64 protein-coding genes, 1 tRNA gene and 1 riboswitch (1 of these 66 running past the window's edge) are annotated in these 56,597 nt (G+C 40.8%); of the genes, 42 read left to right on the top strand and 23 right to left on the bottom strand.

Going from position 1 to position 56,597, the window contains the following annotated elements; translation table 11 throughout:
* Positions 1-151: 151 nt before the first annotated feature.
* Entirely contained in the window at positions 152-310 is a 159-nt protein-coding gene (locus ACFE6N_RS03155) for a hypothetical protein (RefSeq protein WP_378933782.1), read from the bottom strand.
* 259 nt (positions 311-569) lie between these two features.
* Between ACFE6N_RS03155 and ACFE6N_RS03150 the strand changes: the two genes are divergently transcribed.
* On the top strand, positions 570-1,688 hold the full coding sequence (locus ACFE6N_RS03150) for a thioredoxin-like domain-containing protein (protein WP_378933780.1): 1,119 nt from the start codon (positions 570-572) through the stop codon (positions 1,686-1,688).
* Between the two features lie 58 nt (positions 1,689-1,746).
* Here ACFE6N_RS03150 and ACFE6N_RS03145 read toward each other — a convergent pair whose 3' ends face one another.
* Entirely contained in the window at positions 1,747-2,313 is a 567-nt protein-coding gene (locus ACFE6N_RS03145) for a Crp/Fnr family transcriptional regulator (RefSeq protein WP_378933778.1), read from the bottom strand.
* Positions 2,314-2,481: 168 nt separating this feature from the next.
* Between ACFE6N_RS03145 and ACFE6N_RS03140 the strand changes: the two genes are divergently transcribed.
* Positions 2,482-3,144 carry a DUF1349 domain-containing protein gene (locus ACFE6N_RS03140; RefSeq protein WP_378933776.1) on the top strand — a complete coding sequence of 221 codons (663 nt, stop codon included), beginning with the start codon at positions 2,482-2,484 and terminating at the stop codon, positions 3,142-3,144.
* A gap of 106 nt (positions 3,145-3,250) precedes the next feature.
* On the opposite strand, the gene ACFE6N_RS03135 is transcribed toward ACFE6N_RS03140, so the two are convergent.
* Positions 3,251-4,540 carry a leucine-rich repeat-containing protein kinase family protein gene (locus ACFE6N_RS03135; protein WP_378933774.1) on the bottom strand — a complete coding sequence of 430 codons (1,290 nt, stop codon included), beginning with the start codon at positions 4,538-4,540 and terminating at the stop codon, positions 3,251-3,253.
* A gap of 50 nt (positions 4,541-4,590) precedes the next feature.
* A complete protein-coding gene (gene abc-f, locus ACFE6N_RS03130; RefSeq protein WP_378933772.1) occupies positions 4,591-6,177 on the bottom strand; it encodes a ribosomal protection-like ABC-F family protein in 1,587 nt (528 codons plus the stop codon).
* A 696-nt stretch (positions 6,178-6,873) separates the two neighbouring features.
* Positions 6,874-6,962: riboswitch (TPP riboswitch) on the top strand.
* A 63-nt stretch (positions 6,963-7,025) separates the two neighbouring features.
* On the opposite strand from abc-f, the gene thiS reads away from it, so the two are divergent.
* The 8 genes from thiS (at position 7,026) to ACFE6N_RS03090 (ending at position 14,319) form a co-directional block, all read left to right on the top strand.
* On the top strand, positions 7,026-7,229 hold the full coding sequence (thiS, locus tag ACFE6N_RS03125; RefSeq protein WP_090981109.1) for a sulfur carrier protein ThiS: 204 nt from the start codon (positions 7,026-7,028) through the stop codon (positions 7,227-7,229).
* Between the two features lie 148 nt (positions 7,230-7,377).
* On the top strand, positions 7,378-9,261 hold the full coding sequence (gene thiC / locus ACFE6N_RS03120; protein WP_378933770.1) for a phosphomethylpyrimidine synthase ThiC: 1,884 nt from the start codon (positions 7,378-7,380) through the stop codon (positions 9,259-9,261).
* Between the two features lie 3 nt (positions 9,262-9,264).
* Positions 9,265-9,855: a thiamine phosphate synthase gene (locus tag ACFE6N_RS03115; RefSeq protein WP_378933768.1), complete on the top strand. Its 591-nt coding sequence runs from the start codon at positions 9,265-9,267 to the stop codon at positions 9,853-9,855.
* Between the two features lie 23 nt (positions 9,856-9,878).
* Entirely contained in the window at positions 9,879-10,523 is a 645-nt protein-coding gene (locus tag ACFE6N_RS03110) for a thiamine phosphate synthase (protein ID WP_378933766.1), read from the top strand.
* Between the two features lie 2 nt (positions 10,524-10,525).
* Complete coding sequence (locus tag ACFE6N_RS03105) at positions 10,526-11,296, top strand: thiazole synthase (RefSeq protein WP_090981117.1); 771 nt, start codon at positions 10,526-10,528, stop codon at positions 11,294-11,296.
* Positions 11,283-12,407 carry a 2-iminoacetate synthase ThiH gene (gene thiH / locus ACFE6N_RS03100; RefSeq protein ID WP_378933764.1) on the top strand — a complete coding sequence of 375 codons (1,125 nt, stop codon included), beginning with the start codon at positions 11,283-11,285 and terminating at the stop codon, positions 12,405-12,407. Before ACFE6N_RS03105 ends, thiH begins: the two co-directional genes overlap by 14 nt.
* Positions 12,401-13,432, top strand: a complete 1,032-nt coding sequence (moeB, locus tag ACFE6N_RS03095) for a molybdopterin-synthase adenylyltransferase MoeB (RefSeq protein WP_378933762.1) — start codon at positions 12,401-12,403, stop codon at positions 13,430-13,432. Before thiH ends, moeB begins: the two co-directional genes overlap by 7 nt.
* Before the next feature lie 335 nt (positions 13,433-13,767).
* Positions 13,768-14,319: a hypothetical protein gene (locus ACFE6N_RS03090; RefSeq protein ID WP_378933760.1), complete on the top strand. Its 552-nt coding sequence runs from the start codon at positions 13,768-13,770 to the stop codon at positions 14,317-14,319.
* A gap of 86 nt (positions 14,320-14,405) precedes the next feature.
* Here ACFE6N_RS03090 and ACFE6N_RS03085 read toward each other — a convergent pair whose 3' ends face one another.
* Positions 14,406-15,623 carry a hypothetical protein gene (locus ACFE6N_RS03085; protein WP_378933758.1) on the bottom strand — a complete coding sequence of 406 codons (1,218 nt, stop codon included), beginning with the start codon at positions 15,621-15,623 and terminating at the stop codon, positions 14,406-14,408.
* Positions 15,624-15,988: 365 nt separating this feature from the next.
* Between ACFE6N_RS03085 and ACFE6N_RS03080 the strand changes: the two genes are divergently transcribed.
* From ACFE6N_RS03080 to ACFE6N_RS03030, 11 genes are all read left to right on the top strand, one after another.
* Entirely contained in the window at positions 15,989-16,213 is a 225-nt protein-coding gene (locus ACFE6N_RS03080) for a hypothetical protein (protein ID WP_378933755.1), read from the top strand.
* Between the two features lie 120 nt (positions 16,214-16,333).
* A complete protein-coding gene (locus ACFE6N_RS03075) occupies positions 16,334-17,995 on the top strand; it encodes a tetratricopeptide repeat protein (RefSeq protein ID WP_378933752.1) in 1,662 nt (553 codons plus the stop codon).
* Positions 17,996-18,006: 11 nt separating this feature from the next.
* Positions 18,007-18,672 carry a response regulator gene (locus ACFE6N_RS03070; RefSeq protein ID WP_090981168.1) on the top strand — a complete coding sequence of 222 codons (666 nt, stop codon included), beginning with the start codon at positions 18,007-18,009 and terminating at the stop codon, positions 18,670-18,672.
* Between the two features lie 361 nt (positions 18,673-19,033).
* Positions 19,034-20,098: a type I restriction endonuclease gene (locus tag ACFE6N_RS03065; protein WP_378933749.1), complete on the top strand. Its 1,065-nt coding sequence runs from the start codon at positions 19,034-19,036 to the stop codon at positions 20,096-20,098.
* A gap of 425 nt (positions 20,099-20,523) precedes the next feature.
* On the top strand, positions 20,524-20,763 hold the full coding sequence (locus tag ACFE6N_RS03060; protein WP_378933747.1) for a hypothetical protein: 240 nt from the start codon (positions 20,524-20,526) through the stop codon (positions 20,761-20,763).
* A complete protein-coding gene (gene yidD / locus ACFE6N_RS03055; protein WP_378933745.1) occupies positions 20,760-21,056 on the top strand; it encodes a membrane protein insertion efficiency factor YidD in 297 nt (98 codons plus the stop codon). The genes ACFE6N_RS03060 and yidD overlap by 4 nt, the downstream gene beginning before the upstream one ends.
* 24 nt (positions 21,057-21,080) lie before the next feature.
* A complete protein-coding gene (locus tag ACFE6N_RS03050; RefSeq protein WP_378933742.1) occupies positions 21,081-21,539 on the top strand; it encodes a DUF6804 family protein in 459 nt (152 codons plus the stop codon).
* The gene (locus ACFE6N_RS03045; protein ID WP_378933740.1) at positions 21,496-22,824 is read left to right on the top strand and encodes a hypothetical protein; all 1,329 of its coding nucleotides are present in this window, start codon (positions 21,496-21,498) and stop codon (positions 22,822-22,824) included. The genes ACFE6N_RS03050 and ACFE6N_RS03045 overlap by 44 nt, the downstream gene beginning before the upstream one ends.
* A gap of 19 nt (positions 22,825-22,843) precedes the next feature.
* Positions 22,844-23,686: a hypothetical protein gene (locus ACFE6N_RS03040; RefSeq protein WP_378933737.1), complete on the top strand. Its 843-nt coding sequence runs from the start codon at positions 22,844-22,846 to the stop codon at positions 23,684-23,686.
* A gap of 58 nt (positions 23,687-23,744) precedes the next feature.
* Positions 23,745-23,954, top strand: a complete 210-nt coding sequence (locus ACFE6N_RS03035) for a hypothetical protein (protein ID WP_378933734.1) — start codon at positions 23,745-23,747, stop codon at positions 23,952-23,954.
* Positions 23,936-24,460, top strand: a complete 525-nt coding sequence (locus tag ACFE6N_RS03030; protein WP_378933731.1) for a thermonuclease family protein — start codon at positions 23,936-23,938, stop codon at positions 24,458-24,460. The genes ACFE6N_RS03035 and ACFE6N_RS03030 overlap by 19 nt, the downstream gene beginning before the upstream one ends.
* A 769-nt stretch (positions 24,461-25,229) precedes the next feature.
* Here ACFE6N_RS03030 and ACFE6N_RS03025 read toward each other — a convergent pair.
* The 14 genes from ACFE6N_RS03025 to ACFE6N_RS02960 all read right to left on the bottom strand — a co-directional run bounded on the left by ACFE6N_RS03025 (position 25,230) and on the right by ACFE6N_RS02960 (position 40,893).
* Entirely contained in the window at positions 25,230-25,436 is a 207-nt protein-coding gene (locus ACFE6N_RS03025) for a hypothetical protein (RefSeq protein WP_378933728.1), read from the bottom strand.
* A gap of 169 nt (positions 25,437-25,605) precedes the next feature.
* Positions 25,606-26,316 carry an OmpA family protein gene (locus ACFE6N_RS03020; protein ID WP_378933725.1) on the bottom strand — a complete coding sequence of 237 codons (711 nt, stop codon included), beginning with the start codon at positions 26,314-26,316 and terminating at the stop codon, positions 25,606-25,608.
* Positions 26,317-26,328: 12 nt separating this feature from the next.
* On the bottom strand, positions 26,329-26,982 hold the full coding sequence (locus tag ACFE6N_RS03015) for a TerD family protein (RefSeq protein ID WP_378933722.1): 654 nt from the start codon (positions 26,980-26,982) through the stop codon (positions 26,329-26,331).
* On the bottom strand, positions 26,983-27,549 hold the full coding sequence (locus ACFE6N_RS03010) for a TerD family protein (protein WP_378933719.1): 567 nt from the start codon (positions 27,547-27,549) through the stop codon (positions 26,983-26,985).
* A 26-nt stretch (positions 27,550-27,575) separates the two neighbouring features.
* Entirely contained in the window at positions 27,576-28,856 is a 1,281-nt protein-coding gene (locus ACFE6N_RS03005; RefSeq protein ID WP_378933716.1) for a hypothetical protein, read from the bottom strand.
* A gap of 5 nt (positions 28,857-28,861) precedes the next feature.
* On the bottom strand, positions 28,862-32,764 hold the full coding sequence (locus ACFE6N_RS03000) for a hypothetical protein (protein WP_378933714.1): 3,903 nt from the start codon (positions 32,762-32,764) through the stop codon (positions 28,862-28,864).
* Between the two features lie 6 nt (positions 32,765-32,770).
* Complete coding sequence (locus tag ACFE6N_RS02995) at positions 32,771-34,414, bottom strand: hypothetical protein (RefSeq protein ID WP_378933711.1); 1,644 nt, start codon at positions 34,412-34,414, stop codon at positions 32,771-32,773.
* Positions 34,415-34,432: 18 nt separating this feature from the next.
* Positions 34,433-34,771: a hypothetical protein gene (locus ACFE6N_RS02990; protein ID WP_378933708.1), complete on the bottom strand. Its 339-nt coding sequence runs from the start codon at positions 34,769-34,771 to the stop codon at positions 34,433-34,435.
* A 28-nt stretch (positions 34,772-34,799) separates the two neighbouring features.
* The gene (locus tag ACFE6N_RS02985; RefSeq protein ID WP_378933705.1) at positions 34,800-36,338 is read right to left on the bottom strand and encodes a hypothetical protein; all 1,539 of its coding nucleotides are present in this window, start codon (positions 36,336-36,338) and stop codon (positions 34,800-34,802) included.
* A gap of 341 nt (positions 36,339-36,679) precedes the next feature.
* Complete coding sequence (locus ACFE6N_RS02980) at positions 36,680-37,291, bottom strand: GIN domain-containing protein (protein ID WP_378933702.1); 612 nt, start codon at positions 37,289-37,291, stop codon at positions 36,680-36,682.
* A 640-nt stretch (positions 37,292-37,931) separates the two neighbouring features.
* Positions 37,932-38,630 carry a response regulator gene (locus tag ACFE6N_RS02975; protein WP_378933699.1) on the bottom strand — a complete coding sequence of 233 codons (699 nt, stop codon included), beginning with the start codon at positions 38,628-38,630 and terminating at the stop codon, positions 37,932-37,934.
* Positions 38,611-39,417: a sensor histidine kinase gene (locus ACFE6N_RS02970; RefSeq protein WP_378933696.1), complete on the bottom strand. Its 807-nt coding sequence runs from the start codon at positions 39,415-39,417 to the stop codon at positions 38,611-38,613. Before ACFE6N_RS02970 ends, ACFE6N_RS02975 begins: the two co-directional genes overlap by 20 nt.
* Entirely contained in the window at positions 39,381-39,950 is a 570-nt protein-coding gene (locus ACFE6N_RS02965) for a hypothetical protein (protein WP_378933694.1), read from the bottom strand. The genes ACFE6N_RS02970 and ACFE6N_RS02965 overlap by 37 nt, the downstream gene beginning before the upstream one ends.
* Positions 39,951-40,086: 136 nt before the next feature.
* Entirely contained in the window at positions 40,087-40,893 is an 807-nt protein-coding gene (locus ACFE6N_RS02960; protein ID WP_378933691.1) for a hypothetical protein, read from the bottom strand.
* Positions 40,894-41,354: 461 nt separating this feature from the next.
* On the opposite strand from ACFE6N_RS02960, the gene ACFE6N_RS02955 reads away from it, so the two are divergent.
* The 15 genes from ACFE6N_RS02955 to ACFE6N_RS02885 all read left to right on the top strand — a co-directional run bounded on the left by ACFE6N_RS02955 (position 41,355) and on the right by ACFE6N_RS02885 (position 48,646).
* Positions 41,355-41,510: a RebB family R body protein gene (locus ACFE6N_RS02955; RefSeq protein WP_145861751.1), complete on the top strand. Its 156-nt coding sequence runs from the start codon at positions 41,355-41,357 to the stop codon at positions 41,508-41,510.
* A gap of 72 nt (positions 41,511-41,582) precedes the next feature.
* A complete protein-coding gene (locus ACFE6N_RS02950) occupies positions 41,583-41,909 on the top strand; it encodes a hypothetical protein (protein ID WP_145858352.1) in 327 nt (108 codons plus the stop codon).
* A 22-nt stretch (positions 41,910-41,931) separates the two neighbouring features.
* The gene (locus ACFE6N_RS02945) at positions 41,932-42,960 is read left to right on the top strand and encodes a hypothetical protein (protein ID WP_378933688.1); all 1,029 of its coding nucleotides are present in this window, start codon (positions 41,932-41,934) and stop codon (positions 42,958-42,960) included.
* A gap of 10 nt (positions 42,961-42,970) precedes the next feature.
* A complete protein-coding gene (locus ACFE6N_RS02940) occupies positions 42,971-43,318 on the top strand; it encodes a RebB family R body protein (protein ID WP_378933685.1) in 348 nt (115 codons plus the stop codon).
* Positions 43,319-43,343: 25 nt separating this feature from the next.
* Positions 43,344-43,568, top strand: a complete 225-nt coding sequence (locus tag ACFE6N_RS02935) for a RebB family R body protein (RefSeq protein ID WP_145858343.1) — start codon at positions 43,344-43,346, stop codon at positions 43,566-43,568.
* Positions 43,569-43,596: 28 nt separating this feature from the next.
* Positions 43,597-43,863: a RebB family R body protein gene (locus ACFE6N_RS02930; RefSeq protein WP_145858341.1), complete on the top strand. Its 267-nt coding sequence runs from the start codon at positions 43,597-43,599 to the stop codon at positions 43,861-43,863.
* Between the two features lie 42 nt (positions 43,864-43,905).
* The gene (locus tag ACFE6N_RS02925; RefSeq protein WP_145858337.1) at positions 43,906-44,172 is read left to right on the top strand and encodes a RebB family R body protein; all 267 of its coding nucleotides are present in this window, start codon (positions 43,906-43,908) and stop codon (positions 44,170-44,172) included.
* A gap of 30 nt (positions 44,173-44,202) precedes the next feature.
* Positions 44,203-44,469 carry a RebB family R body protein gene (locus tag ACFE6N_RS02920; protein ID WP_121284323.1) on the top strand — a complete coding sequence of 89 codons (267 nt, stop codon included), beginning with the start codon at positions 44,203-44,205 and terminating at the stop codon, positions 44,467-44,469.
* A gap of 29 nt (positions 44,470-44,498) precedes the next feature.
* Positions 44,499-44,786, top strand: a complete 288-nt coding sequence (locus ACFE6N_RS02915; protein ID WP_145858334.1) for a RebB family R body protein — start codon at positions 44,499-44,501, stop codon at positions 44,784-44,786.
* Between the two features lie 35 nt (positions 44,787-44,821).
* A complete protein-coding gene (locus ACFE6N_RS02910; RefSeq protein ID WP_029287502.1) occupies positions 44,822-45,091 on the top strand; it encodes a RebB family R body protein in 270 nt (89 codons plus the stop codon).
* Between the two features lie 100 nt (positions 45,092-45,191).
* Positions 45,192-45,590 (top strand): hypothetical protein, encoded by a 399-nt coding sequence (locus tag ACFE6N_RS02905; RefSeq protein WP_378933679.1) that lies wholly within the window; start codon positions 45,192-45,194, stop codon positions 45,588-45,590.
* An 11-nt stretch (positions 45,591-45,601) separates the two neighbouring features.
* Complete coding sequence (locus tag ACFE6N_RS02900; protein WP_378933676.1) at positions 45,602-46,396, top strand: hypothetical protein; 795 nt, start codon at positions 45,602-45,604, stop codon at positions 46,394-46,396.
* 21 nt (positions 46,397-46,417) lie between these two features.
* On the top strand, positions 46,418-46,888 hold the full coding sequence (locus tag ACFE6N_RS02895; RefSeq protein WP_378933673.1) for a hypothetical protein: 471 nt from the start codon (positions 46,418-46,420) through the stop codon (positions 46,886-46,888).
* Positions 46,889-46,980: 92 nt separating this feature from the next.
* The gene (locus ACFE6N_RS02890) at positions 46,981-47,721 is read left to right on the top strand and encodes a hypothetical protein (protein ID WP_378933670.1); all 741 of its coding nucleotides are present in this window, start codon (positions 46,981-46,983) and stop codon (positions 47,719-47,721) included.
* A gap of 55 nt (positions 47,722-47,776) precedes the next feature.
* A complete protein-coding gene (locus tag ACFE6N_RS02885) occupies positions 47,777-48,646 on the top strand; it encodes a GH25 family lysozyme (RefSeq protein WP_378933667.1) in 870 nt (289 codons plus the stop codon).
* A 432-nt stretch (positions 48,647-49,078) separates the two neighbouring features.
* Here the strand turns inward: ACFE6N_RS02885 and ACFE6N_RS02880 are convergent, their stop codons facing one another.
* Entirely contained in the window at positions 49,079-49,690 is a 612-nt protein-coding gene (locus ACFE6N_RS02880; protein WP_378933664.1) for a GIN domain-containing protein, read from the bottom strand.
* 377 nt (positions 49,691-50,067) lie between these two features.
* On the opposite strand from ACFE6N_RS02880, the gene ACFE6N_RS02875 reads away from it, so the two are divergent.
* Together ACFE6N_RS02875 and ACFE6N_RS02870 are read left to right on the top strand one after the other, a co-directional pair.
* Entirely contained in the window at positions 50,068-51,039 is a 972-nt protein-coding gene (locus tag ACFE6N_RS02875; RefSeq protein WP_378933661.1) for an aldo/keto reductase, read from the top strand.
* Positions 51,040-51,873 carry a helix-turn-helix domain-containing protein gene (locus ACFE6N_RS02870; protein WP_378933659.1) on the top strand — a complete coding sequence of 278 codons (834 nt, stop codon included), beginning with the start codon at positions 51,040-51,042 and terminating at the stop codon, positions 51,871-51,873.
* Positions 51,874-51,991: 118 nt separating this feature from the next.
* On the opposite strand, the gene ACFE6N_RS02865 is transcribed toward ACFE6N_RS02870, so the two are convergent.
* Entirely contained in the window at positions 51,992-52,969 is a 978-nt protein-coding gene (locus ACFE6N_RS02865) for a S41 family peptidase (protein WP_378933656.1), read from the bottom strand.
* A gap of 425 nt (positions 52,970-53,394) precedes the next feature.
* Here ACFE6N_RS02865 and ACFE6N_RS02860 point away from each other — a divergent pair, with 425 nt between their 5' ends.
* The 4 genes from ACFE6N_RS02860 to arsB are packed head-to-tail and all read left to right on the top strand — an operon-like array spanning position 53,395 to position 55,960.
* The gene (locus ACFE6N_RS02860) at positions 53,395-53,724 is read left to right on the top strand and encodes an ArsR/SmtB family transcription factor (RefSeq protein ID WP_378933654.1); all 330 of its coding nucleotides are present in this window, start codon (positions 53,395-53,397) and stop codon (positions 53,722-53,724) included.
* Positions 53,725-53,779: 55 nt separating this feature from the next.
* The gene (locus ACFE6N_RS02855; RefSeq protein WP_378933651.1) at positions 53,780-54,247 is read left to right on the top strand and encodes a DUF6428 family protein; all 468 of its coding nucleotides are present in this window, start codon (positions 53,780-53,782) and stop codon (positions 54,245-54,247) included.
* 13 nt (positions 54,248-54,260) lie between these two features.
* On the top strand, positions 54,261-54,881 hold the full coding sequence (locus ACFE6N_RS02850; protein WP_378933649.1) for a low molecular weight phosphatase family protein: 621 nt from the start codon (positions 54,261-54,263) through the stop codon (positions 54,879-54,881).
* Between the two features lie 2 nt (positions 54,882-54,883).
* A complete protein-coding gene (gene arsB, locus ACFE6N_RS02845) occupies positions 54,884-55,960 on the top strand; it encodes an ACR3 family arsenite efflux transporter (RefSeq protein ID WP_378933646.1) in 1,077 nt (358 codons plus the stop codon).
* A 352-nt stretch (positions 55,961-56,312) separates the two neighbouring features.
* Here arsB and ACFE6N_RS02840 read toward each other — a convergent pair.
* Positions 56,313-56,384 (bottom strand) — tRNA-Arg (locus ACFE6N_RS02840).
* A 140-nt stretch (positions 56,385-56,524) separates the two neighbouring features.
* Positions 56,525-56,597: the final stretch of a methionine--tRNA ligase gene (metG, locus tag ACFE6N_RS02835; protein ID WP_378933643.1), read on the bottom strand. 2,036 nt of this gene lie beyond the right edge of the window; 73 of the gene's 2,109 nt are visible here — the last part of the coding sequence; the start codon falls outside the window, past its right edge; its stop codon occupies positions 56,525-56,527.

The following is a 56,597-nucleotide window of genomic DNA, read 5'->3' as shown; positions in this document are numbered from 1 at the left end:
GATTTTAATAGCGTTTACAATTATTCTTTTTCTGAGCATATAATCTTCATAGCCCCAGACAGACTAAAAAGAACATGTTATTCTAAATAACGTGTTCTTTTTGTGATCGGTTTCTTCGATATAGATTACCTAAACTTACTTGAAATAGATTTTACCAACCAGCGTTTAATACTTCAATAGCCTTATCCAACAGTTCATCTTTTCCTGTTGAGATACCGGTAATGGTTGGATATATTTTATAGTCAATTTTTACGCCTACTCTTTGTGTCCGTGCGCCGTTAGGATAAAAAACACCAATCCCTGATATCATTGTATTAAGGCCCCGAGGAAGGATAATCGATGAAACATTCCCATCTGCGCACGCTGTGACACTTCCAATCACCTTAACATTCGGTGAACTTTGAAAAGCCATGATGGTATATTCAGCCCGATTTTGCTCGTTGCATTTACTACTTTCTCAAATACTTTTATCCCGCAGACAAACCAACCAGAACAAAAACGCTATAAATCAAATAGTTAAAGAATGTTAAATATAATGTGTAAAAAATTTGAATCGCCATTTTTGCTATATGAAGAATCTAAAAATAACACTAGGCCTCACCTTACTACTTGTATTCTCAGTATTATATAGTGAAGCTTTTACTGACTCTGTTTGGGTGAGTATTAAAATTACCGACACCTCATTCAACCATAAAACACCAAAACTTTATCTCCAAAAACTGGGAGAAAAAATTCGAACATCAATATCTCCTGACAGAATTAAAGATGGTCAGTTCGTATTCGCATTCAAAAATGAAAATTATTTTGAATGCGTATTGCGTTTTGATCCTGACAATACTTCATTCGTACCCTTCTATTTATCTCCAGAAAGTAGTCATGTCGAAGTAGAATATTTTTTCCCATCAACAAACAAAATGGCCTTCATCAATCAATCAAATGGTTCCAAAGCACAAGCCGATATTAAAATGATTGAAGATAGAACTAATGAAATACTACATAAAAACAATGAAAGGCTTAGGCTAAAATATAAAGATTACGACAAGATAGCTTCGCAGCCAGATATTCGAAATGAAAATTATGATATTAATCTGAAAGATAGATTTGAGCTTTTCAAAAAACTATCCTACGATACCACTATTTATGCCCCAGTATTATATTTAAATATTATTAATTCATTTGATGATTGGTCGGTAGATCAACTTAAGGCATTTTTATCTAATAAAAACCCAAGGGAAGCGATTAGTATTTACCAGGAAATTAAAGATAACATCACTATGAAAGAAGAGGCATTTAAAGATGAGAGACTCAAATCAGTGCTTCGCAAAAACACTAAAATAAATTCGGCGATTAATGCTATGGACCAGAAGTACATTTATCTATCATTTTGGGCATCCTGGTGCGGACCTTGCCGATTGCATAATAAAACCCTTAAATCAGCTAATTATAAAAATTTAGGCTTTGTTGGAATTTCATTTGATGAAAATTTAGTTAATATGACCAAAGCAATCAAAGTTGATGACATAAGCGAATGGAAACAAGTGCAAATAAAAGAAGGTTTTAATTCTAAAATTGCAAAAACCTTTTGCATTAATGCCTTGCCCGGAAATATTCTGTTAAACAACAAAAGAGAAATAATCGGTATTAATGTTTCTGATCAAACATTGGAGTACCTCATCTTCCAAAAGTAATTCACATATGACCATATTTGGCCATAATCAATTCAAAATATATTGGAATTGTTGTTATTTATAGCGATAGCCTACTTAAAGTTTCCCTGGTTACCCCTAGATAGGATGCAATAAGGGTTTTGGGAATTCTTTTCTGTAAAGTTGGGTATTGGTTACGCCATTGCTTGTAACGTTCGCCCGCATTGTTGCTCAATAAAGCCAATACCCTTTTTTGTAAGGCCATATTGCCTGTGGTATATTTTTTCCTGAAAAAATACTCCATCTTGCGGGAGGAGGCGCAGAGTTTTTCCTTATTTTCAAATGAAATAGAAAGCGTTTCCGTATCTTCTATACAGTCTACATTTAAAGTAGCAGGCATACCTGTATTGAAAGCATTTGGATCGGAAAACCACCATTCTTCCATGGCTAACTGTAAAATGTATTCTTTTCCCTCGTGGTCGGTATAAGAAGATTTTACAATGCCCTTCACTACAAAATGTTCCTGACTGGCCACGTCACCTGCCTGGATAATATACTGGTGTTTCTTGTATTTCCGCCTGGTAAAAAAAGATGCAGCATGTTCAAATTCTTCATCTGTTAAACAAACGATCTGACGGATGTGTGTCCGTAAAAAATCTAATTCCATGTTTCTGATGCAAACAAATGTACTGTTTATTCAAGATTTTTAAACCTGATAAACTTATTTTAACCAAATGCTGGCGTGATAATCATCACGCTAAAATAGTGATGTATGTCCTTTACCAAAATTTTTTCCTGCATTATGTTTGCATCACACCACATACAAAACACACAAATGAAACTTAAATCACTTGCCATAATTGCGGTACTATTTTCTTTAATGAGCGCCAAAACCTATGCCCAGAGTTTAGCCAAAATGAACTGGTTTAACGAACCCGAAAAATGGGAAATTAAAGATAAAAATACCTTCAGCATGTTCGTGCCTGCAAAAACCGATTATTGGCGCATCTCGCATTATGGTTTTACGGTTGATGATGCACCCTTTTATTATGCTACTTATGGCGGCGAGTTTGAGGTGAAGGTAAAAATTACCGGAAATTATGTAACTACTTTCGATCAGATGGGATTGATGCTTCGCATTAATGAAGAAGAGTGGATAAAAGCGGGAGTAGAATTTGTTAACGGGAAACAAAATGTAAGCGCCGTTGTCACGCATAAAACGAGCGACTGGAGCGTGGTAGAACTGGAAAAAGCACCTGCATCAATCTGGATGAAAGCGGTTAGAAAACTCGATGCAGTTGAGATTTTCTACTCGCTGGATGATAAAAAATATACCATGTTGCGTACCTGTTATTTTAAAGATAACGCCCCTGTAATGGTCGGGCTGGTAGCCGCCTGTCCGGATGGCAAAGGTTTTAACGCCACCTTCGAAAATTTTAAGGTTACAACTACACCTGATCAGAGAAGATTGGATTGGGCAAAAAAACAACAGGATTAATATTTTTTATAAAGTAGTCGTCGTTTCGACCTTGCGGAGAAATCTTTAACTTGATTATAAGATCTCTCCGTTTCGCTGCGCTCCAGTCGAGATGACGATTTTTCTATTAGAACGCATCAACCAACGCCTGAAAATCAGGCCTGTCCGAAGGCGCCGTAGCCAAACAGGTATCTCTGAGTTCGCTGATCATTTTATAAACCTTCTCACTTACCTTTTCGTTTTTTAAAGAAAGTAAATCATCCAGCAGGTATCCATAAGCGCTAACTTCTATTCTTTCAAATGCATCTGCAGTTTTAGCTGTTTTATCATAAAAGCTTGCTGCTCCAAAATCACCGAACAGCGTGCTGCCCCCATCATCAATCAAGATATTGTGTGCATATAAATCGCCATGCATAATGCCTGCTTCATGGAGTTGAGCTGCTAACGAAGCAATGGTTTTAGCGATGCTGATAATCTGTTTTTCAGAAAGTTTTCGATCAGCAGGAAAAACATCCCTGGTACAGCTTTCTAAACTTGGTGGATTGCCAAGATTATAAAAATGATGCGGAATCAGGTCCATTACCAGTCCTTTTTTATCTTCCGGATGTAAAGCAACCTGCCCGATTAGATTAACCAGGCCCGGGTGATAACCTGCAGCGATATAAGCTGTCATTTCGTCTTCCGGCAAGCCATCGCTTGTTACATCGCCCTTAAATATTTTAACCGCTACTTCTTGCTTTTCCTTGCCAACTGCCTGATAGGCCTTTGAAATCATGCCTGATGCCCCTTCGCCCAACAAATGGCTGATTTCCAAATCATGCCAGTTGATCAGTGAAAGTGTTTCAACAGCTGGTGTTTTACTAAAATTATTCCCAGAAAATGCAATCCATGATAGTTTTGGCAGTTGCATAATCCATTGCGGTAATTCGTGGAGTTTATTCGCCGCAATCCGTAATAATGCTAAATTCCGGCAATTGCTCAATTCTTCAGGCAGTGTAGATAAACGGTTGCCAGATAACATCAGCTTTTGCATCCTTTTGCAAAGGCCAATTTCTTTTGGTAGTTCAGCAATGTTGTTATTTGTTAAAATCAACCAGCGTAAATTCGGGTTGATCGACTTTGGCGGTAAGACTTCAATCCGGTTGGATTTAAAACCCACAATATCCAGAGCAGAGCAATCGGCCAGTACTTCTGGTAAAACCGAAAAAAGATTTTCAGAACAGAAAAAAATCCTCAGTTTTTTTAACCGGCCGAAATCTGTTGGCAATGAACTTAATTGATTAGAAGATAAATCCAGTACTTCCAATGTATCAGCCAAATCGAATATTTCCACAGGGAATTCAGTTAAGTTTTCAGAAAGTTTTAACGAAACCGCTCCTTTAAGTTTTCCGTTTTTTAATGCTGACAGGCTTTGCATAGGTGTACTGGATTAATAATTTCAGACGAAGATAAGGCTATATATTTATTTTAAAGATGTATGGTATGTTCTACCTGTACCTGGTCAAGAAAATATTCATCGTGCGATATAACCAGAAGTGTTCCCTGGTAGTCATTAATGGCTGTCGTTAAAATTTCTATATTCTGGATATCAAGGTTATTGGTTGGCTCATCCAATACAACCAGATCGGGCGATTGGTTGCTGATGGTTAACGAACAAAGGACTAACCGCATTTTTTCGCCGCCACTCAAGGCTGAGCACGGTTTATCCCAATCGGTTTTACCAAATAAAAACCGGTTTAAACGGATTTTTATTTCATGTTCCTGCAATGCGCCCGAGTTGTATTGCTGGGCCTGTTCGTAAACGGTGAGCTGATTATCGATCAGGGAATAATCCTGATCAATATACATGGAGCTAATGCCCGCCTGGTTTAAACTTCCCGTTGAGGGCTGTATCTGCCCCAAAATAAGCTTAATCAATGTGGTTTTTCCCGATCCGTTTCTACCTTTGATGACATAACGCTCACCACTAAAAACCTGAAAGCTAACTGGCTCCTTCCAAAGTAACTGATCTCGAAAAGCAAAATTGAGCTCCTTAGCCTCCACAATACTTTTTCCTTTGTGCAGGGTAGCCTGGTCGAAAACGATTTTCATTTTATCTGCATCAGGCAGTACAGACCTGAGCTGGTTTAATTCGGAAGAAATATGGTCAAGCTTTTCGGCATGTACACCTTTCAACTTTGCCGTGCTTTTTTCTGCGTTGTTTTTTAACGTATTCATCGAAATAGTCGGCAATCCCGCTTTTTCTTGTTTTTTCTTGCCTCTGGCATCAAGCTTCTGTTGCCGCTCAAGTGATTCCTTTTCTACTTCTCTAGCCTTACGGAGTGCTTTTTCCTTCGCTTTTAGATCATGATTCAACGCCTCATTTTCAATTTTCTTTTGTGCAGCATAGAAATCGTAATTTCCACCGTATAGGGTTATTCCATACGAACTTAATTCGCAAACTTTCTCAATTTGGTTCAATAAAGTACGGTCATGACTCACTACTACTAAAGTAGTCCGCGTTGATCGGATATAATCGTATAACCTGTTTCTGCCTTCCAGATCCAAATGATTGGTCGGTTCATCCAGTAAAACAATATCCGGGCGGTGGATAGCGATGCCGGCTAAAAATATGATGTTTTTTTGTCCGCCGCTTAAACTTTCCATCTTTTGGTGTAAGTCTAAATCTTCCAACCGCCAATAGCTTAAAGCTTCCGCACAGCGTTCCTCAATGGCCCAGTCATCATTAAGTATAAACATGTTTTCCTCGGTCACTTCTCCGTTGAGAATTTCGTTCAACGCTTTTAGTTTATCTTCAATCCGGAGTGCCTGTGCGACGGTGAAATCATTAAACTGACCAAAAAGCTGTGGTACATAATAAGGCGTCGATTCTGCCTTAACATGTCCGCCAGTTGGCAAAAGTTTACCTGCTAAAATTTTTAAAAGTGTTGATTTTCCTGCGCCATTATGGCCAATGAGTGCAATTTTTTCGTGTTTGTTGATGGTGAGATTTAAATCTGAAAACAATAAATTTCCATTAGCATGGATATAGCCAGCCCCTTGTAGATTAAGCATAAATTTCTTTTTTTATGGGTAAATAATTGCAGCAACGGAACCGCTCTGCCTGTTATCTATTTTTTGGAAAAGAAATGAATCTTACATGGATTAGGTGATTTGATGATGGTGCAAAGGTAAGAGAAGTTATGTGTTTTGCGAAGAGGGGTTGGTTAGTCCATAGTCTTTAGTCCGAAGTCGGCGGAACGAAGAATTAGTCGCTCATCCCCTTAAGTCTGTCATCCTGAGGGTTAATTAATTGTTTAAAATCAATATGAGTGACGTATAATTGTCTTCTCTTATCCTACGGCGCAGTCTTGCCTCGGCTCGCCGCCGCCGAAGGGCTCTTTCTTTTTGGTGTCAAAAAGAAACAAAAAACACCGGCTGAAAATTTTTCTTTCGAAGCTAGTAGGTTGGCTTGGGCAGTGCAGCCCGAAAAATTTGTTAGGCCGGATTTAGGTAGAACGGGGATACCGTGCTATGGCCTAGCTGGATGGAAATGCAAAAGCAGTTAAAGTGTTGATTAGTAATGATTTTCAAAATAACATCAATGGTAGTGCAACGAAGGATCTTTCTTAAACAATTTTTGGTTCTGTGTTTCATTGCGAAAGATTCTTCACTGCGTTCAGAATGACAACAATACTGTTAATAATAAACTATAGGTTTTATCTATATAAATTTCTATTTGCATTAAAAATTTAATCGCCTATATTTACAAAAAAACTTTAGGGGTGCCTACGTGCTGAGAAATACCCTTTGAACCTGATGCAGTTAGTACTGCCGAAGGGAAAAGTGAAAGCAATTATAATTGCTGTCTTTTCGACCTCCATTCTGGGGCAATCTCTATAGTTTTTCCAATTTTTTAAAATATGGAAGTAACTATAAACAATCAAAACTACCAACTTAACGAATCGTGTTCTATCGAACAGATGCTTACTGCTGTCATTTCAACGGAGACAAATGGCATTGCAATAGCCGTTAACCAAACCATCATTTCCAAATCTGTTTGGGACACCTATCTTTTAAACCCAGGCGATCAGGTCATAGTCATCAAAGCCACTCAGGGGGGCTGATATAAGGATTGGATGAAAGAATTTTGAATAACGGAACCGGGACACTTACATTCAAGAATTCACTCAATCACTCATTTCTTCATTTTCCTTCACTCATCAGTCATTCAATAATCACTCATTATCTTCTTCTCTCCTTCAAACATTCAACATGAAACAAGAAAAAACACCAGATCAGGAAGTCATCAGCCGCAGTCCATTTCCGGCTTCACGCAAAATATTTGTACCCGGAAAAATCCACAATATCCAGGTGCCCATGCGCGAAATCAGCTTAACGGAAACCAAAATCCACAATGGATTTGGTTTAACCGAACCGAATCCACCGGTAACGGTTTACGATACCAGCGGCCCTTACACTGATCCAAATGCCGTTATTGATGTACGGAAAGGGCTTCCACGCCTAAGGGAACAATGGATTAAAGACAGGGAGGATGTTACGCAGCTTGATCGATTATCTTCTGCTTACGGGCAACAACGCCTTGCAGATGATAAACTTGATGCTTTGCGTTTTAATTATACCACTAAACCTTATAAAGCGCTGCCTGGTGCCAACGTATCGCAGATGCATTATGCCAAAAAAGGCATCATAACAGCCGAAATGGAATATATTGCCATTAGGGAAAATCAACAGATTGAATTATTGAATGCACAATTGGGCAATCAGCACGAGGTAATGAACCACCAGCATCAGGGCAATAGTTTTGGTGCCAATACCCCAAAAGGATACATCACGCCTGAATTTGTTCGGGATGAAGTGGCTGCCGGACGTGCAGTAATCCCCTGCAACATTAACCACCCGGAGTTGGAACCGATGATTATCGGCCGTAATTTCCTCGTAAAAATCAATGCCAATATTGGCAATTCAGCGGTTACTTCTACCATAGAAGAAGAAGTAGAAAAAGCCGTTTGGGCCTGTCGTTGGGGTGCCGATACCATTATGGATCTTTCTACAGGAAAAAATATCCACGAAACCCGTGAATGGATTATCCGAAATTCGCCGGTGCCGATCGGTACTGTCCCCATTTACCAGGCCCTGGAAAAAGTAAACGGGAAAGCGGAAGACCTTACCTGGGAAATTTTCCGCGATACCTTAATCGAGCAGGCCGAGCAGGGGGTTGATTACTTTACCATCCATGCTGGTGTACTGCTCCGCTACGTACCCTTAACGGCTAAAAGGATTACCGGAATTGTTTCGCGTGGCGGATCGATCATGGCCAAATGGTGCCTGGCGCATCACAAGGAAAACTTCCTGTACACGCATTTCGAAGAAATCTGTGAGATCATGAAAGCTTACGATGTAGCTTTCTCTTTAGGTGATGGTTTAAGGCCGGGCTGTATTGCAGATGCAAATGATGCCGCGCAATTTTCGGAGCTCGAAACCCTTGGCGAACTGACCAAAATTGCCTGGAAACATGACGTACAGACCATTATTGAAGGTCCCGGACATGTACCCATGCACCTGATTAAAGCCAATATGGAAAAACAGCTTGAGCATTGTGCTGAAGCGCCATTTTATACCTTAGGACCACTAACGACCGATATTGCACCAGGTTATGACCATATTACATCTGCTATTGGTGCTGCCATGATTGGCTGGTACGGAACGGCCATGCTTTGTTACGTTACGCCTAAAGAACATTTGGGCCTGCCCAACAAAAAAGATGTTAAAGATGGTGTAATTACCTATAAAATTGCTGCCCATGCTGCCGATCTGGCCAAAGGACACCCCGGGGCGCAATACCGTGATAATGCTTTAAGCAAGGCCAGGTTCGAATTCAGGTGGGAGGATCAGTTTAATTTATCGCTCGATCCGGACACGGCAAAAGAATTCCATGATGAAACCTTGCCCGCAGAAGGCGCCAAGATTGCGCATTTCTGCTCGATGTGCGGACCAAACTTCTGTTCGATGAAAATTACACAGGATGTGCGCGAATATGCTGCAAAACAAGGCGTAGCCACAGATGAAGCTTTGGCCAAAGGCATGGAGGAAAAATCGAAAGAGTTTACCGAAAAAGGAAGCGAAATTTATTCTTAGCCTATGATGGAACTTATTGTAATTTCTAAACCGACCCTTTTTAAAGAAGAAAGTAGCCTGATTAACCAGCTTTTCGAAGCCGGTTTACAGGTTTTTCACCTACGTAAAGAAAATGTTGACGAAGCAGCTTACCGGAAAATCATTGAAGGGATTTCACCTGAATATCATTCAAGGATTGCTTTGCATCATTTTCATTCACTTACTGGCGATTACCATATCCATCGGATTCACCACACCGAAAGTTTCAGGAAGGAAAGGCATAATGGAGATTTGCCGGAAAATAAAATCTTCAGCACTTCTATCCATCACCTGGCCGACAGGGAAGAGATCGGGCAATATCAATACAGTTTCTTTGGTCCGGTGTTTAACAGCCTTTCCAAGCCGGGTTATAAAAGTATGATTCCGTCTCACTTCCGCTTGGAAAAACATCAGGCCACACCTAAAATCATTGCCATTGGCGGCATCGGTTTAACTGAAATTGATATGGTTAAAGAAATGAATTTCGATGGCGTTGCACTTTTGGGCAGCATCTGGAATGCCCCTTCACAAGCCATAACCACTTTAAAAAAAGCCTTGGTGAAATGCGAGGCTTAATCAAAAAATTTAAACATACCCATATGATAGCGTCCCTACAGTATATATCGCAAGCCCCTAAAACAGGCACCCATATCGATGCCATTGAGCAGGTGCTCCAGGCAGGAGGCAAGTGGATCCAGCTCCGCATTAAAAACCAGACGGAGGCAGAAATTCTACCTTTTGCAAAAGCCGCGCAGGCTTTATGTGAAAACTATGGCGCCAAACTGATCATCAATGATTATCCTCACCTGGCAAAGGCCGTAAATAGTTATGGCGTGCACTTAGGTTTGCAGGATATGCCTGTTCCCGAGGCCAGAAAAATTATCGGCAAACACCAGATCATCGGAGGTACGGCAAATACTTTCGAACACATCCGGCAAAGGGTAGCGGAGGGAGCAGACTACATTGGCCTTGGCCCCTTCAGGTTTACGAGAACAAAGGAAAACTTAAGCCCTATTGTAGGTTTGGAAGGATACCAGAAGTTGATGGATAAAGTAAGGAAAGCCGGAATAAGTACGCCTATTATTGCCATTGGTGGTATCGAAGCAGCAGATATTCCGGCTATACTCGAAACCGGAATTTACGGAATTGCCATCTCGGCAGCACTCACCAATCAAGTCCAAACTTCAACTGCTTTAGCAGAAATCATCAGTAAAATTCACCATGCATCCGCTTTAAACCCTTAAATATGTTAACCATAGCAGATCAAACCTTCAGCTCGCGCCTCTTCACCGGTACCGGAAAATTTTCTTCGGCAAAAGAAATGGAAAATGCTTTAATCGCCTCTGCCTCCGAACTCGTTACGGTAGCGCTTAAACGCGTTGATTTAAAAGGCAAAGACGACGATATCCTCCAGCACCTTAAATATCCGCATATTAATTTATTACCCAATACTTCTGGTGTGCGCAATGCAAAAGAAGCCATTTTTGCTGCTCAACTGGCACGCGAAGCTTTAGAGACCAACTGGATCAAGCTGGAAATCCACCCAGATCCTAAATACCTCATGCCCGATCCTATTGAAACGCTTAAAGCGACAGAAGAACTGGTTAAACTCGGTTTTGTAGTACTGCCATACATCCATGCCGATCCCGTTTTATGCAAACGGTTAGAAGATGTGGGAACCGCAGCGGTAATGCCATTAGGATCGCCAATCGGCAGCAACAAGGGCTTGAGAACAATCGATTTTTTAGAAATGATCATCAGCCAGAGCCGGGTACCGGTAATTGTAGATGCCGGTATTGGTGCACCATCTGATGCCGCAAAAGCGATGGAAATAGGGGCGGATGCCGTTTTGGTGAATACCGCGATTGCCATTGCCAAAAACCCGGCTGATATGGCAACGGCATTTAAACTGGCTGTTGAAGCCGGCAGAATGGCCTTTAAATCTAAACTGGGCAGCCAGCAACATGAAGCTGCAGCAAGCAGTCCATTAACCGCATTTTTAGATGAAGAGTTTTAACGAAGTATTTGAGCACTACAACTGGGACGATACCAAGGCCAGTATTTACGACAAAACGGCGGCAGATGTAGAAAACGCCCTAAACAACCAGCAGCGGACTCTGGAAGATTTTAAAGCGTTGATTTCCCCGGCGGCATTGCCCTATCTCGAAGATATGGCGCAGATCAGCCAGCGTTTAACATTAGACCGCTTTGGCCGGGTAATTCAGATGTATATTCCACTTTATCTCTCCAACGAGTGTAATAATATCTGTACCTATTGTGGTTTCAGTTATGATAATAAGGTAAGGAGGAGAACGCTTAACTCCATGGAAATTATGCAGGAAGTGGCCGTGATTAAGGGCATGGGCTACGATCATGTATTGCTGGTAACAGGTGAAGCCAACCAAACCGTGCATACCGATTATTTTAAAAAAGTACTGGATCTGATCAGCCCGCATTTTGCCCATATTTCTATGGAGGTACAGCCTTTGGATGTAGAAGATTATGAAATACTTATTCCCCATGGCTTAAATACAGTGTTGGTTTACCAGGAAACCTACCATCAGGACGATTACCGCAAACACCACCCGAAAGGAAAAAAAGCTAACTTTTTATACCGCCTGGAAACCCCCGACCGTTTGGGGCAGGCGGGCATCCATAAGATGGGGCTCGGCGTGCTCATTGGCCTGGAAGACTGGAGAACGGATTCATTTTTTACGGCCCTACATCTATCTTACCTTGAAAAACAGTATTGGCAGAGTAAATTCAGTATCTCCTTTCCAAGGTTGCGGCCATTTAGTGGCGGTTTGGAGCCTAAAGTGGTGATGAATGATAAGGAACTGGTACAGCTGATCTGTGCCTATCGTTTATTTAACAGTGAAGTGGAACTGTCTATCTCTACCCGCGAAACAGAAAATTTCAGAAACCATATTATTAAACTGGGGATCACGGCCATTAGTGCGGGCTCTAAAACCAATCCAGGTGGTTACGAAGTAGCGCCACAATCATTGGAGCAGTTCGAAATATCTGATGAACGTTCAGCGCAGGAAATTGCCGCCATGATCAGAAAACAAGGTTACGAACCCATCTGGAAAGATTGGGATAGGAGTTTAATCCATAAATCATGTTAGCTAAAACAGAATTAGAGCGTTACAACCGGCAAATGATCTTGCCCGAACTGGGTTTGGAAGGACAGGAACGGCTAAAAGTGGCCAAAGTACTGGTTATCGGTGCGGGTGGACTGGGCTGTCCGGTATTACAATACCTCAGCGCAGCAGGCGTGGGCAAAATAGGCATTGTAGACGATGATGTAGTGGAGCTAAGTAACCTGCAACGGCAGCTTTTGTATAACCATACTGATATTGGCCAGCCGAAAGCAAAGGTAGCCAGTGCGAAACTTGCAGTGCTCAATCCCCACGTCAGCTTTACAGCTTATCACGAGCGTTTTACCCCCAATAATGCCATATCAATCTGCCAGGGATATGATCTGGTAATGGATTGTTCTGATAACTTTAATACGCGTTACCTCGTAAACGATACCTGTGTAACCTTAGGCAAAATCCTGATATTCGGCTCCATCCTGGCTTTTGAAGGACAGGTTGCCGTATTTAATCACCAGGGAAGTGCAAATTACAGAGATCTTTACCCAACACCGCCAGCCGAAAGCATGAATTGCGGAGAAGGTGGCGTGATTGGGGTTTTGCCTGGAATAATCGGTTTGTATATGGCCAACGAAGCGATTAAATTAATTTGCGGCATCGGCGAGACGTTAGCCGGTAAATTAATGACCATCAATGCATTGAACAATACGGTACTCGTATTTAAAATCGCACAGGAAAAACAAACCGAAATAGTTAAAGCCGAAACTCCAGTGAGCAGCTCAAAAGAAATCGATAAAGCCACTTTAGATCAATGGCTTTGTGAATCTCCTGATGAAGTTTTCCTGATCGACGTACGCGAAGATTATGAGCATGAGGAAAACAATATGGGTGGGGTAAATATTTCCTTATATGAATTGACATCATCCCTGAAAAGTATCCCAAAGAACAAAAAAGTAGTGTGTTATTGCCAAACCGGGCAAAGGAGTAAAATGGCGGTGCGGTTGTTGGAGGGAGTTTACAAAGGGGAAGTTTATAATCTGAGGGAGAACATTTAGTTCAGAATCTTTGGTTCATTCGCTTAACTGGCTAATCGTTAAACAGGTTAACCGCAAGCTATGCGCACCCAATTACCCAGCCCACTTTACATTTTCCATGTTTTAACCACAAAGATATGGAGAGCAAGCGCAAAGGGCGCAGCATGAAATTAAAAGTCCTTACCACAAAAGACATAGAAGATTCATTTAAGGCTATTGAGCTTATATGAATCTTCTATGTCTTACATGTTAAAATTAAAAAGACCTTTGGAGAGACAGCTCTAACTCCAAACCCAAAAACGGCTCAATCTTTGCTCCTACCGAAGCTTAAATTTAGTAAGGAAACCATTTAGATTATGAACAAATTACCAGCACTATCCCTAAAGCCATTGGCCGCAATTTTAATCCTGTTTAGCCTTTTCTGCACAGCCTGCTCCGAAACTCCTGAACGTTTCTTCGACATCGCCATCCTTAACACCAATATGATCAACGATTTTGCCAGTGCCGATCTGGCCCGGCATATTGAAGATGAAACGAAAGAATACCCCGATATCCCGTCCAGTAAAAAGAAAGGTAACGAGGCCACTACCAGCCTGAACAACAAAATATTGTACCTGGAGCAATCACTCGAAAAGGTAAAAAAACTCTCCGCCTCTGGCGATGAAGAAAAGGCAATTAAAGCCCTTTCGCAGCAGTTATACGAACTGGTTATCCCTGTTTATAAAAATGAATACCTGGCTTACGCCAAACTCTGCGACAGTAAAGGCAGTCGGGCAGCCAAAGATGAAATGATTAAAAATATCGATGAAAAATATGGGGCACGTTTTGAGCAAACCTTTAATGCCTTAATGGAAAAAGGCAAAACCTATGCCCATGAACACAATATCCAGGTAAACTGGGGAAAATAAAACTCATATATGGTTTAATTCAGGTTTGAATATTTGGATTAAACCATTATCAACTTCCAAAACCTCCCGGCCAACATCTGCTAAGGCTACGCACCAGTAGCCTGCAACTCATTGCCAAGAAGCGCCGTTGTTTCTTCTTCCTCAGTCTCTGATTCTTTCACAGCGGGTTTCACTTCTCTCTCCAGCTTACTCATTCCATAACCACACAGGCTTATAAAAAAAGCAGCACATATAAACCATACCAGCCGGGTAAGTATATACCTGTAATTAGACGTGTACCTGGTTAAAATCGTACTGGTAAGTGGTTTTAAAACCCGTTGTAAATCCTGAGGATAAGCACCGCTGGCGGTAAAAAACTCATGATCCTTTCCATGGCCTTTATACCACACTTTACCAATTGAATAACTGGTCAAGGTATCGGGTAAAGTGATTTTCTGTTGCTGCCTTAGCGTTTTCTCATTTAAAGGAATTATTGGCGCACCAACATTTTGTTTCTCATTCTTAACCGGCTCATAGTGATCTTCATCCCAATACATAAATCTTTCATCTGATTCTGGCATCCTGATTTTTGTCCTACGTTCCCAATAAGCAAAAGATGCAGTACCAACAAGTAATAAAATAATGCAGGAGATAGTGATGTAATTAAGAGAGAAGATACGGACATATTCTGTTTCATGGGAATCTACTTTAGTTTTCTTTTCTTCTTGCCCTTCGATATTAATAAGTTGACCGGAAACTCCAATACCAGTTGTTTCAACTATGGGTTCCTTAACTTTTTCAATTATGCCGGCCTCCTTATTTTCTACCTCGCCTTTATTTATTTTTTCATTTTCAGGATTCTGAATACCATCATTGTTTCCACCTGTTATTGGGGTAAGTGTTTTATCTATTTTAACATCAGGCGTATCGATAACTTCTACTATATCTGACGGCTTATCTTTATAAAAACTTGTGTAATAAGATGTACTTGGTCTAGGTTGAAAATCTATTAACCAAGCTAAAAGCTCAGCATACCTAAGTCCATAATTCGGCACACCTCCTTTTAAAATTTTTGGCATTTGTTTAAATTTTTCTGCTAAAGAATTCTCAAGAACGGTAAGATATCCCTTTTCCTTATCTACCCCTTTGAAAAATTGTTTGAAGATTTCGTCATCCTTAGCATTACGTTCTCTTTCTCGATAAATGATTAAACATTCTTCGCGTACATTTCCAGGAGTTGGATCCAATAAATTTGACGAAAGACTGCCTTCTCTCTTTTTCTTTTGATAGGCATCAAACACAACTTTTCTATATTCTTCGGGCATTTTTTAAAAATTTAGTCGTAAAAATAAGACGGAATTTCCGGAATTTTTACGGTTAACCGGAATTCTAACGGAATGACTGGAACGAACGGAATCTTTTGATAACTAGCGATTTGAAGCCCCCATATTTGTATCGTTGATCAGCACAGGTGGCGATTCATTATCAAAGCTAAATAAAAAACTGATTAATAAAAAGAGTAGAAATCGCGGTTGTGAATAGCCGGTTTGGGAAGCAGTTATTGGCTCCCGCGACAGACACTCAATACTTCCCAAAAATTTCAGAAGGCCTTCTGATGAACATTCGCAGCATCCCCCACGCACGGGGCGTGGGGAACTGCCAGTACATCAACTTTTAAATTTTTGATAAGATGTTTTTACCTCTTTTTATTGCCATATTACTTGGCCTGGCAACGCCTACAAATACAAATAACAATTGCGGCCACAACGGTGGTACAGTAGTAAATGCTAGTAGTACCGACCCCAATGACCCTAATAACCCTGGCGACCCAGGTACCGACCCAGGTGACGGTGTTGGCGAAGGTGGTGACACTGGGGGCGACAATGGGCACTTACCTCCTCCAAAAATTGATTAAATAAAAAAGGGCGACAATGATGTCGCCCTTTTCTATTTTCAAGAACTAATAATTTTAACGGGTTATCTTTTATCAAAAAACTATAATTATTTCATAATTTAGAGTAAAAACCAGGATAAATTGAAATATTACTATTTTACGCTCATCTCTTTATCATTCCTCTTTTCATGTTCTCAAAACAGGCCGAGAAAAGAAGGGGAAACAATTAACATTTACTACGACAAGGCATTCGATTTCAGGGAGACGAAGAGCTTTGATAGTGCCTTTCGATATTTTAGCAAAGCGAAAGACCTCTTTTCACAACAAAAAGATAGTTTAGGAATTGCAAAATGCCTAACAAATATGGCTTTAATTTCTATTGATAAGGGAGATTATTTTGGTGGTCAGGAATTTTCATTGGAAGCTTTAAATTATTTTAACGTAAATGAGAAAAAACAATTCGTGTATTTAGAGTCAAATCTACACGAACTTGCACTAGCCTCTTTCCATCTAAAAAATTACGATCAGGCGATAAAATATTATAATCTGTCTTTAAAATATGCTCCAGATAGTATTTCAACTTTAACAACAAGAAACAATATTGCAAATGCATATAAAAATAAAAAAGAATATGCGAAAGCATTAGCAATTTATCAGTACGTTTTACGGCAAAAAATCATTAGCCCCAAAATTTATGCTATGACACTAACAAATTTGGCATCAGCTAAATGGGAACAAAATGAAAAATATAACGCAGTACCAGAATTATTAAAGGCATTACAAATTAGAAAAAGAGAAAATGATACTTGGGGTCAAAACTCAAGCTACTCGCATCTTGCAGATTATTACTTCAAAAACCGTCCAGATTCAGCTCATTTCTATGCGACCCAGATGTATCATATTGCGCAAAAGATAAAAAGCCCAGACAATCAAATAGAAGCCTTACAAAAACTCATTAAATTAAGCCCAGACGAGAAAACAAAGTATTTTTATCGTGTTTATGAAAAATTAAATGATAGCATTCAAACCGCACGCAGTACCGCCAAAAACCAATTTGCCCTGATCCGCTACGAAACCGAAAAAAGCAAAGCCGATAACCTGGTCCTCCAAAAAGATAACGAAGGTAAAAGATACCAGATCATTATACTTATTATTGGTATTTTCCTATTGATTATTGTTGGTATACTTTGGTACAAAAAAAGAAAACAAAGATTAGCGCTTGAAGCTGAAAACACTATCCGCGAAAATAAACTCAAAACCTCCCAAAAAGTGCATGATGTAGTGGCTAACGGACTCTATAAGATCATGAGCAAACTTGATAACCAGGAAACCCTAAAAAATAATCCGGTTATTAACGAGATAGAAGAACTTTACGAACAATCGCGCGACCTCTCCTACGAGAAACCAAGATCAAAAAATCATCATTTTCACGAAAAAATATCCGATCTTTTAAAATCCTTCGCTTCCGAAAATACCAGGGTAATACTGGTGGGCAATTCCATTCAACTGTGGGAAAAAGTTTCAGAACAGGCCAAAGAAGAAATACAACATATCCTTCAGGAACTGATGGTGAACATGAGCAAACATAGTCAGGCCAGTGATGTGGTGATCAGGTTTGAGCAGGCACAACAAAAAATAAACATTTCTTATACCGATAATGGTATCGGCATTAGCGGTGGGGTGCAACCCAACAACGGACTTACCAATACGGGAACCCGTATTGAAGCAATTGGCGGTACCATTACCTTTGATACCAAAGTTGAAAAGGGGCTTAAAATCCAAATCTCTTTTTCGGTTTCCTAATTGTATTAAATATGTTTAAAAGAATACTCATTGCCGAAGATCAAGAAACACAGAATATTTCGCTGCAAAAAACATTGGCCGAACTGGGCGCAGCAAAACCCGAATATGTTTATTATTGCGATGACGCCCTCACCTGGATAAAAAATGCGGTTAAAACAGAACAGCCCTATGATCTGCTGATTACCGATCTTTACTTTGAAGAAGACCACAATCGTCAAAAAATTACAGGAGGCACCGAACTCATCAAAGCGGCGAAAGAAGTACAGCCTGATTTAAAAATACTGGTATTTTCTGGCGAAAGTAAAACGGCGGTTATCGACATGTTATTCAAGGAAATGAATATTGACGGCTATGTGCGCAAAGCCCGCCATGATGGTCAATACCTCAAGCTGGCCATTAATGCCATCCATAACCATAAGAAATACCTTTCACCTGATTTAAAACTCGCACGAAAAGAAAATAATTCTCACGATTTTACAGATTTAGATATTGCCATTATTTCCCAACTCGTGGAAGGAACACCTCAAAAAAATATTCCTTATTACCTGCAGGAGAACAACATTAAACCATCTGGACTGAGCAGCATTGAAAAACGTCTTAATTTAATGAAAGAGGTATTGGGTTTCTCTAAAAACGAACAGCTGATCGCTTATTGTAAAGACGTAGGGATTATTTGATTCGTCCGAAGTCTTCAGTCCATAATCCTTAATCTGGTTATTACTTTAACGTACTTGTTAGAAGCCGAATGCTCTCAAAGCATCGTTTCGACCGCAGTGGAGAAATCTTTTAAATTTGATTTCGATAACTTGATAAATAGATCTCTCCATTTCGCTGCGCTACAGTCGAGATGACGACTTTTCTCTTGGATTCTGTCGATGGTAACGGAGTCGAAAGATCTGTGATAAACAGCGTTTGTGTTTGAATCAGTTAACCAATTTCAACAATCAACCAGTTACCCCCCCCCGCGCTACGGTTTCCCGTAAGAATAATATATTCAGTCGCTTTACTTTTGATCAACAAACCAAAAGCCAAGCTTAAATGGATCTTAAATTAAAGTTAGAACAACTCCACCAGCGGGTGGTAGGATTAAAAGATCAGATTAATACCGAAGAGGCTACGAAAAATGCATTTGTAATGCCATTTATTCAAATCCTGGGTTACGATATTTTTAATCCGACAGAAGTTATACCCGAACACATCTGCGATATCGGCACCAAGAAAGGAGAAAAAGTAGATTACGTCATCCGAAAAAACAACGAACCTATCCTCATTTTCGAATGCAAACATTGGAAAGAAAATGCCGATGCACACAACTCCCAGTTGCACCGCTATTACCATGTTTCTAAAGCACGCTTTGGCGTGTTAACCAACGGCACAATTTATAATTTTTATGCCGATCTGGAAAAGCCGAATATCATGGATGAAAAACCATTCTTAACCATCGATATTGAAGACCTGAAAGATAATGCCATTAAAATCCTGGAAAGTTTTACCAAGAACGAATACAATTTAGAAAACATCCTTGATTCGGCCGAAGGTTTAAAATACATCAAAGCCATTAGAAAGGAGTTTGAAAAGGAAATAGACAGCCCTTCTGATGAAATGGTAAAACTATTGGTGAACCGGTTTTTCAACAAACCATTAACCGCCAACCGGATGGTTGCCTTTAAAGAATATACTAAAAAAGCCCTCACCATTTCCATTAATGAATCCATCAGCGACCGTTTAAAATCCGCATTGCACATTAATGAGAAAATAGAACAAAAGGAAGAAGATAAAGCGGTACCTGGTATAGAAGATGCCGATACTTCTAAAATTGTAACTACCGAAGAAGAACTGGAAGCTTTCCAGATTGTGAAAGCCATTTTACGCGAAAAAATTCCCGCAGCACGCATTGCAGCGCGTGATACTCAATCCTATTTTGGGGTATTGTTGGATGATAATAACCGCAAACCGATCTGCAGGTTCCACTTTAATACGGCCAATAAATACCTCGAAACTTTCCAGAACGGCAAGGATGTCGGTGACAAAAAACAGTTGTTTAATCTCGACGAACTTTACGATTACCGGGCTCAATTGCATCAAACTTTAGAAAATTATTAATTAGCTATCTCTCTCGCAAAATGCTGGGGTTGCTCCATGGCCTGTGTTGGGAGCAGGCGGGGCAGCCTCTCATTTTAATTATGCAAACGCTCAGCTTGATTTTTCATCCCGGCGGGATAACCATTTCATAAAATCAATGTAAATAACACGATTTTAAAAAGTGCATAATGCCGTGACATCGCCATCCCGACCGCAGCGGAGATCTTTTAACTTTGATTTCAAAAACCTAATCTTCACGCCAGTAGGGGCAGCACTTTGCATTGTTCCTGTCGAGGGTGACCATTCCATTGCAGTTTATCAGTGCTAGCGGACCGGTATTCAATTTTTTATACATGAAATAATAGTTTTTCTCGTTACGGTTTCCCGTAAGGTTACGGGATTGAACATGTATACTTTTGAAGTATAAACTTAAAACAAAACTTGTTATGGAATACAAAGTAGTGCCATTTACCGCAACATTGAATCAAAAAAACGAAACTACAACTGCGGTTGCCAGTCAATTAGAAAACCTGATCAAACAATTTACTAATCAAGGCTGGGAATACATCAGACTGGAAAGTGTTTCAACCTATGTACAGCCTGATCCAGGGTGTTTTGGCTTAGGCGCCAAACCTGGCTATCTGGCTTCTTATCAAATGGTTGTCTTTAGCAAAGGAGTAATATGAAGATAATCTTACTTCTGGCTATTAAGATTTACTGGGCAATATTCCCTAAAGATAAAAGACGGAAATGCATTTTCAGGTTAAGTTGCTCTAAGCATGTTTATCAGGTTACAAAACAGGAAGGCCTGCTCGAAGGACTTAAAGCATTAAAGTATCGATACGAAAATTGTAGAAAGGGTTACCATATTTTCGAAAATCATATTAATGGTAGTAAAATGATGATTTTACCTAATGGTCAATTGCTTGGAGAAAATGAAATTGCAAGTAGGTTTTTAGCGCTAGTCTCCAAAAATTAATTGAATTCCTATCCTTTTTCATCAATGAAATCATTCCTGATCATTTGCTCAATCTGCTGCTTTGTGGCGATATTAAAGTTGCCCATTGAATATTATACCTTTTTAAGAACAATGGTTTCGTTGGGTGCCGTACTGCTCATTTACCACTGGATCAAGCAAAAAAATTATGCTTTGGCAATTGTCTTTGCGCTGATACTCTTTCTTTTTAATCCCGTTGCTCCCTTTTACCTGCATCGAAAAAGCATCTGGATCCCATTGGATATCATCACCGGATTATTGTTTTTAATTATCGCCTTTTATAAGAACAGTGAACCTGCAAAACCAGAAGAAAAACCCACTGAAATTTTACCTGCTCAAAAAACATACTCCAGAGACCGTATCGTTTCGGAAAAGAGAAATACCCATAATCACATCATAAATCAAACTAAACATTGCTGTTATGATTTCCCAAATAGAAGAATTGTTTCGTTCAAAAACGGATAGTCAACCTCTGCCTCAAAATAACCAGATTCAAAATCCAAGTATTGATGATGGGGATGATGTAAGAAAAAGAACTTACCACGAGGCCGGTTTCAGAGATGGATCGAGAAATAGTGGTAGCCCACTTGCCCTATCCATTTGCTTAAATGCCATTTACGCCAGGTTTCAAAATGAAGAAAAGGAGCTGATAGAAAAGCAACGGCTGGCTAAAGAGCCCTATATTAACGAGCAGAAAACTAAAGAAACTGAAATAAAGACGCTGGCCATCAGCAAAGAAAATAAAGAACAACAAATCAACAAGTTAGAATCCGATATCAGGATAGTGAAAGATAATATCGAAGAGTTAAAATTCGAAATCAACGACCTGCCCCGGAATCCGGAAAAGTATCATATTAGTGCTTCAAAAGGTGCTTCAAGCAAATTCTGGATTGGGTTGATCATCCTGATGCCTCTGAGTTTGTATTTATTTACCTTTTATATCTCCACTTCTTATTCTGCTTTTTTTAAACCCTTTGATGCCAATAGTACCATCATTATGAATGTGCTTGATTCGAAAGCTTTTGAAAAGGCCTGGCATGATGGTTCCCTCGAAGGTGCTTTTGTAACTTTTATTCCTTTTGTTTTTTTGGGGCTTGGGTATCTGATCCATATGTTTGGAGAGGTTAAAAGTATAGGTAATTACATTAAGATAGCAGCGCTTTTACTCACCACCTTTGTTTTTGATGCCATTTTAGCTTATCAGATTGAGGAAAAGATTTATGAGCTAACCAAAACTTTTAATACGCCAGATTTTAATCTCCCTATTGCCTTTGGGAAAATCCAGTTCTGGGGAATCATCTTTGCCGGTTTTGTAGTGTACCTCATTTGGGGCGTGGTGTTTGATTTTATCATGAAAGAACATCGGGAGAAAGACAAAATCAAACATGAGCAGCTCCGCAGAAAAAAAGACATCCAGATCCATCAGGACAGGATAAGCGATATTGAAATTCAAAAGGCAAAATTGACAGAAGAACTCAATAAATTCAAGACAGATTCAATTGCAGCTCAGGAACGGGTTAGAGCGCTTCAAAATATTATTGATGCGGTAATCATTCCAACCAAAGAGTATGTATTGTATGCTTCAGAATATATGCAGGGCTGGATTACCTTCATTAACGAAAAACTGCGCATTTCACAACATGAAAAAGTTGTTCTTCAAACTGAATGTATGGAAACCTATCACGAAAACCTCAAAAGTGTAGGAGCCAGTGGAGATTCTCAAAATTCTGTTTACGTAACTACTTTATAATTTATAACCATCAGGTATCATGAAGTCAATATTACTATCGCTTTTAATTATAGCTACTTTTACAAAAGAGAGTCAAGCTCAGCCAGCAAAACAAAACCTTAACATCAGCTTTTTATTGGATCTATCTGACCGGATCGACCCTAAAAAAAATCCGGGGATTTGCCAACGCGATCTGCAATATATCAAATCAGTACAAAAAGCATTCGCTAACCATGTAAAGGGAAAAAAAATGCTATTACTAAAAGACCAGATGCAGGTTTTCTTTAATCCTCTGCCCAATATTCCTAACATTAATCAGCTGAGTGAACAATTAAAAGTCGGTTTTAGTCCAAAAACCAGTAAAAAGGACTTTATTGATATAGATAAATTTTATACCGACAATCCTGCAAAAATTTACCAGCGTGCCATTAAAGATGGTCATTATATAGGCTCTGATATATGGAGATTCTTTAAAAACAACGTTCAGGAATATTGCATTAAACCAGACCATCGGAATATTTTAGTGATACTTACGGATGGTTATATGTATCACAAAGCCAGCATAATGCAGGTAGGAGGAAAAAGTTCTTACATTACGCCGCAATCTCTCGCTTCGAAAAAGCTTAACACGGCTGGTTACGCCGACATCATGAGGAAAAACAAGTTTGGTTTTATTACTTTCCCTTATAACCTAAAAGATCTTGAAATCCTGGTACTGGGCATCAATCCATCACCAGGTAACCCTTACGAGGAAGACGTAATTAAACAATACTGGGGTGATTGGTTTAAGACGATGAAAGTAAAGAAATTTGATTTACTCACGACAGATCTGCCGGCTGCATTGGAACCAGTAATCAATAATTTTATTCAGGGAAAGCTATAGTCATTAACTATCCCTATATTCATAAGCCATTTACAAACAAACAACTAACCTCGACAGCATGAAAACCCTCTCCCTAATCATCTTCTTCTTCGTAAACATTGCCTGCAAGGAAAGCACAACGGTGTACGTCTGCAACAGCCCAGGTGCTAAAAAATACCACAATAGCTCAAATTGTCGTGGTTTAAGTAATTGTACTTACAAAATTGTAAAAGTGGATCTTGAACAAGCTAAAAAAGAGGGAAAAACACTATGCCACTGGGAAAAGTAGTCTTACTTCTAGTGTTGCTCACGCTTCAGTCCTGCTTCATCCAGCCCGCTGGAAATAAAGGCCTCAATTATAGCAATCTGGTTTTTACTGCCAAAGTCATCCGCATTATGGATGGCGACACCATGGAGGTTTTATACAAGAACCATCCTGTTAAAATCCGTTTGGCGCATATTGATTGCCCCGAGAGACGTGGCCACCAGCCTTTTGGAACCAAAGCCAGACAAGCGCTTTCGGATTTGTGTTTCGGCCAAATGGTAATGATACAGGGCCAAAATTACGACCGGTATAAAAGATTGATCGCCTTAGTGATCAATAATAAAAAACAGGTAGTCAACCAGGAAATGGTTAAATTGGGTATGGCCTGGCATTTTAAAAAGTACTCCTCCGATCCGCTTTATGCGCAGCTTGAAATTACCGCAAGGAAACATAAAGTAGGTTTATGGCAGGATAGCACTGCAACTGCTCCATGGGAATGGAGAGCGATGAAGCATGTTTTGGCGAAGTAACCACTTGCATATTTCATGTTTTAAGCCTTATATAATGGAGACTATGAAACGCTAGTGCAGATTTTGCACAATATTGATCTCCTGCTGAATAAAGAAACCGACCTCTACCATCTCTTTGGCAGCCCACCTCATAGCTCACCCCAGCAGACTACAGGTTACCTTAACATAAGGGAAAACACCTACAAACGTAAGGTAAAAGAAGACACTTTAAAACCCTTGAACCTGCAGGGGGGACCGTTTTTGCCTAAAAACCTATTGGTTTCTTATTAAAGGGCCTGTTAAAAGAATGCATTTGGATAAAAGAATTTGGTTTACCCATTCTTTACCTGTTGTTTGAGACAGGTTAACCCCATGTTTACCCTTTGCTTACCTATTCTTTACCTTTTCTCTACCTATTCTTTACCTTTTGTTTACCCCGGCGTTACCCTTTAGGTAAACAAAAGGTAATGCCGGAGGTCTATTTATGCTGGCAGACAGCTGGTGCCCGGCGCCAGCTGTCTGCCAGCATGTGCGCAGATTGCATCAATTGAGTTTAAAGGTTCATTTTGGCTCAGGTAGATCTATAACGTTTAGGTCGGTTAAGTCCGGAATAATGCGTTACGAAAGCCCGAAGTTGTGCCTGGGATGGATTTAGCGGTTAAACTAGAAATAATATACTATAAAACAGCCAAATAGCTGGATAATGTTACCATAGGCTTAACCACTAAACCCCGCCCTAACTGGCGATTATATCCGGTTGGAGCAGGGTTTATTAAATTTTGTTTTTTTTCTACACTTTCCTTACTGCCGTTTTTAATACCGAAAGGAGGAAAAGGATCAGAAATACGATGATAACAGGCGCAAAAACTTCTAACCAGCCTATGCGACCGAAAATGATTTTGATGATAAAGAGGATGCCGCTAAAAAGCATCGCTAACAGGATTAGGACTTCTTTAAAACCTCTTTTCTTTGTTTTTCTGGTTCTTCTTTTTGCCACAATATTTTTTTAACTGATTAACTTAACGTGCGTTTTTGGGTCTTAATTTCGTCATTGCGAACTGGAGAAAGGGCTTTGCGTTGGCGTGAAGCAATCTTTTTGACAATAAATACATGGTACATTGCTTCGGCTAGCACATATTCAGTTCGCATCCAAGCTATCGGATCATTTATAGCAATGTAATCTCAACGCGCCTGTTCTTTTTCCTTCCACTGGCGGTATGGTTTGAGGCAACCGGGTTTTCAATGCCTTTTCCTGTGGTGCTTATCCGGCTTGCATCGATATTTAATGCACTTAAGTGATTTTTGAAGGCATCGGCCCTTGCCTGCGATACCTGCTGGTTTAGGGCTAGCGGACCATCACTGCTGGCATAACCATCAATATGGACGGATGCCGCAGGGTTTTTGATCAAATAAGTCACAATGCGCCTGATCAAAGTTTCATTTACGCTTGCAAAAGATGATGAACCCTGGACAAATGTTACCGGTATACTATGGTTTAAACCCATGAGCGCTTTGGTTGGTAATTCAGCAGGAACTGTATTCTGGCGGGTTATACTGATCGAATCTTCTTTTACTGCCGGTGATTTTACCTGGGTAACAGCCGTGGTATCCATACCGCCAGCTTTTTCTTTGGCTGGTGTTTCAGGAGTAAGAACTGAAGCCTCATTTGAAGAAACGTCAGGTATAGATGCTTTTGCTGCAGGATCTGTTTTTCCTGTTGCATAATACCAGATGCCGCCACCAACAACCAGTACGCCGAACAAACCGATCAACCAGCGCTGCGATCTGCCAGCAGGTTTTTCGATCTCTCCCTTTGAAAGATCAAATTTGGATGGCGTTGTTTCAGCACCATCGTTTTTATTTAAATCGAATGCCATAATTTTCTATTTTTAGGTGTACATATCAACCAAAGTTTGCAAACTGCCCGTATGCGCCTTGCCCATCGCTTCAAACTCCCAGCTTTCGCCAACACGGAATAAGCGTCCAAATTCAACGGCATCTTCATTGGTATATTGGTCTTTAAGGTCGTAACGCAATATTTCCGAACCATTGCTTTCATCCACAATCCTGATGTAGCAGTCATTCACTTTTCCAAAATTGAGATCCAATGTTCTCCGGTCTTTCTTATTGTCGTTCGGGTATTTACAGATGGTACAGCAGATAATAATCTGCTCCACCTTAGGGCTAACTTTTGATAAATCGATAAACATATCTTCATCATCGTCGCCGTCACTTCTGCTCCCGTCGGGATCATCAATAGCGCCGATAATGGCACCGTCTTCCGTAAACGGCCTGAAGAGGCCTTTCTCAACTTTATCCTCAATTTTATTACCCATTCGGATCTGCCCGTAAAACGTAAAGTACGAATCGGAAGGGATCTTGAAATCGCCTCCGATCGAAAATGCCGAAACATCGAGATCGAACTCCGGACCGCCCGGTTCTTCGTTAGGGTTCCAGCCCATGCCGATTTTTACAATGGTGAGTCCGGGTGCTGCCTTGGATAGTGCGAACCTGTCGCCCTTATTTAAATTAAAACTGCTCATTTATTGATATAATGCTATTAGTGTATTTAAACCGCCGGAAAAGGCCTGGCCAAGACCCTCTACATTCCATGCTCCTCCGTTTCTGGAAAGGGAAGCAATCATGATGGAATCTTCATTTGTAAATTCATCCTTAAGCAGGTACTGGCATAAAACCGACTGATCAGCACGGTTCCTGATATTGATGTAGGAGTTTTGAACATGGCCAAAATGGTGTCCTCTTTCTTCACTCTGGTCAATGGTTACGGCGAAATAAAGGAACTCCACTTTCGGATTTATTCTGGATAAATCGATGTGGATTACCTCATCGTCTCCATCGCCTTCGCCGCCCCTGCTGTCGCCCGGGTAATGGGTAGAGCCATCGGGACTGGCGCTGTTATTATAAAAAACAAAGTATTCATCAGCAAGGAGTTTGCCGTTTTCACCCAACATAAATACGGAGAGGTCGAGGTCTACCGGGTGTCCGTTTATGATAGCGGTGTCCCAGCCCAGGCCTGCAATAATGTGTTTTAAGCCGGGTTCTTCCCCGATCAGGGAAACAGGTTTTCTTTTTTCTATTTGTATAGCCATTTTATTAAGTTTTGGATTTATATGCCCTAAGCTTTTTTTGGAGGTAAGGGTGGTGGTTTTACCGGATTGTTTTTAGTATTCGTTGTTGCTTTTATTTCTGGCAACCTGGGAATGTTTATGGGTTTTGGAATGTCGCTTTGTTTTCTTGGTGGTAATGGCGGTGGCAATTTTGGTGATGGGAGCGGAGGACGAACCAATACCGGAGGCGCAGCAGGTACTTTTGCTTCAACTTTGTAACCGTTACTGGCAATTGCCTGGAAAATAGCCAGCATGGTATCTTTAACATCAACAGGCTGCAAGGCCGTAACATGATGATACTTTTTCAGCAGTTTATCAGAAAAATACGCAGTGCTGATTTCTTCTGATCCCAGCAGGATTGTCACGCCATCTGCCTGCAGATTGTTTGCCTTCAGCAGATCGTCTATTGCGGCAAAAATCATCCCGTCATTGGCATAATATTGCAGCCTGTCGTTCAGATTTCTTTCTCTTACATTAAACCAATACCGGTTTCCATCAGACAGTTCGGCTTCACCTTTAATAATCGGACTGATGTTTTGAAGTAAAGCCGCACAAAAGGGAAGCAAAAAAGCGATTTCCGCATCTTTATCAACCGACAGGTAGGAATTTTGCACGATAATATATTCCACAATCATATCGGCCAGAATTTTTACCCTCGGGTCGGCCCCCTGACCTACCAGTTTGGCCGATCCGAGAGGTTCTGCGCTGATGTTTTTGTAGAGGTTTAAATAAAGTACATCATCAATACCATTCATAATTAAAATGGCCCTGTGGTTTGGCAAAATCTGCTTTTGGGAGCGTATATTAAAAAGGGTATGGTGATATCCAATACGGTCTAAATTGAAATAACCCGCCTCATGAAACAGGTTTTCGATCAGCGATTTCTCATTGTCTTCAATATCATCATCAAATAAAAAGCGCAAAGGAAACTGCTGCCTGTACGATTCGATAGAATCTGATTTGTACAATACCGTGTTTAAAAAGTGTGATAAGTATTGTTCAACACCGTAGTAAAACAGCTGCTTAACCGGTTTTTTATGACCATATATACTGAAATGTTTTGCCGGATCTTTTACAATTTCGAAATAATTACCATAAGCATAAGGATCGTTTCTGTAAAAGCGCTCCCTTGCTGCGCCACCAAAAATAAAATCGTTGCCATTTACATAAAAGTACAGGGGAACCTCATTCGATTCCCTCATTTTTAATGGGGCATAAGGGTTACTGTCTGATTGATACCAGAAAGTAACCGTCCGCTTCGATATTTTTGCCAATACACAGAATCCCATCGCCATTATTGTTTTTGAATGCCCTTAAGCAGGTGTTTTTCAAAGAATTTCATCCCTTCCAGAATGATGATCGGTGCTACATAATCGAAATCTTTCTGATCATCGTGTTTCCGCTTTTGTGCTTTGATAAAATCCGGCTCTCCTTTGATATAGTTCTCAATATTCATATCCTGAAAACCGGCCATAAAATCTGTTGCATTCATTTTTAAACCGAACATGCCGGATGATACCTTGTAAAACAGATCGGCAAAGTCCATAAATCTTGGGCAATGCGCTTTGCCTTCCTGTGGTAAACAGATAAAATGATTGCCGATATGCTCCAGCATTTCGGGCGTAATGGAATTGGTTGACTCCAGGTATTTAAATTCGCCATTTGGTGTAACCACGCAGAAATTATCCTCGCCCAATATCTCAATGGCCTGTTTGTTGGTGGGCACCAAAATACTGGTGATGTTGGTGGGGATGGCCAAACCTTTTGATACCTCGTATTTAACATCCGCATTATCTGTACCGCGGTGTGAATTGATATCAATTATCTTTAAAGGGATTGTGGTAATCGGACTAATGGTTTGTTTGGCCACGGTTTCTCCGCCCATTCCCCTGATAAACATCTGCGTATAATAATCATCTGCTGCAGCTGGATTTACCGCGTTAAACCAGTCGAATATCCTTGCGCCTTTTCCTGCAAATGCAATTTTTATTTTCGGTGGAATGGCTTTAACCGCTGGAGGTGCATCTTCTGATTTTACAATTTCATTACGCAGTTTATAGGCCAGCTGACCTGCGTAAAACATAATCAGGCCGGTTACATAAAGGTTAACGCTCATCATTTCCTTACACTCTGCAGCAATCAAGAGGTAAAAAGTTTCAAAATCAGAAGCTTCTAAACGGTCAACCACCTGTTCGAAATAATAAGGCGCGGTATTTTCATTAAATTTAGGTGTGCCAGAATTTAACCCCTGAATCGATATTTTTTTCTTTTCGCAGATCCGGAGCAGTACGTTTTTAAAATTGGGTGAAAATTTGGTGGCCTGCGCCACACGTTCAGCCGCAAAGCGGATGGAATTCTGCTTAACCATGGCCTTTCCGCCCTCCATCTGGCATAACGCGGTAATATCTGTTGTACTGCCACCGATATCAAAACAAAGCACCAGCTCTCCAGGATTAATGGAGTAACCTCCATTCGGGCGTACCAGGTAATTGGCTACGGCACAGGCTTCTGACAACGACTCCTCGTTACCTAATTTTTTAAAATCGAATCTCACCGGACCGGTTTCCGTTTTGATATCTACTGCTGTAAGCGTTTTTTTAGCATCATTTCCCCATCCTGTAACTACCTCTGCTTTGGCCTGTTCACCCCAGGCGCTATTGCCAGTTGAGCCCCATGCCGGTGTTGTGGCCGCAGATGCTGATGCCTGGCTGCCCCATGCACCCGATTGAGCTAAGGGAGACCCCCAGCTGCTACTGCCTGATGTATCGCCGATATCAGAAAGATCGGAAGGAGGGAAGGTTTTTAATTTAACGTTGCTTTCAATCGGTGATATTTCTTTAAGCGAATCCCATATGCCCCGGTACTCGCTTAATAATTCTTTACCCATTGATGAAGGGTACGACCATTTTAAGGTATGCGGCTCATGCCCTTCAATAAATAACTGCGCATAAACATGCAGCAATAGGGTACTTAAATAGGCGGTTTTATAGCTCTTGTCAATCTGCTGGGTAGACCATTTCATATTGTACACCAGCTCGGCCCTGCCAATGCGGTTATAACCTAAAATGTAGCGGTTGTTTTCTGCATTTTCAATAGGGAGGTTTTTTTCAAAACAGGGGAAACCACCCTTTACGGCCTGGGCCATTAAGGAGTTAACCTGGATGTTGCCATCATTTACCACTCTTCTCGAATCGTGAATGGTTAATATCGATTTGATGGAATTGGTGAGGATTTCGTCGTTCTGAAAAAAGAAAATTTCATCCTCAACAGCTGGGCGTTCGTCGTTATTTTTACTATCGGTAGCCAATAATGATACCCTTTTGTTGGTGAGTTTCAGGTTTTCGCAAACCTCGTTCCGCTGATCGGAAAAGTAAGCAATAGATGAATTTGTACTGCCAAAATCGACTCCTAAAAATGCCGGCGACAAGGTCCTTGGCGCGTTTAACATATTTATCGGTAAAGCCTGCGTGTTGCCTGACCCATCATAACGAATGATCCCAAAGCCGCAATCAACCCCTGCCTGCGAAAATTTTACACCTTTAAAAGGTTTATTGCTTTCGTATATCTCGTACTTATATTTATTGTCGGCCACCGCATTGTTGGCTGCAACGTGTAACTGCGCTTTGATGCTGCCATATTTTTCGGAGATTACCGCTGCCTTTCCATTATTCGCCAGGTATAAAGGGATGCCCTTTTCATCCAGCACAATCCTGAAAAAATCGTCATCCATATTTCCGATAAATGGCGTAGCCTGAAACCTGGCATCGTTATGCGGTATTTCGGAATACAGAAAATAGCGGTTCCATTGTTTGGATATAAAATTAGGCCACATTAAAATATCCTTACCGCTGATCGATTCGGAGGTAACCCTATAAATAACCTCTTTAACAATCTCATTTCCGGTTTCGGTATATAACGTTAGCTGAACAATCAGTCGTTCGCCATCTTTATCTGCCGGATCGTAAATGGCAGTAATCCGCGATTTTACGTTCGATGATTCGGAAATGCCCACCAAAGCATCAAGTGTAGCACCAAAAACATTTAGTGCCAGTGGCGTTAAGGGCAGGGTAAAATAGGCATAGCTGCTTAGCTGTCCTTTGGTTTCGGCAGCCAATAGCAGTATGGGTTTTGATTTCAGGAAATTGCGGGTTTCCATGCCATCTCTGCCAAAATCGACCTGTGCAATTTCAGTAGTATCCGGAAGCAATAAATCTTTCGGATCAAACAGGATACTACCTTCTTTCGATTCGTTGTAAATCATTCCTTCTGAACCAAATAAGGCTGTCGAATAGTTAAAAAGAAGGCTAAAAGGATAATTGAATAAGGAACCGACTTCGGGCGGGGTAGATTTATCGAGTTTAGGGTAACCTTTTGTCTGCTGATAAATGACCATCTCATCCATCCAGGCCTGAATACAGGTTGAAACATTGCCATATTCAGGCCTGATCAGTTCGTCTACACCGGCATAATTTTGCCTGAAACGTTCAATGTTATTTAAAATGTGCCTGGCATAGCCGTAAATTGCAGAGAGTTCCTGCGGATTCATTTCCGACTGTAAGGGATCGATAAATTTTCCGTTCTGTACATTGATGAAAGGGAATTTTTCTCTGATCTGGTAGGATACCGAAGTAAAAACAAAACCATCAGGTGAAGTTCCGCCGATAACATGGCCTTTAAACGAAATAACATCGATAAAGGGTATCCTGTCGGTATTATTGGCCAATGACTGATCGCACCACAAAGGTTTACGCTCAAATAACATATTGCCAAAAGCACCGGTAGGCTCGTATAAATTTGCAGTTGTACTTAAATGCTGACCATCTGAATAAGATAGATGAATCCTATTCACTTCCAGGTCTTTATAGTTTAAGGCTATACAACTGATCAAACCTTTCCATTCACTGATCAGCGACTTATAAAACAACATTAAACCTGACGCTTCGGCGTCTTTATCCCGGATGTTGTCTATGGCATTTTTAAATAAATTAGCCCGGGCAAATACAGAAGGTATACCCGATACAACTGTTCCGATATTAACAGCAGAATTACCGTCCTTACCAATAGCGATTTCGGGGATCAGGATGTTTTTCGTAAATACTTCCAGCTGCGGAATTTTATCCCATGCAAATTCGACACCGTTTGGCTCTGTTTTGGGATGAACTTTTATCGCCAGTGCTTTGATTCTTTTATCAGACATGGTGCTTTAGTTTATATCGAAGTTTTGTGAAATGGTAAGTGCATTAAAAATGTGCGCGAGGAATTTCTCTTTGGTGGTATTTACCTTTTGCTCTTCTTTAGGATTCGTGTTGATCAGATTCTCCACGAAAACGTTATATCGATCGCTAAAAAACCGTCCTTTACTCCAATGGTGTTTTTCATCAAGGAAAATGGTACCCACATCCAGTTTTTTTAGTTCGGAAGGGTTATCCGGAAATGCCTTGCTATCAAAAAGGAATCTGCCCGGGGCAACGGAATTCCTCACCTGATAAAGCCAGCCCGGCACAAATCTGGCATCTTTAAAGGTGTAGGCAAAGAGTTTAAAATATTCGTTGATGTCTTTGCATTCCGCATCAGTAATGGTACTGTATTGGTTGAGTTTTTGATTCTCGCATTGTTTAATGAAACCTTTTATGCCCGCATCATCAAAAGCGCCGCCGTTTTTGGTCAAAGAAATGTGTGCCAGGGAGAAAAAAGCACCCAGTTTATTTACAAATATTTCACCTGATTTATTTTCGTTTCCGATAAAGTCGTCAAAAGAAAAATTAAACGAATTATCTTTAAATTCTACCGCTTTATAGAGGTACTCTGCTTTTGCGCTGTTAAAACCGTCATTACGGGTAAAAAAATCGTAAGCAGCACAGGCACATAATAGTTCTGTAATATGGCATGGGTTTTTCTGCTCACTCCCACCGGTGATGGTTTGATTAGACATATTGTTGCCGTCAATTTTCTTGCTTTCTATCGGCCAGCCGATATGGTAAAGCAGTTTATAACACCTCTGAACGGTAGGATCGCTTTGGTAAAACTGCAATGCTGCCTGGCTGTTTAGTGGAAAAAACGATGAATCGGCAATTACGCTATTGGCTTTGCTGGCTCTCTGTTTATCATCTGGTTTACTAAAAGTGAAATACTCCGTTAATAAAGTAGAACCAAATTTGGCCGTGCCGAAATCGATGCTGGCATTACCGTTTGAGCGGATTTTCACAAAGTCTTGTAGTGCTTTCGGGATTACGGGGATAGATGAGGCACCAGTACCACCGAATATAGAACCAAAAATAAAAACCCTTGCATCTGCACCTGCCCCCTCCAGTTTGCCCATAAAAGTATCCAGTTCGCGTTCCTGCGATTGTACTGCAGCACCTTTAATGATATTGCGGGCAGCCTCTATAATGCCATGGTACATCAGCATAGAGCCGAGGTGGGTTTGTGCCCGGTAGCCATGGTCTAAAGCAAATTCCTGTACCGAACTATTATCCAAAAACAGGTCAGATATTAATTTATTGGCTTTCTGCTGTTCGGGCGAACCTGTTGTAATTTTACTGATGTTTTTATAGGTTTCTCTTCCCGGACCAGCATAATTGGTAAAAAACCGGTGCAAATTCAGTTTTGCTGAGAAGAAAGTATTTGCATTTGGCGTTCCGCCCACGCTGGCACCGGTTGTTTTGATCCGGTTGTAAAGGCCGATCAATTCTTCAACCCTTCCTTTATTCCCGTTATTCTGGTCGGTATCAAGCGTGAGGATTTCGATTTCCTGATTATCGAACATCCCGATTCCACACAGGTGGGTAAAGGCTTCCAAACAACGCATCCCGGTACCGCCTATGGCGATGACGAATAATTTATCCATTGCTATTTTAATTAGGGGTTAAAACCAGTGCCCGATTTTTCCGGTGGCAAATATTTTGCTCATTACAAAACCGATGAGGATGTAAAGCATAAAACCGATAGCGGTACCAATACTCAAGGCTGTTACATAATTATTAACAACCATGATGTTTGCATCAGGCTTAAAGGCATAATAGCCCAGCAAAAAACATACTGCCGGATTTAGGATGGCCAGTACCCAGAACCAGGTTTTACGTGCCTGCGGATCTTTAGGGTTACTTCCACCTTCAAATTTAATGGCGTTTGCAATGATGGCTGATAAAAGAAGAAAGATCAATGCGGTAATGATCGAGATGATGTAAGCTGAAGCTGATTCCATTTTAGAATTTATTTTTAATGATTTTAGATTACTGTTTAGTTTTGATGTAGTAAGCGTACACTACCTTATCTACAGGTTTGAGTTCCTGTAAAGTGTTTTTGATCGATTCTGACAAAGCGGTATTGGGGGTATTTTTTGCGTTTATCCACTCGAATTTCGCCATTTTAGCGCCCTGCAGGTTTGGTGTAGCGGTTTTTGATAAAATATCTACCCTGATCAGACCATCCGGATCAGGAATGTTGGCTATACTGAATTTAGGGCCGAAGGAAACACCAAATTCTATGTGTTTTGGGTTGGATGCCCTGGTATTGGTAAAAAGGGTTTGGTTAAGGGTAAAAACCTCATTAAGCGGGTTTGATGCCTGTGCTTTATAAATCCATTGTTCTTTTAATTTTCCATCGGCGTTGTAACAGGCCAGTGCAATGGCATCCTTTTCCTGATCAGAAAACTTAGCCTCGCCATTATTGCCTTTGCTTAATTTAGGCTGGTGTTTTTTAGCTTCGTCTGCTTTGGCAAAGTTTTCGAAATCAGCCGTTACATCGGAAACTTTTACGCCGAAGTTTCCAAAAGTGTAACTATCTTCGTTACTCAGGTCTATAAAAAGCTTCCTGAAGAAATCGTTAAACTGGTTTTGTGCGGCATAAGTGTTGTGCAGTTGATCGATGCTTTTCCAATCTAATCCAAGAGGATAAAATTCAAAGTTATGTCCGTTTTTAAGACCATTAATATAGCCCTCTTTTAAATCGAGTACATTTTTGGCTTTGTCTGAATTAGCGCTTTCATCATAGAAAATACCTCCTGATTTTTCTGAAGGATAGGCTGTAGATAGCTGATAAGTACTGTTTGATAAATCAAACCGCGTTGTTAATGGCGAAAGTTTTGACTCAAGTTTTGAAATCAAACTACCTGCATCCGGATGACCGTAACTGAATATGGTGAAATAGAGGTGTTTATTCACCTTACCTTCTTGATAATCGGCAATAAAAAAATGAATGGAATTTCCTTTTTCAAGCCATTTGGAGAATGGGATTTTTAGAAAAGCGGTATTGGTCACCTCGACGTTTTTTTGCCACTCTTCGAAATCGGTAATCAGCAGTGCATCGCCATTACCGGCCACAATTTTTTCTACCGATGATTGCAATGGCGCCCAAATATCAGCGTATTGTTTTGGGTCGCTTACCTGCTGCCCCAGCTCGGTAGTGTTGGCTACATTGAGCAATGAAATTTTGTTGGAACCCAATTTATAAACTTCAAATTGCTGTGCCAGGATGGTATTGAAGCAGGCCGACATCATGCTTTTAATTTTAGGATCACTAAAAGCCTTGTTTATTCCGGAGGAGAAATCAATATAAAGTGCCGGAGTACCTTTTTCGGTCTCACTCCCTGGAGTATTGGCGTTATGGTATGCTTCGATACGTTTTCCTAAATTCTGATCATAAAGGTTAAAATTCGTAGCTGTGAAGGGATTTTCCGATTGGGATTCTCCGGAACCTTTACAAGCTGAAATTGCAAATAGCCCCAATAATCCCATGATCCTGATAAATTTCCGGGTATTGCCTGTTTTCATAATTTATACATTTTAGTGCTTTGGGTATGGTTAAGTTGACCAAAAGTATAAGCACGGCAACGGCAATCCTTACGGAAAACCGTAAAGAGAAATTATAGGTGATAAAATTTTGATTTAGTTTTAGAAACCCGGCACGTTTTCGCACCTTCGAACCGATCATCTCAGGTTAACCTTTCTATATCACCTGCATGTTGCGTTAAAGGCAGATGAAAGAGACTTCAAGCCAATTAAAATTTACAATCAGTTGGTTTCACATCATACAGAAATATTCTTAATATCATCCACCTTAAACAAAAAAAGCCGCCCAAAGGGGCAGCTTTATTAATCTGATTGATATTTTTTTATTTTGCCAAAACCATCGCGTTTTGTTCTGCTTTCATAATCGCCTCAGAAGCATATGATTCTGATTTAAGACTGGCAAAGTCAGCTAATTTTACATTTTTCATATTGCTTGCAATCATGGTACTTTGATCAGCAGTACCATTTAATTTTAATACTGCATCTTCCTTAACGATGGTGTATAAACTGCCAGCGGTAGTTTTAATCTTTGCAGTAGCACTTTGGCTCAAAAACAACTGAAGGTTTTTTACATCAAAGTTATTACTGGTTATTACAACCGATTGGCCATAAGCTTCAATTCTTTCTAAATCTTTTACGGTGATATTAAGCGTTACCTGACCGGTTTCCATTGAATTGACAAATAAGGTTGTTCCATCAGTGGTTACCGAAGTTTTTGCAGCATCGTAATTGCTTGCGCCTTCTACATGTTGCTTTTCGCCTTGGGTTAGGATAAGTTTTACATTTCCACTTACCCAGATCCTGTTGAATGTTGATAGTGTGGACGTTTTTGTTTCTGCTTTAACAGGCTCAGCGGCAAAAGTTACCATTGCTGATGAAGTGAATACTACTGCTGTTAATGCTACTGCGAATAAGGTTTTTGTTAAGGTTTTCATATCTTTAATATTTTAAGTGCTTGTTATTGTTTTGTTATTAAGACGCAGCTTACCACCAAACGTTGCAGGCAAAAACCCGCCATTATACCATTAACCGTAACTTCTAGATCAACGCCGGTAATTTCTAGACAAACGCTTTTCAACTTTATATCCTGACTTGCATAAATCAAGTTCAAGGATCAGGAAGATACTGCCGTTTTACAGAATGGGAGAAATAAGAAAATTAGTTTTAAGGATCTTGAAAGCTATCGGCCTCCCTTGGTATCAGAGAAAAGTAATTACCTGAATTATAAAAAAATCAGTGCTGCATCTCCATGGGTTAACCTATAGATAGCACAATCATTTATTGACCTGAACTCGATAAGTATTTAATTAAAATACTGCCTTATAAACGACCCATCCCTGGCCGATTCGTCATGCTAAACTTGTTTTACAAGTAGGAATAATATTTTCAATGGCCTTGTAGCTACTCCGTGGTCAGCATCTTTTTAGCAGGAAAGACCCTGAAATGAATTACCTTCGGTGAGCTCGCCGAAGGCTCGGTTTACTGCGTAGCTTTCCGCTTCGCTACAGGTCAGGGTGACGGCCTCTTAATCAAATAACCGATATAAGCTAACGAGAGACTATATTATTGGTTTTATTACTGAATTTCATCGATAATACCGCTTTTTATTGCATATACCGCAAGGCTCACCGAATTGGACGTACCTGATTTTTCTAATAAATTTTTACGGTGGCCCTCCACCGTTTTGACACTGATGAATAATTTCTGTGCAATTTCTGTGGTGGTTAAGCCATTACAAATGAGTGTAAGTACTTCAATTTCCCTTTTAGTCAGCGGGCTTTCACCATACTTTAAAGTTGACCGCCTGCTATAATTACTTTTAACACCGTTTACCATGGCCGCGGCAACAGCATCGGTAAAGTAAAAACCATTTACATATACCTTTTCAATGGCTTTATATAAAATTTCTTTATCAATATCTTTGGGTAAATAACTCCGCGCACCGGCTTTCATCATATAAAAAATAAAATTATCGGCAGTATGCATGGATAAGGCAATGATCCTGACCTCCGGAAATTTTTCTGCAACTAGTTTGCACAAATCCATTCCATCTTTTCCGGGTAGTTCAATATCCATCAAAATGATATCAGGTACCTGCATTTCCAGTTCCTTTAATAATTGCGAATAACCCTCAACGTCAAAAATAGGATCGAAGTGTTTAACCCGTCCTAAAATTTCCATTAACCCCAGCCTAAATAGTTTATGATCATCTACTATGCCTATTTTAATTCGGTTAGCAGGTTGGTTAGTTAAATCATTTTTGATCTTTTCCATCATTTAAAGGAATAGTGATTTCGATTAATGTACCTGAATTTTCTTTGGATGTTATTTTTAAAGCAGCTTGCATCGCTGCTACCCGGGTTTTTATACTCTTAATTCCTATCCCCATACGGATTAAATCGTTAGTGATGGTAGCATCAAAGCCACAGCCGTCATCCTTAACTGCAGCAAATATTCCCTCAGCGGTTTGCTTGAGCGTAATGAACAGGTTTTTTGCATTTGCATGATTGATGACGTTGTTGATCAGTTCCTGAATAATTCGATATATAGACAGTTCGTATTCAAAGCTCAGGTCGAATTTTGTGTCAATTGCCATATCAATCTTTAGGGTATTGCTGGCAGATAATACATTTACATGGTAACGTAGTGCATCAGCCAATCCAAATTTTGCCAGTACAGATGGGAAAAGATTGTTTGCAATCTTTCTCACGTCATTAATGGTATTGCTCAATCCATTTTTAATGCCCGCAATGAGCCGGCGGCTTTCCATATCATTTTCCGGAAGCTGATTAACAAGCATTTTTATAGCTGAAAGGGATGAACCTATTTCGTCATGCATATCCTGCCCGATACGTACCCTTTCTTTTTCCTGAATGCTAATGCTAAAACCAAGTAATTGTATTTGGTAGTCATCTTTAACTTTTTGTAAACGGCGTTGCTCTTTGAGCAACCGTTTTTGATATAAAACAAAAAATGCAATGATCGCAATAGCCAGCAATAGCATGACGAGGATACTGCCGAATATCAGATGTTGTAATTCAGTTTCTTTGGGATCAGACACACGGTTAAAGTATAAAAAATGTATAAAAGCATGTTAAATATGGCATGGGTAAACCAAATGAGATTGAAGAATCGCAGCGATAACATTTGAATATAATTACTGAAAATGAAGATCACAGAATTTGCTGAAAAATAAATAAACAGGCCTGTGGATAACCAAAACATAGGTTGATATTCAAGGCGTGTCTCTATGAGTGAGTTCAGGTTTTTATAGTAATAACACATCACCAATAGCAATATTAATACGCCTTCAGTGAAATGAGGAATAGCGCTCAGGTCGTCGGCAGGTGCCATCAAACTGTCAGCAATAACATAAGTGATAAACAATATGGTTACTATTGGTATGAAACGGCCAATTGCCATTTTTTTGAACTCAGATTGATATATCCGGGCAAGCAATGCAAATTCTACCGGTATAAAAATTGGCCATAAAAAATGGTTGCTGATTTTCAGAAAGTACAAAACATGGCCGATTGCTTCTACTAAAAAATCAAAAAAAATCAATAAAGCCAGAGACCTCCATATTTGCTCCATTTTTTTAAATCGTATAAGGGCGATTAAAAATGGTACGATGACCAGAAGAGACGAATAAATTAGAAAGATTTGCGAAGCACCATCCATAAATATTCAACATTGGATCTTTATTCAAAATTTTATTATTGCAGTTCGCTTACAGGCTTATGTGATTGGGTGGTGTTGGAAGAGAAAGATCATAAAAGGTTTTCACCTCCTCAGCATTATCGACAGCGCCGTCATCAGTAAGGAGTTGTACACCCGCCAGAACCAGTCCGAATGTACGGCTCAAGGTAGGCTGGCCAATCAGGTTATTGGAAACATGTTTGTGTATAACCGGCAGGATGACCAGATCATAACACTCTTTCTGCGTTCCCGGAGGAAACAACGAATACATAAAGTCTGACATGAGGTAGTTATAGCCGGTAAGGTATCCGTAGTTGGTTAAAAACAGCTCACTTAAGCATCCCGGTGCCTTTGGATTGCCATCACATACCATTTTCCACCCGTCTATCCATTCCTGTGCGAGGCGGCTTGAAATAAAGTTGCCAACCCCCTGAAAAGGCTTGTCTCCAGATACAACAATGGTATCATCATACTGTGGCCTACCTAAATGGTAAGCCGAACATCTCTGTCCCAGTTGATCAGTTGCGTATACAACAATAGTAAATGTTGGTGACTTTATTTTATAGGGTTGATATTTATTAGCTATCACAAATCTTGCATGGATGTGTTTGACGCCAACACATGACAACAAACTCTGTATAGTTGCATCGTTAAAGTGAACCTGTACCAACATCCTTTCCTTGCTGCTACCCTTATCTGCAAAAATTTTGCAGGGCATTTTAGTGCTGGAAACTTGTTTGGTCCATTCAAATGTACACTCCAGAAATTGTAATTCCGAGATGATGTAAAAGTTTTCTAAGCTGGCAGGATTAGATGAGTAATCGTGATCGTTCATCATGTTATGTAATCAAACAGTTTAATGAAAAAATTAATTTTTGTTTTAATCAATAGTTTGTAAGTCAGGCTGCAGGCATTTATTCAATCAAATCACATCCCTTGAATAATGATCTAAAATACAAAATTGTAGTTTAAAAATAGTGTTTATGTATATTTAAATATATTTTTCAACAATAAATAGACTTATTAGCTCCTAAATACTAAGTATACAACTTTAAGCATTTTAACAAGGGTTTACCCTGGGTTTTGCATGGTTTACCCTCATTTATAAAAACGAGTGTTTACGCTCTTTAAACGGCTTTAATTATAACCTTTCTTTGAGTTATAGAATATTAAATAATTAGCAGGATTTAAACCGGGTAAAAATTCTTGATCCCCCTTATTCCGATAGCGCTTAAGCTATAGTAAAGAGGAAGTGCAGGAGTACCTGGTGATCATAAATTGGAAAATAAAACAGCTTATATGGATTCTTTACAAATCATATTTCAAAGCATGGCAGTATCTATGGGAATAGCCATGCACAATGCCAGCACAAATCAGCGTAGCGGGCAACTTATAGCCAATGCCTGCCTGTCTGTCTGCTGTAAAAAAATATTGGAAAGTCAAAGCAATACCTAATCATTTTCTTAAGCCTTATCCGGCTTTATATTAACCTGGTAAACGGATGGTATCACAATTAAAATAAATATTATGCCTTATACAAGTTTAACAACATCAGACAGTAGCATTACTCCACAAATTATGCAAGACGAGGGCACGATTAAGGCCTTTCAATCTGTCGCTCAATCAACAGCGCTGGCCGTACAGGATGCCGTTGATAATCTCAGAAATGTAAACACCATCAGCTCTACTGCCATTGGTGTTGCGATGGCGCAAATGCTTGCGGTGCCGGCTGAGGCAGGTCAATATACAACTATTGTAACTGCTGCCCAAGCCTTAGCGACTACCGCAGCGGCCAACTTTCTGGTGGTTGGGCAAAATGCCGCAACGGTGCTCAGCGGCTTTCCATCGAAATAATTGTTTAAAAGAATAAGATCAGATGATTTATCTCAACGGACAACAACTGAATGCTATCGGCGGGTTAAGCACAAAGTCGCAGGCGGTACTTGCTATGATCAGTGGAGGACAGAAATGGTTAAGTATGTGTATTACTGATACCTCGATCACCAGCATCAATGTCGAAAGCGAAAACCAACTGCTTAAGCTGATACAAAGCGGGTTAACAGGCGACAACTATATCCGTTTCAATACTTTCAGGGCGGATATCGACAAAATACTTTCTTTATCCGACTCAGATGCCGCGCAATTGGCAGCGATCCGGCTCTCGGCAAATGATAATGAAGCTAACCTGGCGGTATTGCTTCATCAAAACGATATGCTAAGCTATGGAGATCTTGCAAAAAGTGCCGATTTGATTTCCCAGCTTGTTCAAAAGCGGCCGGATCTTTTTCAGGCCATCTCATTTAGTGACATGCTCACGTTAGCTGATTTTACGATGCAACAAAGCGAAGTTAACCCCGAATTGCAGACACAATCGGCTGAATTCGCGAGTGCAACCGCGGCGACAGTATCTGATTTTGTCAACCTGTCGCTTTTCTTCCAATATGCACAGCAACATCTGCTGGGCGAAAACCTCATCCCCCAAACCCAAAACAGTGAAATACAGGCCATGTATACGCAGCTTGAGGCAGTGGTAGAGCCTTATTTATTTACCCCTTCAATCGATATGACGACTGCTGGCGGGAACATGGTGCAATCCGTTCCGGACCTGGCGAGGGGAAGCAATTTTATTGGCTATATCACAGTCAGTTCTGCGATGTTCAACCTTATACAAAATATTTCTCTTAACGACCAGACCGGGGGCGGCCTGACGACAGCTATAAACAATTACCTGGCTGCAGTAAAAAACCTCATCAGTTTTACACCTTTAGCCGCCAACAGATTGTCGCAGGACGGAGCCACAGCTTCGCTTAAATTCCAATCCGGCCAGGGCATTGCAAATGTCGGCGTAGACCGAAATGGTACCGTATACCTGTTACCAGATACCAAGATTATTAACTTAAATTAAATAGGAAATTATGGCTAACGATTATATCCTTTCTTCCGTAACCGATGTGCAGCAACTGCTAAAAGGTAATGCTGATTCGCAATCTGTAGCAATGCTGAACAATGTAATGGCCGAAACCATAGGCATGGCTATGCACAACGCCGTTACCGCTCAACATAACGCACAAATGCTGAATTCGGCCACGACCACATCTACCTGTGCACGTATCCTTTCAGTAATGGGGGCCACCCCGCCTGCGCCAGCACCGCCGCCCGCGCCTCCGGCAACGCCAGATGCAGCACCGGAAACACCGGCTACCGTAACAGCAACTGCAGCCGAAAGTGGTACCCCAGTTGCCAGTAATAACACCAGCAATTAATATTTAAAGAGAAGCTTAACCTAAAATGGCAGAAACAGTAAATAGTCAGGTTACTGATTCGATTACCGAATCAAGCCTGGAGGTTATCGGAAATGCACCTGCTATTGCGATTGGCAACCTTTATCAGGCCACGGCCCAGGCTTTGGCCAATGCGGCCCATAATGCAACGGTAGCGCAGCAACAGGCCAATATTTTGGGACAAGCAGTAACCGCTCAGGGCGTGGCACTTATATATGCTATTAAAATTTAATCATTATAAACAATAAAAAACAAAAACTATGGCTTTTCCAACAGCAGTAAACAGCCAGATCACCGATTCGGTGACCCAGGCAAACACCCAGGTATTAGGCCTTGCCCCGGCAAGTGCTATGGCTAACCTTATGCAGGCCACCGCGCAGGCACTGGCTAATGCAGCGCATAATGCAACGACCAGTCAGCAGCAAAGTAATATTACCGCGCAGGCGGCAACCACCATGGGCGTAACAACCCTCTATTCGATAGATACTGCATCTGATGCGGTGGGAACGACTAAAATATTCGCTTAAAAAGTAATCAACAATTAATCAATAAATTAAATAAAAACAATTATGGCTTTTCCAACATCAGTAAACGACCAAATCACCGATTCAGTATCACAGGTTAACACCAAGGTTTTAGGTGATTCGCCGGCAATGGCAATGGGCAACCTTTTTATGGCTACCTCACAAGCGCTGGCAAATGCAGCACACAATGCAACCAACTCACAACAGCAAACCAACATTACGGCGCAGGCTGCCACCACATCAGGCATTACCACCCTGTATTCGATAGATACCTCATCTGATGCTGTAGGTACACGTAAAATTTATCAATAATTAAATCTTTAACCCTAAATCTAAACCGTTATGGCTTTTCCAACAGCAGTAAACAGTCAAATTACCGATTCAGTATCTGAAGTAAATACCAAGGTACTGGGCGATGCGCCGGCAATGGCAATGGGCAACCTTTTTATGGCTACCTCTCAGGCTTTATCCAACGCGGCTCATAATGCAACCCATACGCAGCAACAAACCAACGTTACTTCACAGGCATCAACAACCTCTGCGGTAACTACCCTGTATTCCATCGATACTTCATCAGACGCGGTAGGCACAAATATGATTTATCAATAAACTTAACATTCACATTAAAAAAATAACCAATGGCTTTTCCAACAGCAGTAAACAGTCAGATCACCGATTCGGTGACCCAGGCCAACACCAAAGTATTGGGCGACGCGGCCGCTATCGCGATGGGCAATTTTTTCCAGGCTACATCACAGGCAATGGCCAATGCGGCACATAATGCTTCTACCAGCCAGCAGCAAAGTAATATCACGGCGCAGGCGGCAACTACAATGGGTGTTACCACCCTATATTCTATTGACACGGCTTCCAGTGTTGTGGGTACCAAACAAATCTACGCTCCGGGTAAAGTACTAGGGCAATAAAACCGAACCAATTATTCACTTAAACCAACTTTATTATGGCTTTTCCAACATCAGTAAACGATCAGATCACCGACTCTGTAACCCAGGCAAACACCAAAGTACTGGGCGACGCGCCTGCAATTGCAATGGGCAACCTGTATCAGGCCACCGCACAAGCATTGGCCAATGCAGCACACAATGCCACCAGTAGCCAGCAGCAAAGTAATATTACGGCGCAGGCAGCCACCACTATGGGGGTTACGATGCTGTATTCAATCGATACTGCATCTGATGCCGTAGGCACCAAACAAATCTTCGGCTCTTAGCCGCATACAAACCGGATCCAAAAAGGGACGGAAATGGTTAAAGAGGGCAGTGCCAATGTCTGGCGCAGCCCTCATTCCAATTACTTAAAAGAACAATATTATGCAACAGCAAAGTGATTCCCCTAATACAGCTGATACACCGGTTGCGCCCTACAGTAAGCCTGCAGCGGCACCATCAACATCACCGCAACAGGTGATGCAACAACAAATTACTGACCTTAAAGCACAGATCGCTGCTATTCAACAACAAGCTTTACAGGCAATGCAGGCGCAGGTAGACAGCAGCTTCCAAACGCTGGCAGCAAGCAGTTTGCAAATGGTCAATAACCAGGCTCAAGCTGCTGCGCCGGTAGTGCCAACACCAGTAATCAACCCTATTCAGCAGGCAATTAATACGGTAAACACCAGTGTTGACGCGGCCATGCTGGCCGCCCAGCAAAGTGTAAAAAATGCCGAGAGTATGGTAAACGATCCTGCGCAACAAACGCCGGGAAGCTAATCCAAAAAGATATGGAAATAAACTATCAAACTTTTTTAAAATATTTGAAGGACTGGTGTGAAGAAAGAAGCAATTACATCAAACAGTGTTGGCCCCTGAGAGGTAGTTGGGAGGCTTGGGTTCAAATTGATTTCGCAGCATATATGCACTCAAACTATCCAGATGTGGAAATCTTGCGGGAAGCGGAAATTTTCAAAATGAGATTAAATTCGAAGGGAAAAAAAAGTTCAAAACAGCCCGCAGTTGATTGGTTGATTAATGGTAACACTGCAGATCCTAGATACCGAATTGCGGTAGAGTTAAAATGTCTCTCCGCGGGACCACTTGTTAATTCTATAGGAGATCCCCAACAGGTTGATCCATTAAATAGCTCGAACCAACCACTCTACCCAGCAATCTATTCTTTAGTCACAGGTGTAAATGAAGATAAGAAAAAACTTGATCAAGATAATATAAATGATCAGAATCGCTATTGTCAAACAACCGTTGTGGCTTTAAATTTTGCGCTTGAAGCTCAAAACTATCTGAAAAATCACACTGACTTAGAAAGTATTTACATAACAACAAATGGCGAGGTGGAAATTTGGGCCAAGCTTTTTTACACTTCGGTTCAGCCAGACTTGGCAAATCCTGTTATAGCACCTTTCTCTTCAGTAGCACAGTTTGGTTTGCCTGGGTCATCTAATTCGTCTGGTCTTTTTGGGTCGCCTTTGCCTGGTTCGTCTGTATCAAATCCCATAGACCTTACATCCGGGTCGTCGTTGCTTGGTTCATCAGCGTCAAATCCGATGGAAATTACCGAATGATTAACAATAAAATGAAAACTTATGACAGCAGATGAATTATTTAATTTTTTTAAATTAAAAGCACCGCAAACGGTTAATGCGATCAGCACAGGCGCGGGTTGGGAAATTTGGCTTCAGACTGAATTGATTCTGGCGCTCAGAGATGCGAACCAGGGATATAGTGGTGCCCGTGAACTACCTTACCCTTCACCATGGGAAAAATCACGTCTTGACATAGGTATTGGGCACAATCAGGAGTATTATGCGATTGAAATGAAAGTAGAAAGCGCTACCAAGACCAAGCCTTTTCTGAACCGTATCTTAAAAGACGTTACTAAAATAGGATATTACGCGGTTCAGGGAAGCGAGGTGAAATTATCCAAATATGTAGTGGGCATAGGTTTCAGTGTGGCGGCAAAAGCACAAATGAAGCAATATTCGGTTGACAATGCCGGACAAGCAGGTTATTGTGAGCAGAATGGGCTTGGGATCCTTTTAATCCTGGTTCCTTAAACTCTTTTTTGATAACCACGGTTAACCGGAATGAAGATGCGAACTAAGCGGATTAACCTATTCCCTTTTCCTAAATTTATAAATCAATCCTGATGAATTCAACTTGTTTGCTGCTAGATCTTATGGTTTACCCGATGCTGATTTCGGGAGGCTTTGTGGTGGTTACTTTAATCATATTTGTCTGTTTAGCGGCGTGGACCTCGTTGCTGCGCGAAGAAATCAGTAATCACCGGGAATTTAACGTTAACCAGCGAGCGCAGGGAATTAAGTTGGGCAAACCGGTAAACCAGCCAGCTCCTTTCAGCCTGCCTAAAGTACAACTGGGGGTATGGACAATGGTGATCTCATCATCCTATATTTATTTATCCTTATTTAAAGGAGATTGTGCCGAAACTGAAGTTAACCAAACAGCACTGGTGCTATTTGGGATTTTTTCAGGTACTGCAGTCACATCTAAAATCATCGATAAACGCGAAATCAAAGATCAGCGGCCAAGGCATCAGAATAGACCCTCGCGAGGCTTCTTTACGGATATATTATCAGACGATCTAGGCGTCAGCATTCACCGGTTTCAGCACGTAGTATGGACCCTGGTGGGCATAAGCATTTATCTTTATAAAATAGGAGAAGTTAAAACAGGCTGTGCTTTACCAGAGTTAAGCGATACTTTACTGTTGTTAATGGGCATTAGCAGTGCAACATTTGTGGCTATCCGATCAAGAGAAAACGATGTTGAGGACACCCCAAAAACCGGCGTTCCTGATTATACCCCCACGGCTGTACAAAGCCCTTCCGCCCATGCAGGCAGTGGAGGTAATGCATTCTACGGATAGCTGCTGTAATACCCGTTAAAAACTTAACACATTCATTCATCTAAATCTTATTTTTATGCAAACACTTTCAATCGGCTCGGCAGGCAGCGAGGTTTTTATGCTGCAAAGGGCACTCTCTTTTCTTAATTATTCATTGGCCATTGACGGTAATTTTGGTCCTGGCACCCAGGCTGCAGTAATACAATTTCAACAGGACCATCAGTTAAGTGCCGACGGGATTGCCGGGACCGACACCTGGGCCGTGCTGGACAATCTGGTGCCGCAGGGCATGGATATCAGCCATTTTACCGGCAACATTAACTGGGGCCAGTTATCGCCACATATCCAGTTTATTTATTGCAAAGCCAGCCAGGGGGCAGGTTTTAAAGACCCTACATTATCTTCTAACATGGCAACCATCAGACAGCAGGGGCTGATATTCGGCGCTTATCATTTTTTAACTTTTCAGGATTCTGCCGCCGTTCAAATGCAGAACTTTTTATCGTGCGGGATTGATTTCACCGCCCCGGGTACCCTGCCACCAGTGTTGGATATTGAATGGCAGGTGGGCTCGAATGACGGGCAGACCCAGGCGATGAACCAGTACATTCTAAATAATAAAACTGCCTGCGCTCAGCTGATTCATGATTGCCTTACGCAACTTTCGTCTGCAACGGGCCGTACACCGATCATCTATACTGCAAAATCGTTCTGGACGGATTATTTTGGCGGAGTCGCTTTCCCTGATTACCCTTTATGGGTACCTTCTTACCAATCTAACCCGCCGGGACTATTTGCTTCATGGCAGCAGTACACATTCTGGCAATACTCTGGAAGCGGAGCGGTAACTGGCGTGTCAGGCCAGGTAGATCAGGATCTTTTTAATGGCAATAAGGACACTTTAAATGCGCTGGCGTTAATCAGCAGTAGTGAAACGCAGGTATAAAAAATCCTTATTTGATTGCCCGCAAGCAAGGGAATTCGCACCTTAGCAAAAAATGGAAACCGCTAAAACTTTTAAGCCAGCTAATTTAACACTATTCCCATTGCTTGAGGCACTTTAATTAACAGTACTATTTATTTAATACCGAATCACCCTTAACAATAGTATATAAACTGCCTGCTGTTGTATTCGGTAATATCCGGCCTATCTAACTGGTTTTTATTAAATTGATGAACAAGTTTGTCCCATCAGTTGTCGCCCAATGATACAAATTATAATATGCCTACACCTACCGAAACTTAAACCAATCTTTTGAAAATGAGAAGTCAAACATCTCATCAGCATGTTTTCACATTAAAATAACATTCTTTAAATCGCGCTTAAAACAAAAAAAGCCACCCCAAAGGGCAGCTTTACTAATCTGATTGATTTTTTCTATTTTGCTAAAACCATAGCGTTTTGCTCTGCTTTCATAATCGCTTCAGAAGCATATGATTCTGATTTAAGACTGGCAAAGTCTGCTAATTTTACATTTTTCATATTGCTTGCAATCATCGTACTTTGATCAGCAGTACCATTTAATTTTAATACTGCATCTTCCTTAACAATGGTGTATAAACTGCCAGCGGTAGTTTTAATCTTTGCAGTAGCACTTTGGCTCAAAAACAACTGAAGGTTTTTTACATCAAAGTTATTACTGGTTATTACAACCGATTGGCCATAAGCTTCAATTCTTTCTAAATCTTTTACGGTGATATTAAGCGTTACCTGACCGGTTTCCATTGAATTGACAAATAAGGTTGTTCCATCAGTGGTTACCGAAGTTTTTGCAGCATCGTAATTGCTTGCGCCTTCTACATGTTGCTTTTCGCCTTGGGTTAGGATAAGTTTTACATTACCACTTACCCAGATCCTGTTGAATGTTGATAGTGTGGACGTTTTTGTTTCTGCTTTAACAGGCTCAGCGGCAAAAGTTACCATTGCTGATGAAGTGAATAATACTGCTGTTAATGCTACTGCGAATAAGGTTTTTGTTAAGGTTTTCATATCTTTAATATTTTAAGTGCTTGTTATTGTTTTGTTATTAAGACGCAGCTTACCACCAAACGTTGCAGGCAAAAACCCGTCATTATACCATTAACCGTAACTTCTAGACCAACGCCTGTAATTTCTAGACAAACGCCTCTTAAATTTTATCCTTATCTTCCTTAACGCTGATGTATCACACCTGATCATCCATCTCCGCCACTCATTTAAGTTATATGATATTAATCATTTGGCATTCACATATCATGAATAACGCGATTGTATAACTACTGGTGATGTAAATCTCTCATCGCTATAAAGCACAGATGAGCTACAGAAGCAAATTAATTGAGCCGTACAAGCAATTTGATTGAGGGTTTGACACGGATATTTGTATTATGAAAAACATCAATAAAATCCAGTTAGGCCAGAATGGCCCATTGGTATCCGCTCTTGGGCTGGGCTGCATGCGCATGTCATCGGTTTGGGGAGGACCGCAACCTGATGAAGCGGAAAGTATGGCTACGATAAAGCAAGCTTTGGATCTCGGTATCAATTTCCTGAATACCGGCGATTTTTACGGCGCCGGACATAACGAAATGCTGATTGGAAAAGCAATAAGGGGAAGACGCGATGACGCTTTCATTAGCGTGAAGTTTGGGGCCATCTTTCACAACGGCCAATGGCTAGGGCTCGACCTTAGGCCGAATTCAATCAAGAATTTCATTAATTACTCCCTAACCCGGCTTGGCATTGAAACCATTGATCTCTATCAGCCCAGCCGGATGGATAACAGTGTACCTGTAGAAGATATTATCGGTACAGTAGCCGACCTGATTAAGGAAGGCAAAGTTAAACACATTGGTGTATCTGAAATTACCGCAGCGCAACTCCGTAAAGCCAATAATGTTTACCCCATAAGTGCACTGGAAATTGGCTATTCTCTAGCTGAACGACAGATAGAGAATGAATTGTTACCCGCAGCCAGGGAGTTGGGCATTGCTGTTGTAGCTTTCGCGAATACAGCAGAGGGTTTGCTCACCGGTGAAATGACTGCACCACTTCCGGATAACGATTACCGGAACCATTTCTCCCGTTTCCAAAATGAAAACCTGGTGCACAATCTTGAAAAAGTGGAGGTGCTGAAGCATTTAGCCATTGCAAAAGGGATTACACCAACACAGCTTGCTATTGCCTGGGTAAAAGAGCAAGGGGATCAAATCATGCCGTTGGTAAGCATGAGCAGGAGATCGCGTTTGCCCGAAAATATCGAAGCGATGGAAATCAGCTTTACCCCGGAAGAAATGAATGCATTAAACACTACTTTTGCAATAGGGGCCATTAAAGGTGGTACCTATTTAGAACGATAAATGGAAAGTCCGGCAGAAATCCTTCCTGGTGTAATCTTTTACTCTTACCTCTCAACCGAAAGGAAACAGAAAGCTTGCTTTTGGAATCATCATACCCTGATACTGCAGGTTTCAGGTCAATTTACATTAGAAACTTCTGCTCAAACGATTTCGATGGGTGCAGGAGAAATGCTGTTGATTGGTAAAAATCAATTGGGTATGCTAACCAAAACACCTGGCGCCGGAGGCAGCTATGAAACGATTGTGATCTCACTACAGGAAGATTTAATGCGCAAAATTGCATTGGAGGAAAGACTTGAATCTGGTGGAAAATATATAGGTCTGCCAAACCTCCTGATTCCCTCCAATGAATTTTTGCAGGGCTATTTTCATTCCATCGTTCCATATGCCAGAAGTTCAGGAGCCTCCATGACTGATGAAATGGGAATCTTGAAAGTAAAAGAGGGCGTTAAATTATTGCTTCTGGCGATGCCGATATTACGAAGTTTTTTATTTGATTATTCAGAACCCTATAAAATAAATCTGGAAAAGTTCATGCTTAATAACTTCCAGTTTAATGTTCCCGTAGAAAAATTTGCCCAGCTCACAGGCCGCAGCCTGGCTGGTTTTAAACGTGATTTTCAAAAAGCTTTTTGCCTTCCGCCTCGCCAATGGTTGCTCTCAAAACGGTTGGATGCTGCAAAATTTTTAATTGAACATAAACATCAAAAGCCTTCGGCCATCTATCTGGATTTGGGCTTCGAAAGTCTTTCCCATTTTTCACATGCCTTTAAAAAGAAATTCGGACTAGCGCCAAGTGAGGTTATTCACCTCGAAACAGTAAAAAAAGCATAATCCCCATGCATTAAGGGCGCGGTACGGTGTAGGCATTTTCTTAAAACGAACGACGATGATTCTTGATAGGTTGCGGCCAAAAGCTTACCAGTTCTTAAAAATGGCTGTATCGTTGGCTCTACTTTTCTAATAACCATGCTTTAGCGGCGTCAATCACACGATCATTCCTGGTGTTAGAAAGGTCGTCAATAAAAACATCGGGTTTAATGTTTTCTGGATAGCCTTTTCCGGTTCGGTCAGCTACGTAAGTTCTGGCCAATTGCAGCTGGTCACCATTGGAAAGATTGAAGGTATAATTAGCTGTAGTATATCCCGCCGATGTTTGCCCAAAAGATTTAACATTGGGCAGTCCGAGTAGCGAAACTACTGCCATCTCGCCGCTGCTTCCGGTTCTGGCATCAAGCAACACAGCGATTTTTAGTGAGTTGTTTTTAACCTTATAAGTGCTGATGTTGGCTGACTTACCCGAAATTTTACCGTTTTCATTTGGCCAGGGCTGTTTTTTTTCCATGCTGCCATATACAAAGTAACCTGCGGTACCATCAGCAACCAGCGCATTCAGCCCCGCCAGCATAGGCCACATGTTACCGCCTGTATTATGACGCAGATCTACAATCCAGCCTGCAATGGTGTTTTCGGTATCTAATTTTTGAATGATCCGACGAATGGTGTCTGCAAAATGAGCGTCTTTCACTCCATTAAAGCTCAAACATCTTGGTACCTTAACCCAGGCAATACCATCTCCCAGATAGTCGCCTTGTGGCCGTTCCGCCACTGGCGACTCGGCAATCTGCTTCATCCGTTTTCCGGAAATAAAAAATGAGTGTTTATCACCGGCTGCCCTTAGCTTCGCTGTATAAAAATTGTAAAGCGCCTGCTTATTGGTAGAATCGTTGGCGGTTAACGATAACATTTCGCTTTCCTCCTGTATGCTTCGCCAATCTAATTTGTCGCTAAACATAGATTTATTTTTCAGTATGGTGAAAATTTCTTTATTCAATTTCACCGTAGTACGGCTAGGTGAATTGCTTTGGCTATAAACGGGGTTATAAAGTAAACCGCATAAGATGATTAATAAATAGGCAGGGATTTTCATCAGTTTCTGTTTAGATATAATTAATGTAAAACTATAAAGTATTGATATAATTTTAAAGACGCGGAGTTAATGGAAAAGGTTGCATAGGAAATGTATTAAAGGGTTTTGCCGGTCATTGCTATTGATAGGGACAGCATCTGAAAGCACATAATCGGGCATATAATTTTTTTTGGATAGCTAATTTCCTAATATATTTCATTAAAGAAAGCAGTAAATAGCTGACATGCGGATTTATAAATCAGTACGTACGGTTAAGATAAAATGAAACCTTGGGGCCAAATCCTGGCCACCAATGCTGATGGGAGAATGAATGTTCATTAAGGTTAAATGACTTTTTCGCTAACGATTTTAAGTAACTAAATAAATAAAGATGCATGATTATTTTGCATTTTCAGCTATACATCGTAATATTGCGATATAAAATTATGGGGCTTACAAAATCAGAAATATTTACAGATGAGCAGAACCAGCTTTCTGCTTTATTGAAAGCAATTGCCCACCCGGCCCGGATTGCCATCCTGCAACGGATTATCATATCAAACACTTGTATTTGCGGGGATTTGGTGGGCGAACTTGGACTGGCGCAAGCAACAATATCCCAACACCTTAAAGAATTGAAACTAGCCGGCATCATTCAGGGCACGATAGAAGGTGTAAGCGTTTGTTACTGCATCAACCCGAAAACATGGAAGTTGTTAGGGGAACAACTTGGTGGATTTTTGGCCTCTTATAAAGGTGCAACGACCTGCTGTTAACTTTTTTTAACTACATCAATCGTTAAATTGCAATAATACTATAAATATACAAATCATGAAATTATCGGAAATAAAAGAAATCTTAGCTACAGCTGAAGGCGTAAATTTCAAACTGGAAAACGGCAACCCGGTGCCTGAACATTTCCATGTAACCGAGGTCGGAATTATTACAAAAGACTTTATAGACTGCGGCGGGACCGTCCGCCATGAAAAAGTAGCTAATTTCCAGTTATGGGATGCTGATGATTATGAACATCGCTTAAAGGCCGGCAAACTGCTTCACATTATCTCACTTTCGGAAGAGATTTTGGGGATGGAAGATCTGGAAATTGAAGTGGAATATCAGGCAGAAACCATTGGTAAGTATGACCTTGAATTTGATGGAAGAAACTTTCTTTTATTGGCAAAAAAAACCGCTTGCCTTGCTTTGGACAAATGTGGCGTTCCAGCCAAAAAGCAAAAAATTGAAATGGTAAATCTGGCCTCAGGTTCAGCATGTACACCTGGTGGAGGGTGCTGCTAATTTAGATATAACGATGAATGCAAAACTTTTCCATGCAATAGAAAGTGTGGTCAATACCATGAAGTTTGATAATATCACATCAGAACGCAAAGCGATATTACAGCCCTTGATTGATTTTATTCAACACAAACGCCACACAAAAAGTGAAATCAGGCTTAATCTGATCTGTACCCATAATTCGCGTAGAAGCCATCTCTCGCAAGTTTGGGCGCAAACGGCAGCAACCTATTATGGGATTAAAAATGTGTTTTGTTATTCTGGAGGAACAGAGGCTACGGCCTTGTTTCCGGTAGTTGCCGAAACATTGAGGCAAATGGGGTTTCAGATTCAAATTATCGCCGAAAGCAATAACCCCATATATGCAATAAAATATAGCGATAATGAACATCCTGTAATCGGCTTTTCGAAGACCTACGATAATCACTTCAATCCTTCGGCAGGATTCGCGGCAATAATGACCTGCTCACAAGCTGACGGCGGATGTCCCTTCATTTCCGGGGCTGAAAAGCGTATTCCAATAACTTTCGATGACCCGAAAGCATTTGATCATACACCACAGCAGGCCGAAAAATATCAGGAAAGAAGTTTGCAGATCGCAACAGAAATGTTCTACGTCTTTTCACAAATCAAATAAATATGGCTGCAAATACATGTACCCCTGCGGCGGAACGTAAAAAACTGGGCTTTCTAGACCGTTACCTGACTTTATGGATTTTTCTGGCGATGGCTATTGGCGTATCTATTGGCTTTTTGTTTCCGTCATCATCAGGTTTTATTAATTCCTTTTCCAGCGGAACAACCAATATTCCGTTGGCTATCGGACTAATACTAATGATGTACCCACCGCTGGCCAAGGTCAGGTATGAAAAAATGGGGGAAGTTTTCCGCAACACGAAGGTGCTGGGTACTTCGTTGGCCTTAAACTGGATTATTGGTCCTGTACTCATGTTTACACTGGCGGTTGTGTTTTTACAGGACTATCCCGATTACATGACCGGCCTGATCCTGATCGGCCTCGCACGCTGTATCGCAATGGTGGTGGTTTGGAATGAACTGGCAGAAGGCAACAGGGAATATGCAGCCGGTCTGATTGCGCTTAACAGTATCTTTCAGGTGTTACTCTATAGTTTTTATGCCTATCTCTTTATTACAGTACTCCCACCGCTGTTTGGTATTGATGGATTATCGGTAAACATTACCATTATTGAAATTGCAAAAAGTGTTGGGCTTTACCTGGGTATTCCCTTTGCCGCCGGGCTGATCAGCCGGTATGTTTTGATCAGGCTTAAAGGCGAGCAATGGTTCCAGCAGAAGTATATACCGTTTATTTCGCAAATAACCCTGATTGCGCTGCTTTTTACAATTGTGGTGATGTTCAGTCTTAAAGGGGAACTTATTGTGCAGATACCAATAGACGTAGTACGCATTGCCGTTCCGCTGGTCATCTATTTTGCCATCATGTTTATCGCCAGCTTTTTTGCAGGGAAGAAAATGGGGGCTGATTACGCCCAAAGTACTTCCATTGCCTTTACTGCAGCAGGTAATAACTTCGAACTGGCCATAGCAGTAGCTATCGGAGTTTTTGGCATTAATTCCGGTCAGGCATTTGTGGGAGTAATTGGGCCACTGGTCGAGGTACCTGCGCTCATTGCACTGGTAAATGTCGCCTTTTGGTTTAGAAAGAAATACTATGGAATTACCAAAGCATCTTGACACATATTTTCTTGCCCCATCTCAACAACCATCTCTCATCCCTCGGACGACGTAATTGGTCATCCTTTATACAACTGAACGGGTGCTGAACCAATGTATTTTTAGTAGCATTTGCAGTTAAAAATCTGATGTAAACCTTATGGCCCATAAAAGCTGCCGAAATTTTGCATTCCATTTGAGAACGTAACAGCCCTCTCGAAAAGTATTTTAAAAAAAATCAGCCAATTTCCGACTCACTGAAATTAACCATTCAGAATGGTCGAAAAAGAGTCTTAATGTGTTATAAAAACCAAAACAAAGTCTTGAAAATCAACGATTTGCGCAACAATGTTCTGGTTTGAATCTAAGGAAGTGGTCCCGACGAGAATCGAACTCATATCTAAAGTTTAGGAAACTTCTATTCTATCCGTTGAACTACGGGACCAAATTGTTGCGCAAATATAGTAAAAGTTTTGTCGCAAGAGAATTCATTTTAACAGGCATTTCCCTGAGGAAAATGCCTGTTAAAAATTTCATAGAGAATAGCCGTCTAAGTGAATCAGCTATCGTTTTAGGAAAATCATGTTATCTGATAACACTGCCCGCTTGAAATTTTTCTGCAGGTGCCACGAAAGTGAGTTTGCCTTCAGCATTTTCG

The organism is Pedobacter sp. BG31 (genome assembly GCF_042464845.1).
Classification (GTDB): domain Bacteria; phylum Bacteroidota; class Bacteroidia; order Sphingobacteriales; family Sphingobacteriaceae; genus Pedobacter; species Pedobacter suwonensis.
Note: the sequence above shows the minus strand (reverse complement) of the source record. Positions and strands in the feature narration are given on the sequence as shown.

Bases quoted from the DNA above. Each gene is read 5' to 3' on its own strand.
- ACFE6N_RS03155 (WP_378933782.1), bottom strand. From the start codon at position 310: ATGATATCAGGGATTGGTGTTTTTTATCCTAACGGCGCACGGACACAA.
- ACFE6N_RS03150 (WP_378933780.1), top strand. From the start codon at position 570: ATGAAGAATCTAAAAATAACACTAGGCCTCACCTTACTACTTGTATTC.
- ACFE6N_RS03145 (WP_378933778.1), bottom strand. From the start codon at position 2,313: ATGGAATTAGATTTTTTACGGACACACATCCGTCAGATCGTTTGTTTA.
- ACFE6N_RS03140 (WP_378933776.1), top strand. From the start codon at position 2,482: ATGAAACTTAAATCACTTGCCATAATTGCGGTACTATTTTCTTTAATG.
- ACFE6N_RS03135 (WP_378933774.1), bottom strand. From the start codon at position 4,540: ATGCAAAGCCTGTCAGCATTAAAAAACGGAAAACTTAAAGGAGCGGTT.
- abc-f (WP_378933772.1), bottom strand. From the start codon at position 6,177: ATGCTTAATCTACAAGGGGCTGGCTATATCCATGCTAATGGAAATTTA.
- thiS (WP_090981109.1), top strand. From the start codon at position 7,026: ATGGAAGTAACTATAAACAATCAAAACTACCAACTTAACGAATCGTGT.
- thiC (WP_378933770.1), top strand. From the start codon at position 7,378: ATGAAACAAGAAAAAACACCAGATCAGGAAGTCATCAGCCGCAGTCCA.
- ACFE6N_RS03115 (WP_378933768.1), top strand. From the start codon at position 9,265: ATGATGGAACTTATTGTAATTTCTAAACCGACCCTTTTTAAAGAAGAA.
- ACFE6N_RS03110 (WP_378933766.1), top strand. From the start codon at position 9,879: ATGATAGCGTCCCTACAGTATATATCGCAAGCCCCTAAAACAGGCACC.
- ACFE6N_RS03105 (WP_090981117.1), top strand. From the start codon at position 10,526: ATGTTAACCATAGCAGATCAAACCTTCAGCTCGCGCCTCTTCACCGGT.
- thiH (WP_378933764.1), top strand. From the start codon at position 11,283: ATGAAGAGTTTTAACGAAGTATTTGAGCACTACAACTGGGACGATACC.
- moeB (WP_378933762.1), top strand. From the start codon at position 12,401: ATGTTAGCTAAAACAGAATTAGAGCGTTACAACCGGCAAATGATCTTG.
- ACFE6N_RS03090 (WP_378933760.1), top strand. From the start codon at position 13,768: ATGAACAAATTACCAGCACTATCCCTAAAGCCATTGGCCGCAATTTTA.
- ACFE6N_RS03085 (WP_378933758.1), bottom strand. From the start codon at position 15,623: ATGCCCGAAGAATATAGAAAAGTTGTGTTTGATGCCTATCAAAAGAAA.
- ACFE6N_RS03080 (WP_378933755.1), top strand. From the start codon at position 15,989: ATGTTTTTACCTCTTTTTATTGCCATATTACTTGGCCTGGCAACGCCT.
- ACFE6N_RS03070 (WP_090981168.1), top strand. From the start codon at position 18,007: ATGTTTAAAAGAATACTCATTGCCGAAGATCAAGAAACACAGAATATT.
- ACFE6N_RS03065 (WP_378933749.1), top strand. From the start codon at position 19,034: ATGGATCTTAAATTAAAGTTAGAACAACTCCACCAGCGGGTGGTAGGA.
- ACFE6N_RS03060 (WP_378933747.1), top strand. From the start codon at position 20,524: ATGGAATACAAAGTAGTGCCATTTACCGCAACATTGAATCAAAAAAAC.
- yidD (WP_378933745.1), top strand. From the start codon at position 20,760: ATGAAGATAATCTTACTTCTGGCTATTAAGATTTACTGGGCAATATTC.
- ACFE6N_RS03050 (WP_378933742.1), top strand. From the start codon at position 21,081: ATGAAATCATTCCTGATCATTTGCTCAATCTGCTGCTTTGTGGCGATA.
- ACFE6N_RS03045 (WP_378933740.1), top strand. From the start codon at position 21,496: ATGATTTCCCAAATAGAAGAATTGTTTCGTTCAAAAACGGATAGTCAA.
- ACFE6N_RS03040 (WP_378933737.1), top strand. From the start codon at position 22,844: ATGAAGTCAATATTACTATCGCTTTTAATTATAGCTACTTTTACAAAA.
- ACFE6N_RS03035 (WP_378933734.1), top strand. From the start codon at position 23,745: ATGAAAACCCTCTCCCTAATCATCTTCTTCTTCGTAAACATTGCCTGC.
- ACFE6N_RS03030 (WP_378933731.1), top strand. From the start codon at position 23,936: ATGCCACTGGGAAAAGTAGTCTTACTTCTAGTGTTGCTCACGCTTCAG.
- ACFE6N_RS03020 (WP_378933725.1), bottom strand. From the start codon at position 26,316: ATGGCATTCGATTTAAATAAAAACGATGGTGCTGAAACAACGCCATCC.
- ACFE6N_RS03015 (WP_378933722.1), bottom strand. From the start codon at position 26,982: ATGAGCAGTTTTAATTTAAATAAGGGCGACAGGTTCGCACTATCCAAG.
- ACFE6N_RS03010 (WP_378933719.1), bottom strand. From the start codon at position 27,549: ATGGCTATACAAATAGAAAAAAGAAAACCTGTTTCCCTGATCGGGGAA.
- ACFE6N_RS03005 (WP_378933716.1), bottom strand. From the start codon at position 28,856: ATGGGATTCTGTGTATTGGCAAAAATATCGAAGCGGACGGTTACTTTC.
- ACFE6N_RS03000 (WP_378933714.1), bottom strand. From the start codon at position 32,764: ATGTCTGATAAAAGAATCAAAGCACTGGCGATAAAAGTTCATCCCAAA.
- ACFE6N_RS02995 (WP_378933711.1), bottom strand. From the start codon at position 34,414: ATGGATAAATTATTCGTCATCGCCATAGGCGGTACCGGGATGCGTTGT.
- ACFE6N_RS02990 (WP_378933708.1), bottom strand. From the start codon at position 34,771: ATGGAATCAGCTTCAGCTTACATCATCTCGATCATTACCGCATTGATC.
- ACFE6N_RS02985 (WP_378933705.1), bottom strand. From the start codon at position 36,338: ATGAAAACAGGCAATACCCGGAAATTTATCAGGATCATGGGATTATTG.
- ACFE6N_RS02980 (WP_378933702.1), bottom strand. From the start codon at position 37,291: ATGAAAACCTTAACAAAAACCTTATTCGCAGTAGCATTAACAGCAGTA.
- ACFE6N_RS02975 (WP_378933699.1), bottom strand. From the start codon at position 38,630: ATGGAAAAGATCAAAAATGATTTAACTAACCAACCTGCTAACCGAATT.
- ACFE6N_RS02965 (WP_378933694.1), bottom strand. From the start codon at position 39,950: ATGGAGCAAATATGGAGGTCTCTGGCTTTATTGATTTTTTTTGATTTT.
- ACFE6N_RS02960 (WP_378933691.1), bottom strand. From the start codon at position 40,893: ATGATGAACGATCACGATTACTCATCTAATCCTGCCAGCTTAGAAAAC.
- ACFE6N_RS02955 (WP_145861751.1), top strand. From the start codon at position 41,355: ATGGATTCTTTACAAATCATATTTCAAAGCATGGCAGTATCTATGGGA.
- ACFE6N_RS02950 (WP_145858352.1), top strand. From the start codon at position 41,583: ATGCCTTATACAAGTTTAACAACATCAGACAGTAGCATTACTCCACAA.
- ACFE6N_RS02945 (WP_378933688.1), top strand. From the start codon at position 41,932: ATGATTTATCTCAACGGACAACAACTGAATGCTATCGGCGGGTTAAGC.
- ACFE6N_RS02940 (WP_378933685.1), top strand. From the start codon at position 42,971: ATGGCTAACGATTATATCCTTTCTTCCGTAACCGATGTGCAGCAACTG.
- ACFE6N_RS02935 (WP_145858343.1), top strand. From the start codon at position 43,344: ATGGCAGAAACAGTAAATAGTCAGGTTACTGATTCGATTACCGAATCA.
- ACFE6N_RS02930 (WP_145858341.1), top strand. From the start codon at position 43,597: ATGGCTTTTCCAACAGCAGTAAACAGCCAGATCACCGATTCGGTGACC.
- ACFE6N_RS02925 (WP_145858337.1), top strand. From the start codon at position 43,906: ATGGCTTTTCCAACATCAGTAAACGACCAAATCACCGATTCAGTATCA.
- ACFE6N_RS02920 (WP_121284323.1), top strand. From the start codon at position 44,203: ATGGCTTTTCCAACAGCAGTAAACAGTCAAATTACCGATTCAGTATCT.
- ACFE6N_RS02915 (WP_145858334.1), top strand. From the start codon at position 44,499: ATGGCTTTTCCAACAGCAGTAAACAGTCAGATCACCGATTCGGTGACC.
- ACFE6N_RS02910 (WP_029287502.1), top strand. From the start codon at position 44,822: ATGGCTTTTCCAACATCAGTAAACGATCAGATCACCGACTCTGTAACC.
- ACFE6N_RS02905 (WP_378933679.1), top strand. From the start codon at position 45,192: ATGCAACAGCAAAGTGATTCCCCTAATACAGCTGATACACCGGTTGCG.
- ACFE6N_RS02900 (WP_378933676.1), top strand. From the start codon at position 45,602: ATGGAAATAAACTATCAAACTTTTTTAAAATATTTGAAGGACTGGTGT.
- ACFE6N_RS02895 (WP_378933673.1), top strand. From the start codon at position 46,418: ATGACAGCAGATGAATTATTTAATTTTTTTAAATTAAAAGCACCGCAA.
- ACFE6N_RS02890 (WP_378933670.1), top strand. From the start codon at position 46,981: ATGAATTCAACTTGTTTGCTGCTAGATCTTATGGTTTACCCGATGCTG.
- ACFE6N_RS02885 (WP_378933667.1), top strand. From the start codon at position 47,777: ATGCAAACACTTTCAATCGGCTCGGCAGGCAGCGAGGTTTTTATGCTG.
- ACFE6N_RS02880 (WP_378933664.1), bottom strand. From the start codon at position 49,690: ATGAAAACCTTAACAAAAACCTTATTCGCAGTAGCATTAACAGCAGTA.
- ACFE6N_RS02875 (WP_378933661.1), top strand. From the start codon at position 50,068: ATGAAAAACATCAATAAAATCCAGTTAGGCCAGAATGGCCCATTGGTA.
- ACFE6N_RS02870 (WP_378933659.1), top strand. From the start codon at position 51,040: ATGGAAAGTCCGGCAGAAATCCTTCCTGGTGTAATCTTTTACTCTTAC.
- ACFE6N_RS02865 (WP_378933656.1), bottom strand. From the start codon at position 52,969: ATGAAAATCCCTGCCTATTTATTAATCATCTTATGCGGTTTACTTTAT.
- ACFE6N_RS02860 (WP_378933654.1), top strand. From the start codon at position 53,395: ATGGGGCTTACAAAATCAGAAATATTTACAGATGAGCAGAACCAGCTT.
- ACFE6N_RS02855 (WP_378933651.1), top strand. From the start codon at position 53,780: ATGAAATTATCGGAAATAAAAGAAATCTTAGCTACAGCTGAAGGCGTA.
- ACFE6N_RS02850 (WP_378933649.1), top strand. From the start codon at position 54,261: ATGAATGCAAAACTTTTCCATGCAATAGAAAGTGTGGTCAATACCATG.
- arsB (WP_378933646.1), top strand. From the start codon at position 54,884: ATGGCTGCAAATACATGTACCCCTGCGGCGGAACGTAAAAAACTGGGC.